Here is a 57671-nt window from a genome sequence, read left to right as displayed (position 1 = left end):
CCAGGGTATCGAGTTCGACTACTGCTGCGTGCACGCGGCGCTCGCGATGCGCGAGGACGGCTATGAAACGATCATGGTCAACTGCAACCCGGAAACGGTGTCGACCGACTACGACACGTCCGACCGCCTGTATTTCGAGCCGCTGACGCTCGAGGACGTGCTCGAGATCGTCGACAAGGAAAAGCCGGTCGGCGTGATCGTCCAGTACGGCGGCCAGACGCCGCTGAAACTCGCGCTCGACCTCGAGGCGCACGGCGTGCCGATCGTCGGCACGTCGCCGGACATGATCGACGCGGCCGAAGACCGCGAACGCTTCCAGAAGCTGCTGCAGGACCTCGGCCTGCGCCAGCCGCCGAACCGCACCGCGCGCGCCGAAGACGAAGCGCTCGCGCTGGCCGACGAAATCGGCTATCCGCTGGTCGTGCGTCCGTCGTACGTGCTCGGCGGCCGCGCGATGGAAATCGTCCACGAGCCGCGCGACCTCGAGCGCTACATGCGCGAGGCCGTGAAGGTGTCGAACGATTCGCCGGTGCTGCTCGACCGCTTCCTGAACGATGCGATCGAATGCGACGTCGACTGCATCTGCGACGGCGACGCCGTGTTCATCGGCGGCGTGATGGAGCACATCGAGCAGGCGGGCGTCCACTCGGGCGACTCGGCATGCTCGCTGCCGCCGTACTCGCTGTCGAAGGAAACCGTGGCCGAGCTGAAGCGCCAGACCGGCGCGATGGCGAAGGCGCTGAACGTGGTCGGGCTGATGAACGTGCAGTTCGCGATCCAGCAGGTGCCGCAGGCTGACGGCTCGAAGCAGGACATCATCTACGTGCTCGAAGTGAACCCGCGCGCGTCGCGCACGGTGCCGTACGTGTCGAAGGCGACCAGCCTGCCGCTCGCGAAGATCGCGGCGCGCGCGATGGTCGGCCAGAAGCTCGCGCAGCAAGGCGTGACGAAGGAAGTCGAGCCGCCGTACTTCAGCGTGAAGGAAGCGGTGTTCCCGTTCGTCAAGTTCCCGACCGTCGATCCGGTGCTCGGGCCTGAAATGCGCTCGACCGGCGAAGTGATGGGCGTCGGCCGCACGTTCGGCGAAGCGCTGTTCAAGTCGCAGCTCGCGGCCGGTTCGCGCCTGCCGGAGTCGGGCACGGTGCTGCTGACCGTGATGGACGCGGACAAGCCGAAGGCCGTCGAGGTCGCGCGCATGCTGCACGACCTCGGCTACCCGATCGTCGCGACCAAGGGCACGGCTGCCGCGATCGAAGCGGCCGGCGTGCCGGTGAAGGTCGTGAACAAGGTGAAGGACGGCCGCCCGCACATCGTCGACATGATCAAGAACGGCGAGATCGCCCTCGTGTTCACGACGGTCGACGAGACGCGCCAGGCGATCGCCGACTCGCGTTCGATCCGCATGAGCGCGCAGGCGCACAAGGTCACGTACTACACGACGATGTCGGGCGCGCGCGCGGCCGTCGAAGGCCTGCGCTACCTGAAGGATCTGGAAGTCTATGATTTACAAGGTCTTCACGCTCGCCTAAACTAAGCGGTCAGTTACCTGTCGAAGCAACACGTGCCGCGATTAGGCGGTGTTTCCAGTGCATCGGAAGCGCGCTTAATCGCGGTGATTTTTTTTATAGCCGTTTTTAGCGATTGAGCCGTTTATGAGCACCATTCCGTTGACAAAGCGTGGCGCAGAGCAACTGCGCGATGAATTGCAGCGCCTCAAGTCCGTCGAGCGGCCGGCCGTGATCAACGCGATCGCGGAGGCCCGCGCACAGGGCGACCTGTCCGAAAACGCCGAATACGATGCCGCGAAGGAAAAGCAGGGCTTTATCGAGGGTCGTATCGCAGAAATCGAATCGAAGCTGTCCGCCGCGCAAGTCATCGACCCCACCGTGCTCGATGCCGACGGCCGCGTGGTCTTCGCGTCGACGGTCGAACTCGAGGATCTCGAGTCGGGCGACACCGTCAAGTACCAGATCGTCGGCGACGACGAAGCCGATATCGACCACGGCCTGATCTCGGTCAGCTCGCCGATCGCGCGTGCGCTGATCGGCAAGTCCGAAGGCGACGTCGCGGCCGTGCAGGCGCCGGGCGGCGTGCGCGAGTACGAAATCATCTCGGTCAGCTACATCTGAAGCGGGGCGACGTGATGCCGCATCGCGTGTTCCGTCTGCTGTCGGCCGTATGGGTCGGCAGCCTGCTGACGATCGGGTATGCGGTCGCGCCCGTATTGTTCAAGACGCTGGAGCGGATGATGGCCGGTTCGGTCGCCGCCCAGCTGTTCCGCATCGAGGCGATCCTCGGCGTCGTGTGCGGCGTGCTGCTGCTCGCGCTGTCGAATCAGCAGGTGCGACGCGGCAGCGACGAGTATCGCCGCGTGCGCTGGATCGTCGCCGCGATGGTCGTGTGCGTGCTGGTCGGGTATTTCGCGCTGCAGCCGTTCATGAACGCGCTGCGGGTGGCCGCGATGGATGCGGGCACCGATATCGCGAATTCGCCGTATGCGAGCCGCTTCGGGATGCTGCACGGCGTCTCGAGCGTGTTCTATCTCGTCGAGAGCGTGCTGGGGCTGATGCTGATCTGGCGTCTGCCGGCGCGCGACGCCTGAGCGTCGCGCCAGGGCAGGGCGGCGGCACGGGAGTCCGTGCCGCGCGGGTGTCTTACTTGTCCTGGAACGGTCGCTTGGTGCTGGCCTGGCGCTTTTTCGCGCGCTTCACGGTGCCGCCTGCCGTCACGCGTTCGTTGCCGCGCACGGTGACCTTGACCGGCCGCGGACGGCGCACGGGGCTCGCGTTCGGCGACACCTTGACGACCTTGACGGTGCGCGGCGCACGGCCTTTCTTGTCGTCGGCGGCTTCGGCCGCGCTCGGCAGCGCACCGGCACGACGGCCGCGGGCCGGGGCCGCCGCCGGGGCTTCGGGCCTCCAGATCACCAGCAGCTTGCCGATATGCTGAATCGGGGCCGCGTTCAGACGGTCGCAGATCTCGTCGTAAATCGCGATGCGTTCGTCGCGCTCGTCGCCGAACACGCGAATCTTGATCAGCTGGTGCGCGTCGAGGTGCACCTTGATTTCCTTCAGCACGGCGTCGGTCAGCCCTTCGGCGCCGATCAGCACGACGGGCTTGAGCGCATGGGCCTGGGAGCGCAGCGCGGAGCGCTCGGCGGGAGAAAGCGAAAGGGCGGGCATGGAAATGTCGAAATCTAATTAAGGGCGCGCTGGCTGAAAAGCGATCGCGGGACGTTACCGCGTCAGCCGTGCGCCGAAACCACGTAAAATCGCGGCTTGGGCCCGAAAAGGGGCCGCGGCCGCGCGAAGAAGACGCGTATTATCCGCTAAAAGCGCGGCTTCACGAAGCAATTGGCAGCAATCTCTCTCTCGAATGGCAAAAAACCGCTTCAACCAGCACTGGCTGCACGACCACATCAACGACCCGTACGTCAAAATGGCGCAGCGGGAGGGCTATCGCGCGCGCGCCGCGTACAAGCTGAAGGAAATCGACGAGCAGGACAAGCTGATCCGTCCGGGCCAGGTGATCGTCGATCTCGGCGCCACGCCGGGCAGCTGGAGCCAGTATGCCCGCAACAAGCTCGCGCAGGGCAAGAAGCGCGACGCGGAGCGCGAAGGCGGTATCGACGGCACGATCGTTGCGCTCGACATCCTGCCGATGGAGCCGATCGCCGACGTGCACTTCCTGCAGGGCGACTTCCGCGAGGACGACGTTCTCCACCAGCTCGAAGAAGTGCTCGAAGGCCGTGCGGTGGACCTTGTTATTTCGGACATGGCCCCCAACCTCTCCGGCGTGGCCTCGGCGGACGCCGCGCGCATCGAGCATCTCTGCGATCTGGCGCTCGAATTCGCGCAGAACCATTTGAAGCCGGAAGGTGCGCTGCTCGTGAAGTGTTTTCACGGCAGCGGCTACAGCCAGATCGTCGAGAAGTTCAAACAGCAGTTTAAGGTTGTCGCGCCACGCAAGCCCAAGGCATCCCGCGACAAATCGTCCGAAACGTTCATTTTGGGTCGGCAGCTGAAGCATCCGCGCTGATGCGGAGTGCGGTGCCGCAAACGGGCTCCGGCCCTTGCCGGACAAGCGCAGCGCTATCGCGGCGGTTGTCAATGCTTATGGCGGGGGTGGTCGGACTGGATTAGAATGACCGAGGGGCGCCGCAAGGAAAATGTAGGCGCTCGTCTACGAGTGAAGGAGTGGTGCTTTGAACAACAATATGTTTTCGAAGGCAGCAGTGTGGCTGGTGATCGCACTGGTGCTGTTTACGGTGTTCAAGCAGTTCGACAAGCCCCGCGTCCAGGAAGGCGTGTCCTATTCGCAGTTCATGGACGATGCCAAGAACGGCAAGGTCAAGAACGTCATCGTTCAGGGGCGCAACCTCACCGTCACTCCGGCTGATGGCCAGAAATACCAGATCGTGTCGCCCGGCGACATCTGGATGGTCGGCGATCTGATGAAGTACGGCGTGCAGGTCAGCGGCAAGGCCGACGACGAGCCGAACGCGCTGATGTCCGCGCTGTACTATCTCGGGCCGACGATCCTGATCATCGTGTTCTGGTTCTACATGATGAGGCAGATGCAGGGGGGCGGCAAAGGCGGCGCGTTCTCGTTCGGGAAATCGCGTGCGCGGCTGATCGACGAGAACAACAACGCGGTGAACTTCTCCGACGTCGCGGGCTGCGACGAAGCGAAGGAAGAAGTGTCCGAGCTCGTCGACTTCCTGCGCGATCCGCAGAAATTCCAGAAGCTGGGCGGTCGCATTCCGCGCGGCGTGCTGCTGGTCGGCCCGCCGGGTACCGGCAAGACGCTGCTCGCCCGCGCGATCGCCGGTGAAGCGAAGGTGCCGTTCTTCAGCATCTCGGGTTCGGACTTCGTCGAAATGTTCGTCGGCGTCGGCGCGGCCCGTGTGCGCGACATGTTCGAGCAGGCGAAGAAGCATGCACCGTGCATCGTGTTCATCGACGAAATCGACGCGGTCGGCCGTCATCGCGGCGCCGGCATGGGCGGCGGCAACGACGAGCGCGAGCAGACGCTGAACCAGATGCTCGTCGAGATGGACGGCTTCGAGGCGAATTCGGGCGTGATCGTGATCGCCGCCACCAACCGTTCCGACGTGCTCGACAAGGCGCTGCTGCGTCCGGGCCGTTTCGACCGCCAGGTCTACGTCGGCCTGCCGGATATCCGCGGTCGCGAGCAGATCATGCGCGTGCACCTGCGCAAGGTGCCGATCGCGAACGACGTCGATGCGGCAGTCATTGCGCGCGGCACGCCGGGTTTCTCGGGCGCCGATCTCGCGAACCTCGTGAACGAGGCTGCGCTGTTCGCCGCACGTCGCGGCAAGCGCATCGTCGAGATGCAGGATTTCGAGGACGCGAAGGACAAGATCTTCATGGGCCCGGAGCGCAAGTCGGCCGTGATCCGCGAGGAAGCGAAGCGCGCCACCGCTTACCACGAGTCGGGTCACGCGGTGATTGCGAAGCTGCTGCCGAAGGCCGACCCGGTACACAAGGTCACGATCATCCCGCGCGGCCGCGCGCTGGGCGTCACGTGGCAGTTGCCGGAGCATGACAACGAGACGTATTCGAAGGATTACCTGCTGGACCGTCTCGCGATCCTGTTCGGTGGCCGCGTGGCCGAAGAGCTGTTCATGAACCTGGTCAGCACCGGCGCATCGGACGACTTCAACAAGGCCACGCAGACGGCGCGCGCGATGGTCGCCCGGTTCGGGATGACCGACGCACTCGGGCCGATGGTCTACGTCGACGACGAGAACGATGCGTCGCCGTTCGGCCGCGGCTTCACGCGCACGATCTCCGAAGCGACGCAGCAGAAGGTCGACTCGGAAATCCGTCGTGTGCTCGACGAACAGTACAGCCTGGCGCGCCGCCTGCTCGAAGAGAACCGCGACAAGGTCGAAGCGATGACGGCCGCCCTGATGGAGTGGGAGACGATCGACGCCGATCAGATCAACGACATCATGGAAGGCCGTCCGCCGCGCTCGCCGAAGAGCGCGCCGGCTGTCGGCGGCGATTCGTCGGGCGGCGGCAGCAGCGCCGAGGTCAAGCCCGGCACCGCGCCGGCGCCGGCGTCGCCGGCGGCATAATCTCCGCTTTAGCACCGTTCACGGGCTGGTGTGGCTTCACACCGGCCCGTTTTGCATTCATCCACGCCCGTTGCTCGTGTCCGATTCCGCAGTGTCCCCCCTGATTCCCGCGCCGCTCCGGTGCGGCCGCTTCGAACTGACGTTCGAGCGCCCGCTCGTGATGGGCATCCTCAATGCCACGCCCGATTCGTTCTCCGACGGCGGCCGCTTCCTCGCGCGCGACGATGCGCTGCGCCAGGCCGAGCGGATGATTGCCGAAGGCGCGGACCTGCTCGACATCGGCGGCGAATCGACGCGCCCCGGCGCGCCGCCCGTGCCGCTCGCCGAGGAGCTCGCGCGGGTGATTCCGCTCGTCGAGGCGCTGCGGCCGCTGAACGTGCCGCTGTCGGTCGATACCTACAAGCCGGACGTGATGCGCGCGGCGCTGGCCGCCGGCGCGGACCTGATCAACGACATTTGGGGGTTCCGCCAGCCGGGCGCGATCGACGCGGTGCGCGACGGCGAGAGCGGCCTGTGCGCGATGCACATGCTCGGCGAGCCGCAGACGATGCAGGTCGGCGAGCCCGACTACGGCGACGTCGTGACCGACGTGCGCGATTTTCTCGCCGCACGTGCGCAGGCGCTGCGCGATGCCGGAGTGGCGGCGGAGCGCATTTGCGTCGATCCCGGCTTCGGTTTCGGCAAGGCGGTCGTCGACGACAACTATGCGCTGCTGGCCGCACTGCCGGACACGGCGCCCGCGCGCCCGGACGGGCGCGCCTATCCGATTCTCGCCGGCATGTCGCGCAAGTCGATGCTCGGCGCGGTGATCGGCGGCAAGCCGCCGATGGAACGCGTCGCGGCGAGCGTGGCGGCCGCGTTGTGCGCGGTCGAGCGAGGTGCGGCGATCGTGCGCGTGCACGATGTCGCGGCGACGGTCGATGCGCTCAAAGTATGGAATGCCGTGCGCGAAGCCGCGCGGCAACGATAAGCAAGTCAGAAAGACGAAGGAGGAAGGTTCGCCATGGGACGTCGATATTTCGGCACGGACGGCATTCGCGGCACGGTGGGCGACGCGCCCATCACGCCGGATTTCGTATTGCGTCTCGGCTATGCGGCCGGCAAGGTATTGGCCGGCTCGGCCGACGTCGCGGCCGGCTCGCGCCCGACGGTGCTGATCGGCAAGGACACGCGCGTGTCGGGCTACATGCTCGAAGCCGCGCTCGAGGCCGGATTCTCGGCGGCCGGCGTCGACGTGATGCTGGCCGGCCCGATGCCGACGCCCGGCGTCGCGTACCTGACGCGTGCGCTGCGCCTGTCGGCCGGCGTCGTGATCAGCGCGTCGCACAACCCGTATCACGACAACGGGATCAAATTCTTCTCGGCCGACGGCAACAAGCTGCCCGACGACACCGAAGCCGCGATCGAGGCGTGGCTCGACAAGCCGCTCGAATGCGCGCCGTCCGACGGGCTCGGCAAGGCGCGCCGCCTCGACGACGCAGCCGGCCGCTACATCGAGTTCTGCAAGAGCACGTTCCCGGCCGCGTTCGACCTGCGCGGGCTGAAGCTCGTGATCGATTGCGCGCACGGCGCCGCGTACCAGATTGCGCCGCACGTGTTCCATGAACTCGGCGCGGACGTGATCCCGATCGGCGTCGCGCCGAACGGCTTCAACATCAACGACGGCGTCGGCGCGACCGCGCCGGACGCGCTGGTGCGCGCGGTGCGCGCGAATCACGCCGATCTCGGCATCGCGCTCGACGGCGACGCCGATCGCCTGCAGGTCGTCGACGCGACCGGCCGGCTGTACAACGGCGACGAGCTGCTCTACGTGCTCGTGAAGGACCGCATCGCGACCGACGGCAAGGTCGACGGCGCGGTCGGCACGCTGATGACCAACCTCGCCGTCGAAGTCGCGCTGCAGCGCGAGGGCGTGAAGTTCGTCCGTGCGGCGGTCGGCGACCGCTACGTGCTCGAGCAGTTGCGCGAGCACGGCTGGCAACTCGGCGCGGAAGGCTCGGGCCACATCCTGTCGCTGGACCGGCATTCGACCGGCGACGGCATCGTGTCGGCGCTGCTCGTGCTGGCCGCGCTGAAGCGCAGCGGCCGCACCCTCGCGCAGATGCTCGACGGCGTCGCGCTGTTCCCGCAGAAGCTGATCAACGTGCGGATGAGGCCGGGCGCCGACTGGAAGGGCAGTGCGTCGATTCGCGCCGCGATCGATGCAGCCGAAGCCGCGCTCGCCGGCAGCGGCCGCGTGCTGATCCGCGCATCGGGCACGGAGCCCGTGCTGCGCGTGATGGTCGAAGCGCGGCAGGCGGCCGACGCGGTTCGCCATGCGGAGACGATCGCCGACGCGGTGCGCGCGGCGACGAGCTGACCCGACGGCGGGCGCGCGGCGGTCCGGCCGCCCGCGCGCCCGTTGCCGATGGATGTGCGTGCGGCGCCTTCGGGCGCCGCGATTTTGTCAGACGCAAAGGTTTGCCATACTGAATAGAAGCGATCTTCGGCAAACACGTTCTCCCGACCAAGCCGGGTATCCGACCCCGAAATCACGCCCCGCGGCGAGACCCAGCTTCCCGCCGGCCTGACGCTACGCCACGATGCGCCGCACGCCGGTGAAAACGGGCGTTCATCCCGCCCCGCCGAGCCAGGCAATTCTTGCCGCCAGCGCCGCTCGCGCGTCCCGACGCACCGCCCGATACTCCCTTTCAACCAGTCATGTTACTGTCACGCCAGTTTCATCGATTGTCACATTACCGTCATGAGCAGCCCCTAACCTTCGCGGTGCCGTAGTCATCCGCTCACACACTGGAGGTCTCATGAAATTGATGCAAACCGCGATTGCCGGCCTGGCTGGCGCGCTTTTCGCCGTCGCCGCGCACGCTGCCGACATCACGGGCGCAGGTAGCACGTTCGCGATGCCGATCTATACGAAATGGGCCGCGGACTACCAGCAGTCCGGCGGTTCGAAGGTCAACTACCAGGGCATCGGCTCGTCGGGCGGCCTGAAGCAGATCGTCGCGAAGACGGTCGATTTTGCCGGTTCGGACGCTCCGCTGAAGGATGAAGAGCTCGCGAAGGAAGGCCTGTTCCAGTTCCCGACGGTGGTCGGCGGCGTGGTGCCGGTCGTCAACGTGCCGGGCGTGAAGGCCGGCGAACTGACGCTGTCGGGCCCGGTGCTCGGCGACATCTACCTCGGCAAGATCAAGAAGTGGAACGACCCGGCGATCGCCGCGCTGAACCCGAAGGTCAAGCTGCCGGATACGGACATCGCCGTGGTCCGCCGCGCCGACGGCTCGGGCACGAGCTTCATCTGGACGAACTACCTGTCGAAGGTCAACGACGAGTGGAAGTCGAAGATCGGCGAAGGCACGACGGTCAACTGGCCGACGGGCACGGGCGGCAAGGGCAACGACGGCGTCGCGGCCTTCGTGCAGCGCCTGCCGGGCGCGATCGGCTACGTCGAGTGGGCGTACGCGAAGAAGAACAATATGACCTACACTGCGCTGAAGAACTCGACGGGCACGGTGGTCGAGCCGAAGACGGAAACGTTCAAGGCCGCGGCAGCCGGCGCGAACTGGTCGAAGTCGTTCTACCAGATCCTGACGAACCAGCCGGGCAAGGACGCATGGCCGGTCGTCGGCGCGACGTTCGTGCTGCTGCACGCGAAGCAGGACAAGCCGGAGCAGGGCGCGGAAACGCTGAAGTTCTTCAGCTGGGCGTTCAAGAACGGCGAGAAGGCTGCCGACAGCCTCGACTACATCTCGCTGCCGGCGACGGTCGAGACGGAAATCCGCAAGCAGTGGAAGACGAAGGTGACGGACGCTTCGGGCAAGCCGGTCGCCACCGAGTAAGCCATCAGCGGTTCGCTGCCCGGCCGTGCCGGTCGGGCAGTGTGTGCGGTAAAGCCGGGCGTTACGGCGCCCGGCGATCAAAAGCAGGCACCCATGTCTGATATTTCATACACGTCCTCCCGATCGCCCGACAGCGTGCAGCAGCGTGCGCCGAGCCGTCTCGGGGATGTCCTGTTCGGCGGCCTTGCACGGCTCGCCGCGATCGTGACCCTGCTGTTGCTGGGCGGGATCATCGTTTCCCTGATCGTCGCGTCGATGCCGACCATCCAGAAGTTCGGCATCGCGTTCCTGTGGCAATCCGAGTGGGATCCCAACTCGGACATCTATGGCGCACTCGTGCCGATCTACGGCACGCTCGTGACGTCGCTGATCGCACTCGTCATCGCGGTACCGGTCAGTTTCGGCATCGCACTGTTCCTCACCGAGCTGGCGCCCGTGTGGCTGCGCCGTCCGCTCGGCATCGCGATCGAACTGCTCGCCGCGATTCCGTCGATCGTGTACGGCATGTGGGGCCTGCTCGTGTTCGCGCCGATCTTCGCCGAATACTTCCAGAAGCCGATCGGCCGCCTGTTCAAGGACGTGTGGGTGATCGGTCCGCTGACGTCCGGCGCGCCGATCGGCATCGGCATCCTCGCGGCCGGCGTGATCCTCGCGATCATGATCATTCCGTACATCGCATCGGTGATGCGCGACGTGTTCGAGGTCACGCCGGTGCTGCTGAAGGAGTCGGCGTACGGGATCGGCTGCACGACGTGGGAAGTGATGTGGAAGGTCGTGCTGCCCTACACGAAAACCGGCGTGATCGGCGGCGTGATGCTCGGCCTCGGCCGCGCGCTCGGCGAAACGATGGCCGTGACCTTCGTGATCGGCAACACGAACCTGCTCGACAGCGTGTCGCTGTTCGCGCCGGGCAACAGCATCACGTCGGCGCTCGCGAACGAATTCGCGGAAGCGCAGCCGGGCCTGCATACGTCCGCGCTGATGGAACTCGGCCTGATCCTGTTCGTGATCACGTTCATCGTGCTGTCCATCTCCAAACTGCTGCTGCTTCGTCTCGAGAAGGGAGAGGGCAAGAAATGAGCGAGCCCATCATGCATTTCCCGGGGCCGGACGGCGCCGCGCTCGACGCGATGCGCAACCGCTTGCAGCGCAAGCGCAAGGCCGTCAACGCGATCGCGCTCACCGCATCGCTCGCCGCGATGGCGTTCGGCCTGCTGTGGCTCGTGTGGATTCTCTACACGACGGTGCACCTCGGCGTCGGCGGCCTGTCGCTGCAACTGTTCACCGAATCGACGCCGGCCCCGAACACGGAAGGCGGCGGTCTCGCGAACGCGATCGTCGGCAGCCTGTTGCTGTGCGGCTTCGGCACGCTGGTCGGCACGCCGATCGGCATCCTCGCGGGCGTCTATCTCGCCGAATACGGGCAGAAGAACCTGCTGGCCAGCACGATCCGCTTCATCAACGACATCCTGCTGTCGGCGCCGTCGATCGTCATCGGCCTGTTCGTGTACGCGATCGTCGTCGCGAAGTCGGGGCGCTTCTCGGGCTGGGCCGGCGTGATCGCACTCGCGCTGCTGCAGATCCCGATCGTGATCCGCACGACCGAGAACATGCTGAAGCTCGTGCCGAACGCGCTGCGCGAAGCGGCCGTCGCGCTCGGCACGCCGAAGTGGCGCATGGTGCTGAAGATCACGCTGCGCGCGTCGGTCGGCGGGATCGTGACGGGCGTGCTGCTCGCGGTCGCGCGGATCGCCGGCGAAACGGCGCCGCTGCTGTTTACCGCGCTGTCGAACCAGTTCTTCTCGGTCGACATGAGCCAGCCGATGGCGAACCTGCCGGTCACGATCTACAAGTTCGCGATGAGCCCGTTCGCGGAATGGCAGTCGCTCGCGTGGGCGGGCGTGTTCCTGATTACGCTCGGGGTGCTCGGACTCAACGTCCTGGCGCGCTCGATCTTCTCGAAAAAGTAACGGCGGAGCAATCCGATGAATATGGCAGAAAGCCACCTGAATCCCGTCGAGCGCACCGCTGCGCCCGCCGGCACGCACGACGCGGCGAACGGCCGTCCGCTCGCGCCGCTGAACGCGAAGATCGAGGTCAACAACCTCAACTTCTTCTACAACAAGTTCCACGCGCTGAAGAACATCAACCTGCGCATCCCCGAAGGGAAGGTGACGGCGTTCATCGGCCCGTCGGGCTGCGGCAAGTCAACGCTCTTGCGCACGTTCAACAAGATGTTCGCGCTCTATCCGGAGCAGCGCGCGGAAGGCGAAATCCTGATGGACGGCGAGAACCTGCTGACGACGAAGCGCGACATCTCGCTGCTGCGCGCGCGCATCGGCATGGTGTTCCAGAAGCCGACCCCGTTCCCGATGTCGATCTACGACAACATCGCGTTCGGCGTGAAGATGTTCGAAAAGCTCACGCGTTCGGAAATGGACGACCGCGTCGAGTGGGCGCTCACGAAGGCCGCGCTGTGGAACGAAGTGAAGGACAAGCTGGGCCAGAGCGGCTACGGGCTGTCGGGTGGCCAGCAGCAGCGTCTGTGCATCGCGCGCGGCATCGCGATCCGTCCGGAAGTGCTGCTGCTCGACGAGCCGTGCTCGGCGCTCGACCCGATCTCGACGGGCCGCATCGAGGAGCTGATCGCGGAGCTGAAGAGCGACTACACGGTCGTGATCGTCACGCACAACATGCAGCAGGCCGCACGCTGCTCGGACTACACGGCGTACATGTACCTGGGCGAGCTGATCGAGTTCGGCGAAACCGAAAAGATCTTCATCAAGCCGGTGCGCAAGGAAACGGAAGACTACATCACCGGCCGCTTCGGCTGATGACGGAGAACAACAGTCATGTCGGATAAACATCTGTCGAGCCAGTTCGACGCGGACCTGAATGCCGTGTCGTCGAAAGTGCTGGAAATGGGCGGACTCGTGGAGTCGCAGATCGTCGGCGCGATGCACGCGCTGAACGAATTCGACCGCGAGACGGCCGAGAAGGTGATCGCGAACGAAGAGATCCTGAACACGATGGAAGTCGACATCGACCAGGAGTGCGGCAACATCATCGCGCGGAGGCAGCCTGCCGCGCGCGACCTGCGCCTTTTGATGTCGATTTCGAAAACGATTACGAACCTCGAGCGCGCGGGCGACGAGGCCGAGAAGATCGCGAAGCGCGTGCGCCGCCTGGTCGACGAGCCGGCCGCGCGTGCGGTCAACATCGCCGAGATCAAGGTGTCGGGCGAGATGGCCGTGACGATTCTGCGCCGCGCGCTCGACGCGTTTGCGCGCCTCGATACGGTGGCCGCCGCGCAGATCGTCAAGGACGACAAGGAAATCGACCAGGAATTCCGCGCGTTCGTGCGCAAGCTCGTGTCGTACATGCAGGAAGACCCGCGCACGATCTCGGTCGGCCTCGAATATCTGTTCATCGCGAAGGCGATCGAGCGGATCGGCGACCACGCGAAGAACATCGCCGAATTCATCATCTACATCGTGAAGGGCACCGACGTGCGGCACCAGCCGCGCGACACGCTCGATCGCGAAGCCAACAGTTAATCGACTCCGTACAGGAAGAACAGAGGTGCCGATGCCCAGCAACATTCTCGTCGTTGAAGATGAGCCCGCGATTTCCGAACTGATCTCGGTGAATCTCCAGCACGCCGGTCACTGCCCGATCCGCGCGTACAACGCCGAACAGGCGCAGAACCTGATCAGCGACGTGCTGCCCGATCTCGTGCTGCTCGACTGGATGCTGCCGGGCAAGTCCGGTATCGCGTTCGCGCGCGACCTGCGCAATAACGAACGGACCAAGCACATCCCGATCATCATGCTCACCGCCCGCGGCGACGAGCAGGACAAGGTGCTCGGCCTCGAGATCGGCGCGGACGACTACGTGACGAAGCCGTTCTCGCCGAAGGAACTGATGGCGCGCATCAAGGCCGTGCTGCGCCGCCGCGCGCCGCAGCTGACCGAGGACGTCGTGTCGATCAACGGGCTGCGCCTCGACCCGGCCACGCATCGCGTCGCCGCGCACGGCGACGGCAGCGAGATCAAGCTCGATCTCGGGCCGACCGAGTTCCGCCTGCTGCATTTCTTCATGACGCATCCGGAGCGCGTGCACAGCCGCACGCAGTTGCTCGACCAGGTGTGGGGCGACCACGTGTTCGTCGAGGAGCGCACCGTCGACGTCCATATCAAACGATTGCGTGCGGCCTTGAAACCGGCCGGCTGCGATGCGATGATCGAAACCGTGCGCGGCAGCGGCTACCGCCTCGCCAAGCACGCGTAACGTATCCGTGCATGCCGTGTGCCGCGGCATGCCGTTCATTCTTTCGGACGCTGAATCATGAACATCATCTGGGCGCGCTTTCTGGTGTCGCTCGTGCTGCTCGTGCTGATCGGCGTATTGGTCGGCGTCTTCGCCGGCCCGACCGCGGGCCTCGTGTTCGTGGTCGTGATGCTGGTCGCGCAGGGCTTTTTCAGCACCTTCCATACGCAGCGTCTGTGGCGCTTGCTCGATGCCCCGGTCTACGGCGAGGTGCCGAGCGCGCCGGGCATCTGGGGCGAGATCTACTATCGGCTGCACAAGCTCGCGAAGCAGTGGCATGCGCAGGTGCGGCAGGTCGAACAGCAACATTCGCGCTTCATCCAGGCGATCCAGGCGTCGCCGAACGGCGTCGCGATGCTCGACGACCACGACCAGATCGAGTGGTGCAACGCGATCGCCGAAGTCCATTTCGGCCTCGACGCGAAGCGCGACCTGCGCCAGCACATCACGAACCTCGTGCGTCATCCCGATTTCGTCCGCTACCTGAATGCGCAGCATTACGACGAGACGCTCGTGATGCGCGGCATGGGCGACGCGCGGCAGAACGTGCTGGCCGTGCAGGTGTTTCCGTACGGCGAGAACCGCAAGCTGCTGCTCACGCAGGACATCACCGAACTCGAGCGCACCGACGCGATGCGGCGCGACTTCGTCGCGAACGTGTCGCACGAGCTGAAGACGCCGCTCACCGTGCTGTCGGGCTTTCTCGAGACGATGCGCGAGCTGCCGCTGAACGAGGAGGACCGCGCGCGCTATCTCGACATGATGGAGCAGCAGGCATCGCGGATGCGGCACATCGTGACCGACCTGCTGGTGCTCGCGAAGCTGGAAGGCGAGAGCAAGCCGCCGGTCGATCGCGCGATCGACATGCGTGCGGTGTTCGATCATCTGAAGGAGGACGCGCATACGCTGTCGAACGGGCATCACGACATTACGTTCTCGATCGACGAGACGCTCGGTGTGACGGGCGCGCAGACGGAGCTGTTCAGTGCATTCGCGAATCTCGTCACGAACGCGATCCGCTATACGCCGGACGGCGGCAAGATCGTCGTGTCATGGCGGCGCGAGGGCGCGCAGGGCGTGTTTTCCGTCACGGACAGCGGTTTCGGGATTCCGGCCGCCGACCTGCCGCGGCTCACCGAACGCTTCTACCGCGTCGATCGCAGCCGTTCGCGCGATACCGGCGGCACGGGCCTCGGGCTCGCGATCGTCAAGCACGTGCTGCAGCGCCACGATGCGCATCTGTACGTGCAGAGCGAGGAAGGGCGCGGCAGTACGTTCACCGCGCGGTTTCCGGGCTCCCGCATCATCGCGATCCGGCCGGCCGCTTACGAAGCATGATCGCGTAGCGGCCCGGCGTTCGAAAAAAAAGCAGCCCGCGGGCTGCTTTTTTCATGGCGACGCGCGGCTCGCATCGCGCCGATGGCTCACGAGCAGAACTTCGCGAGCAAGCCGAGCTGGGCGTTGCGGACCGTCTTGCCGGCGCGGCGCCGGCGATAGTGACCGTCGCTGTGCATCTGCCACGCCGACTGGTTGTCGCCGAGGCACACCGACAGCCCTTCGGCGATCACGCGCCGCTTGAGCTTGCGGTCGCGGATCGGGAACGCGACTTCGACGCGGCGGAACAGATTGCGGTCCATCCAGTCGGCGCTCGACAGATAGACGTCCTCGGCGCCGCCCGCATGGAAATAGTAGATGCGGTGGTGTTCGAGAAAGCGGCCGACGATCGAGCGCACCGTGATGTTTTCCGACAGCCCCGGCACACCGGGCTTCAGCGCGCAGACGCCGCGCACGATCAGGTCGACCTTGACGCCGGCCTGCGACGCTTCGTACAGCGCGGCGATCACCGACGGCTCGAGCAGTGCGTTCATTTTCGCGACGATGCGCGCGCGCTTGCCGGCCTGCGCATTGTCGATTTCCGCGCGGATCGACTCGATGATGCGCGGATGCAGCGTGAACGGCGACTGCCACAGCTCGTGCAGCGTCAGTTCGCCGCCGATCCCGGTCAGTTGCTGGAACACGTGATGAACGTCCTCGCAGATCTTCTGGTCGGCCGTCATCAGCCCGAAGTCGGTGTAGAGGCGCGCGGTGCGCGGATGGTAGTTGCCGGTGCCGAGGTGCACGTAGCGGCGCAGCGTCGCCTTGCCGGCCTGCACGACGCGCCGCACGATCAGCATCATCTTCGCGTGGCACTTGTGGCCGACCACGCCGTACACGACATGCGCGCCGACGGCCTCGAGCTGCGACGCCCAATTGATGTTGGTTTCCTCGTCGAAGCGCGCGAGCAGCTCGACGACGACGGTCACTTCCTTGCCGTTGCGCGCGGCTTCCATCAGCGCGTCCATCAGCGGCGAGTCGGTGCCGGTGCGGTAGATCGTCTGTTTGATCGCGACGACGCTCGGGTCCTTCGCGGCCTGCTGCAGCAGCTCGAGCACGGGCTGGAAGCTCTCGTACGGGTGGTGCAGCAGGATGTCGCCGGCGTCGATCGCATCGAACATCGTCGGCGCGTTCACGATGACCGCGGGGGTCGATGCGGTAAACGGCGTGAACTTCAGGTCGGGGCGGTCGACGAGATCGGGAATCTGCATCAGGCGCACGAGGTTCACGGACCCGGCCACGCGATAGCAGTCCTTGTCGCCGAGTTCGCTTTCCTCGAGCAGGCGCCGCACGATGTGCAGCGGCGTGTCGGCCGACACTTCGAGGCGTACCGCGTTGCCGAGGTGGCGCGCGGGCAGTTCGCCCTGCAGCGCGACACGCAGGTTGGTGATTTCGTCTTCGTCGACGAACAGCTCGCTGTTGCGCGTGATGCGGAACTGGTTGCAGCTCTTCACGACGAGTTGCGGGAAGAGTTCGCCGACGAAGCGCTGCATGAACGAGCTCAGCAGCACGAAGCCGTGTTCGAAACCCGACAGCGCATGCGGCATGCGCACGACGCGCGGCAGCGCGCGCGGCGCCTGCACGATGCCCATCACGGCCTGGCGGCCGAACGCATCGCGGCCTTCGAGCTCGACGACGAAGTTCAGGCTCTTGTTCAGCACGCGCGGGAACGGGTGGGCCGGATCGAGGCCGATCGGCGTCAGCACGGGCAGCAGCTCGTCGAGGAAGTAGCGTCGTGCCCATTCGAGCTGCTCGTCGTTCCACGTGTCGCTCGCGTGGAAGTAGATGCCTTCCTGTTCGAGCGCCGGCAGCACGGTTTCGTGCAGCATCGTGTACTGTCGATGGACGAGCCGCTGCGCACGTTCGACGACGAGATCGTAAGCGTGCTGCAACGACATGCCGTCGGGCGTCAGCGCGCCGGGGTTGTCGCGGATCTGCTCCTGCAGGCCGGCCATCCGGACTTCGAAGAATTCGTCGAGGTTGCTGCTCGTGATGCAGATGAAGCGCAGGCGCTCGAGCAACGGGACTTGCGGATCGGCCGCTTGGGCCAGCACGCGCTCGTTGAAACCGAGGATGCCGAGTTCACGATTGAGAAGCGGGTAACGGACGGACATCGGCAGAGTAGGCGGTAATTCGGGCGATGATTCGAAAGGACGCTCGGAAACTCTCACGGTACGATGACGTGCTGATGACAGCAATGGTTTTATATCCGGAAATTCTACGCCGTAACGCTTTCGTCGCATAAATGTTTCGGCGATATGGAATCGAGCAGTGTGCATGCCCGTGAAGCGTGGCAATGGCAAGCGTTCCACGCTTAAAATGTCGCCTTTGATTGATCGCTCGCGGCTGCCGGAATGGCTGCCGCGGAAGAACGCGCACGGAGCCCCCTTCAGATGGTTACAACTCCCCACTTGCTGGCTGCCGTGGATCTCGGCTCGAACAGCTTCCGGCTGATCGTCGGGCGCGTCGAGGAAACGCCGGCGGGCAGTCAGATCTATCCCGTCGATGCGCTGCGCGAGCCGGTTCGGCTGGCCGCGGGCCTGTCGAGCGACAAGATGCTCGATCGTGCGTCGCAGGAGCGTGGCTGGGAGGCGCTCAAGCGGTTCGGCGAGCGCCTGCGCGATTTCCATCCCGATCATGTGCGCGCGGTGGCGACCAACACGCTGCGCGTCGCGAAGAACGCCGCCGAATTCCTCGGCGAGGCCGAGGCGGCGCTCGGTTTCCCGATCGAAGTGATCGCGGGCCGCGAAGAGGCGCGTCTCATCTATGCGGGCGCCGCGCACTCGGTGCCGGCGAGCGCCGGCAAGCGGCTCGTCGTCGATATCGGCGGCGGCTCGACCGAATTCATCATCGGCTCGCACTACACGCCGATCGTGATGGAGAGCCTCTATATCGGCTGCGTGAGCCATAGCCGGACCTTCTTCCCGGCCGGCAACGTCGACGAATACACGATGCGGCAGGCCGAACTCGCGGCCAAGCGCGAGATCCAGATCATTTCGAGCGAGTACAAGAAGGCCGGCTGGGACCAGGCGATCGGCTCGTCCGGCACCGCACGTGCGCTCGCGGAGCTCGTCGAGGCGAACGGTTTCAACGATCCGGGCATCACGCACGGCATTTCGCGCGGCGGCCTCGAGCGGCTCAAGCGCGCGCTGATCAAGGCGGAGAACGTCAACCGGCTCAAGCTGATCGCGCTGAAGCCCGACCGCGTGCCGGTGCTCGCGGGCGGCCTCGCGATCATGCTGGCGGTGTTCGAGGAGCTGGGCGTCGACTACGTCGATACGACCGACGGCGCGCTGCGCCTCGGCGTGCTGTACGACCTGCTCGGCCGGACGCAGCACGAGGACATGCGCGCGGTGACCGTCGAGGGTTTCACGCGCCGCTACGGCGTGGATCGTGCGCAGGCCGAGCGGATCGGTGCGCTCGCCGTGCGTTTCTACGACGAGCTCGAGGAAGACGACGAGGAAGCGCGCGCGGAAGGGCGGATGTTCCTCGGCTGGGCGGCCGCATTGCACGAGATCGGCCTGTCGATCTCGCACAGCGCGTATCACAAGCATTCGGCCTATATCGCGAGCAACGCGGACATGCCGGGTTTTTCGCGTACCGACCAGGCGCGGCTCGCCGCGCTCGTGCTCGGCCATGCGGGCAAGCTCGGCAAACTGTCGCAGGCGCGCGAGGTCGAGTGGCCGCTGCTGTTCTGCCTGCGGCTCGCGGCGCTGCTGTGCCGGCGCCGAACCGATGCGGGGCTGCCCGACATTTCCGTTTCGCAGATGAAGAAGGGCGGGTATGAGGTGCGCCTGCCGAACGCGTGGGTCGAGCAGAACCCGTTGACCGACTACAGCCTCAGCCAGGAGGCGGCGGAGTGGGAGAAGGTCGGGATCCCGTATCGCGTGGTTTATACCGGCGCGTGATGGGGCGATAGCGGGCCCGAGACGGCTCCGGGGCTCGCGGTGGATATGCGCAAGAGGCGCCCGTCAGGCGCCGCGCCGCACGATCGTGACGGGCCGCGTAACGGGGTGCCGACGGTCAGCTCAATCGGACGAGCACACGATCGCGGTGAGGAACGGGAACGCCTGCTTGACGGTGGCGTTACTTCCGGCCTTGCGCACGGCTTCCTCCACCGAGCCCTTCGTGCCGCGCACGACGACGCCGTAGGCCCAGTCGCCGATCGGCGTGCCGTCGCCCGGGCGGAAGATCGGGTCGTTCGCCTGGTAGCCGAGCACGACATAGACGCCGAAGCCGTAGGCCGTCAGCGGGCGGTTCGTGCGGAACGCGTTGACCGAGTTCGATTCGACGTGCATCGGCTCCGACTGGATGTCGCCGGCGGCGAGCAGCGGCGCGACGAACTTGTGGCCGGTCGAATGGCAGTCGAGCGCGTCGTCGAGCGCTTTCGCCGATGCGGGGCCGGCGGTGGCGAGCATGAGCAGCGACGCACACAGGGCGGTTTCGAGAATATTGTTTTTCATGCGCGAATGCGGGTTGTTCGTATGCATTATCGCGTGTTCGAGCAAGTTCTGTGCGCGGGGGGCGGGTGGGGACGTGGGTGCGCCCACGCGTTGACCCGGGATCGGGTCGCACCCCCGGGGACCCGCCGATCATGCCCCAACACGAGCCGCCGTACTACTTCGAACGGTCTTGACTTGATCGCCGGGACCTTTCACTGGCCGCATGCCCTTACGTGGAGGGTTAGTAAACCTCACGCCCGAAGCGAAAGTGAAACGAAAGAATGGTGCGATTTCACGTTATTTGGCGAATTATTTGCGGACATATCCGCAAATAATTGTCAAACAATTGTCCGACTAGTTCTGTTCGTGTCACGAATCTGCCTTGTTCCGGATAAAATCACGCGAGCGGCAGTATTCGCGACCGCAGACCGTCCTTGCCTTGCATTTCTGCGACGGTTGAACCTGAGAGACAAGGACAAGAACAGATGGCACTCGGACCGACAGATTCGGGGAATTTGAGATACAGCGACATCTACGAAGCGCTCAACCGGGGCCTCATGCAGCACGGCCGTTTGTTGACGCTGCGCACCCCGTTGGGTGATAACGCGCTTACGCCCGTTCGCGCGAAAGGGTGGTCGAAGATCGGTCGTGACTACCGCTGGACGGTGGATGCAGTTTCCACACGTGACGACATCGAATTGCTCGCACTAATGCATCAGCAGGTGTCGTTGTTTATCCAGCAGCCGGCGGCTCCCGGTTTCGACGCGGAGTATCGGCCGATCCACGGCTTCGTCTATCAGATCAGGCGATTGGGAGCCGATGGCGCGCTTTCGCTTTACCAGATCGAGTTCGCGTCCGCCTTGTTCTTCTTGGGTGAAGGTCGCGACGATTATTACTGGCTGGATTCCGATGCGGTCCAGAGCATTAGCACTGTCTTCGACAAATACCCTCAACTGCGCGGGCGTTATCGATTCAATCTCGGTAGTCAGCCAACTACCCGCACGTATACGCGGCAAAGCGAATCGGACCTGAACTTGGTCCATCGGCTTTTGGAAGATGAGGGCTGGTACTTCTATTGGGAGCATGCGCCGGTCAAGGATAGCGAGCCACCGAAGACAACGCTCGTGATCGTGGACAGCATCTCGGCGCTACCAGAGGCTCATGATGTTGCGTATTCCCGAAGCAATACAGGCGATGAAATCAATGGCTTGACGCAATGGGTGATGCAACAGACGGCCCAGCCGATGGAGTTCAGGTCTACCTCTTTCGATCAGGATCGACCGGGTTCGAGCTTCGCGACCGGGAGCTTGATGGAAACGACGACTTACACCGTCCAGCATTACCGCGACAAGGAAATCCTCAGTATTCCGGGCGTCCCGGCGACAGTGTACGAACCGACGACGTTGGGCTACCCCGACTCCGACAGTGGTGCTCGCCGCGCACAGATTCGAACGCAGGCGTGGGATGCGATGGCCCGTCGTTTTATCGGCGTCGGCGGGGTGCGCTGGCTCGATGCAGGTTCGCGGTTCGTTCTGAATGACCATCCTCGTCACGATACCCCCGATTCGAAGGACCGAGAGTTTCTGTCGGTCGATATGCATTGGTTCATCCTGAACAACGTGCCGTTCGCCCGGCAGTCAGAAGCGTTTCCGTTCAGCCTGCAATCGGAGTTCGACCGCGTTCAGGCGGAATACGAGCAGGCGTCGGTATCCCGACCTCGTGCCAACGATGGTTCGGTGGGCTTTTTCTTGATGAAGATGGAAGCGCAGCGCGCGGATGTTGTGTACCGCAGTCCGCTCGAGCATAAGAAGCCGGCAATGCAAGTTGAACACCTGCTGGTCGGCGCACCGGACGGCGAAGAAGCGTGGACGAACAAGAACAACGAGATACGTGGCCGGTTCGCATGGGACCGGCAGAGCAAGCCGGACGACTACAACACATCGCCGTGGTTGCGGGTCATGCAGGGCGATACGGGCGACGGCTATGGTGCAGTTCACGTGCCACGCAAGGGCGAATGGGTCGCGGTCGGTTACTGGCAAGGGGATTGTGATCGCCCCTTCGTGATGGGGCGCTTGCCTGGTGGAACCACGCAGCAGCCGTGGCATTCGGACGTACTGAAATCGGGCCAACAGTCGCGCGGCTTCGGCAATACCGGTGCCTACAACGCCCTGATCCACGACGATTCCACGCATCAGGGCGGGCAGCGCCTGACGAGCTATACCGGCGGAACCTACCACCTGTTTCATCAGGGGTACTTGATCGATCAGACGGGCAACACGCGAGGCGGGTATCGCGGGATTGGCTACAAACTTCATACCGACGCATTCGGTGCCATGCGCGCGAATCAGGGGATGGCGATTAGCACGCAGCACAAGTCTCCGGACGCCGAACAACTGGACGTGCGGGAAGCACGCCAGCAACTGGCCCGTGCGGGGAATTTGGTCGATTCGTTGTCGGAAGCCAGCAAGGGGCATCAGGCGGCGGACCTCAAGACCGGTCACGATGCGTTGAAGCATTTCACTGACGCACTCGAATTGCCGCAGACGCCCGAGACCAAGGGCGGTCGCACGGGAGGTGGCGGCACGGGCACCGCGAACGCCTTCAAGGAACCCGTGATGCTGCTGGACAGCCCGGCCGGAATTGCCGCGTCGACGCAGCAGTCGGTGCATCTCGCGGCGGACCAGCTCATCAACCTCGTCAGCGGTCAGACCACGACCGTCGCGTCGGGACAGTCGTTGATCGTTGCGGCGCTCAACTTGATCAGCATCTTTGCGCAGAACGGCGGGATGAAGGCAATCGCCGGTAAAGGCAACATCGATATTCAGGCGCACGCCGGCGTGATCGATTTGGCAGCTCAACTTGCATTGCACATCCGGTCCGTAACGGACGTGATCGAAGTCGCCTCCGGTAAGGAAATCCGGATTCTGTGCGGTGGCGCGATCGTCCAGATCAATCAGGACGGCAGCATCAATATCCATTCGCCGGGCAAGATCGACTTCAAGGCCGCAAGCTATTCGTTTGCTGGCCCCGCACGGGTCGATATAACGAACCCGGCGTTCAAGGATTCGCCAGTCCAGAAGCTGTCGCTGAACATGTTCGCGTCGCCTTCTTCTACCGGCGCTGTCCCGGCCGGCATGCCTTATAAACTGTATGCCGATGGTGCATTGGTCGAGCAGGGTGTATTCGATCGGTCCGGACAGTTGCCAATCGACCATCACGTTGCGACGCAAAAATACACGCTTGAACTCGCAAACGGCGATCGGCACGACATCCCCGTGCCTGGCGAATACCGCGACGCGGCGAACGGGGCCCTCGCGAACCGGGGTATCCATTTCCATGAGGGGCAGCCGGACGGCGATGCTTCAGCGGTAGACCGTGCGGCACACCGGCAGATGTATGCCGATCTGCTCAATCCCTCTTCGGAAGCATAGTTCATGGCAAACAACTCACCCGCTTCGGATGTCTTTGTCGCAACGACGCCCATCGCGCTGAACCGCACAAACAGCGGAACCGTCACCTTCCGCTGGTTCGTGCAAAAGACCGAATACAGCCCCGCTGCCGCGACCTTTCGTCCGCTTGTGAATGGCGAGGAAGCATTCGGTCACGTATACGAGCAGATTGCGAAGGCGCGACACTCCATCGATATCATCTGCTGGGGTTTCCAGCCCTCAATGATGTTCAAGCGTGACGGCCAAGGGATCGGCATTGGGGAATTGCTGCGCCAGAAGGGCGAAGCTGGCGTCAAGGTGCGATTGTTGGTCTGGCGTGATCCCGCGTTTGTGTCGGAACTCAGCGAGAACAATATGCCCGGCAACGACATCGCTACGGATGTTAAGCAACGGTTGCCGGATTCCGCCTATGAAAAGTTCTCGATGATGTCGCGCGACTACCAAACCGATCAGCAACGCAAGATCGACGAGGAATGGTACCGGCGCGCGAACCTGCACAATGTTACGCTCAACTTACCGGCAGGGCCGCGTGATGTGTATATTGCGGCCAAGGGCGCGTTGTACCAAAAGGAAGCATTCAAAAACATCGACTTCGCGACACGCGGTTTCAGCGCAGTCAATCGTGCCGAAATCGCGTGGCATACGTTCTGGCATGGAAAGGATCGGGACCGCGATGTGATGACGCGCGCGCAGAACAGTGCATCAATGGGACTGGCCGAGCCGACGCATCATCAGAAGATGGTACTCGTCGATTACGAAGACCCGGAGAACGCGCGTGGCTTCGTCATGGGGCATAACATGCTCGACCAGTACTGGGACACGAACGACCATAGCTACGTGCGCAAGACGCCGACGACAGGCCGAAATGGGCTTTCGCCGTGGCAGGATATTTCGGCGTGGGTCACGGGGCCAACGTTGCGCTACCTGAACGACAATTTCTGTCAGGCATGGGACGATGCGACCGGTCAGGCGCTGGCGGAGAAACGCAAGGGGCTGCACACGCGACTGAAGGTCAGAGTCGATCCCGGTGGCGACACGCCGGTCATGTCGCAGATACTGCGCACGCAATCGCAGAAGGGGAAGCGCGACATTGAGACGCTGTATCTTCAAGCTGTCAATAACGTGACGCAGCATGTCTTCATCGAAAACCAGTATTTCCGATGGGTGCCGCTCGCAGAGAAGATCAAGACAGTGGCGGCGCAGCAACTGAAGTGGGGGCGAGATTCCGGCAAGCACGGCATGGTGTATCTGTTCGTCATCACGAACTCCACCGACGCAGCGGTGAGTACGGGAACGCTTAACACGTATCGGATGCTTGATGCATTGGGACAGGCGAAATCGATGCCGGGCGTGGGAGCGATCTTGCAGGAAAGCGATCGCCAATCTGACCTGAGAAAGCAATTTGCTGACGTGGTGAGCAAACAGCAGGACGCGGGGCAGGAATACCTCGGCGCGCTTCAGATGCAGGGCATGGCGAATACGCCAGCGACCACGCAGGCCGTCGCGCAGGCTAAGCAGAAGGTCGATCAACTGAAGGCGCAGCGAGCCGGGATCGAATCGGAAATGAAGGGGCCGGTGCACCCGGTGATGAACCGTGAATATCCGGGGCTCAAAGTGCATGTCTGTACGCTGGTTGCGCCGGATTCGCCGCCGGGAAAATGGGAGCCGGTGTACGTACATGCCAAGCTGATGACGGTTGACGACACGTTCACCACCATCGGATCGGCGAACATCAACACGCGAAGCATGGAAGCGGACAGCGAACTGAACATCTGCCACGAACACGGCGATGTGACGAAGCGATTGAGGCAACAGTTGTGGAATCTGCACACTGGTGGGAAGGGGGCACAGGATGATCCTCAAGAGGCGTATAAGAACTGGGAGCTTCTGATCAACAACAACGCCGATTTTCAGAGGGCTGGCAACCAGTCCCCTGCTGCCTCGCTAGTCGGCTTTATGCGTACTTCGAACAAGATTACCCGTTCTGACTGATTCATGAACCGATACGCCACCATCATTGCGCTTGCTCTAGTAGCCAGCGCTTGCACTAAGAAGGAAGTGTCAGTGACCTCATTGCCCGACATGAGCGCCGTGCGTGCGAATCTCGCCTTTACCTGCACGCAGCAGGCCGATCATTTGCCGTCGCTGGATCCGCAGGCAGACAATCTGTTCCTCTACGCACGCTTTTTGGAAAAGCAGGATGGTCCAAAGGACTTCAACGAGGTTGCGCGCTATTACCGGATTGCGGCGGCATACGGTCACTACAAGGCTAACCAGAATCTTCAGTCGCTGATTTCTGACGGTTTGGCCGAATCACCCGACGCACCGAAGGAAACGGTGGCGCTTGCCGTGCGATTGATCCAACAAGGCGTTCCATCGGGGTACTACGACATCGGACACTATCTCGAAACAGGGTATGGATTGGGACAAGATGCCGAGCTGGCGCTGCGTTATTTCCGGAAGGCCGCCGATCTCGGCAACCCGGAAGCGCAGACGTATGTCGCCGAGTTGCTGGCCCCTCATGACAAGGCCCCGGATATTGCGCGCCAAATGCGTCGGTGTGCGACTGACCAAGGGTACGGTGAGGCGGCCAATGCATTGGGAATTAATTTGAAGAACAACGCATCGTATAGCGAAGCGGTTGATGCTTTTCAAAAAGGGGTAGCAGCAGGCAACGCCCAAGCGGCTTTGGCACTCGAAAACGGGTTCAAGGGCCCCGCTCCGTCTGATCGACTTTCATATCTGTCGCTTCCAAGTGATGCGGAGCGATCACGCCGCTACGCGTTGATCGGCAAGTTTATCGATGGTAACGAAGGCCGCAATCCCAAGGTTCCAGACATCGACAAGATCGTGCCCCTTCCGCCGGCGAAGCTTCTGCCGTGGGATGGCACATTCCAATGGCAGAAGGAACAGGACGCCGCTGTCCCGCCACCGAAGCCTTCGGACGAGATGATCAATGAGATGGCGAAGGCCCAAAATCTTGATCCGAAAACCGGCTTGCCGCTGGAAGGGAAAACCGAGACGACTTCGCAACAAGATCAGCAGCGGACCGTTCCGGCACGTCTGCCATTAGGCACCGTCGCACACACGGGTCAGCAATGCCCTGAAGATGGCGTATGGTGCGCGAAACTGGATGCCGGTCAGATTGGTGATGCGAAACGCAGGTTTCTTAAGGGTGATGCGTTGCCTTCCGTCGTCGTGCACGAGCCTCGACGGCTAGCGGTCCTCGACAGCATGCTGGGTACACGTCAGCGCATGGCGCCTGTTGCCTGGGAACTCGTTGCATACCTTGATCAATCTTGACCCAGTTCCTCGTTGGAGGGCTACAAGCGGATGACCTCTTTCGTAATCGACAAGGAAGATCGCTCGACGTGAACCAACCGAATGAAGCGAAGAGACGTGCGCACCCCGTGACGTTGATAGGGCTCGGCTGGTTGCTGTTCGTCGTTGGGCTGCCGTGCTGGGTCCTAGTGAGCAGTGCGCTTCACGTATTCGCTCCGTATGCCGATTGGCCCAAAATGTTCGGGATGATCGGCGTACCAGTGCCGTTGCTATTCGTCGCAGCTTGGAAGTACGACCGCGAGTACACGGGTGAAATCGGTCCTCTTCTGGTGGGCTGGTGCGTGGGCGTCGGGATGGCGAGATTGGCTTTTTTTAATCGGAGGCTTGGCTCCGCATGGCTGATTTCGTGGTGAAGATAGCACACCTGTATTCGTCCGTTTGGGGATGTGACGGAGGCAACGGCAAATGACCCGATACTTGATTCTCGATGGCGATCATACGACCGTGGCGGGAACCGTTCGCGTGAAGGCAACACAGTTTGAATTGGACGGCAGGCATATCGCGCACGAAGATGACGACGTAATTTGCCCAGCCTGCAAATCGATCGGCAAGATTCAATGCGCCGGTCCACGACTTCCAATGACGGGGCCGGACGGACGGCGCGTCGCGCTGAGTGATGACCTGTGTATTTGCAAGTGCACTCCGCCACCGAAGCTCGTTGCTTCACAACAGGTCATGTCGGTCGACGTATGACGACCGCCGGCGATGTATTGAGGCGGGGCTGGCATGTGGAAACTCTGAAGGGGCAAGAGCGGATTGGTCAGTTGGGCTTCGTGTTGATGGCAATCCGCTCATTCTGCATATCTTGGTGTGTGAGGGGGCGGAGCCTACTCGGATTGTTGCGCTTCGAAGTACAGATTGCCAGTTGTTTGCCGTGGCAATTTGTCTGCTCCGACTCGATAGTCAATCTCGAAAGAGCGGATACCGGACGTGGTTTTGTGCGTACTCGTTATTGCGCCGAAGGAGTTCCCAAGACCAGATGGAAGGAACGCTGGGGGATATTGTGCGGCGTCGCACCAGTCAGTGCGGGGATGAAAAGACGGTGCTGGGCGGGGATGAGACGGACTGCCATCGGGCGCAGGTCCCTATGATCCTTATGAAAGTCGCCCCAGATGGTCGCAAAATAGTAGCAACGGCTTGGCATTGCGGCAAAGAAAAAGGGGTTAGCATCAGCTAACCCCTTGATTCCTTTGGTCGGAGCGAAAGGATTCGAACCTTCGACCCTCTGATCCCAAATCAGATGCGCTACCAGGCTGCGCTACGCTCCGACGAGCCAAAGATAATAACGTCGAATGACCGAATCGGTCAATCACGATATGCGGGTAAATGCCGCGGCGGCGAGCGGGCCGCGATTTGCGACAATTCACAGGACGATCGGCCGGCCCTCGCGCATGCGCGCGAGGGCGCCCGCCGAAGCAAGGAGAACCTCATGATGAACCTGATCCTGTGGCGCCATGCGGAAGCCGAAGACTACGCGACGAGCGATCTCGCGCGCCAGCTGACCGTGCGCGGTCGCAAGGACGCGCAGGCGATGGCCAAATGGCTGCGCGGCCGGCTCGAGACGAATACCGTGATCCTCGCGAGCCCGGCGGCACGCACCGTACAGACCGTCGAAGCGCTGACCGACCAGTACCGGACCGTCGACGCGCTCGCCCCGGGCGGCAGCGTCGACGACGTGCTGGCGGCGGCCGGCTGGCCGGAAGGCATCGCGCCGACGGTCGTGATCGTCGGCCACCAGCCGACGCTCGGCAGCGTCGCCGCGCAACTGGTCGCCGGCGGCGACGACAGCTGGAGCGTCAAGAAGGGTGGGATCGTGTGGCTGGCGAGCCGCACGCGCGATGGCAGCCGGCAGGCCGTGCTGCGGGCGGTACTGACGCCCGAACTGGTGGTGTAAGGCCCGTCCGGACAGGTTCGAAGGGATTGCTCATACGGTTTCGCAAGCTTTCTGCTAAAGTCAATTCGGCGACACGTCATTGAAAGGACACGGTCGTGCCACATAACGGTCACGGCCGATTACTACATTGGCGGGCATGTCGTCCTATTCCTTACGACCAGGAAAGCCTAATGCGAGAACTGCCGACGCCTACGCTCCCTTTTGCCTCGCTGCCCCTCGACACGTCGCGGCGCCATCTGCCGCGCGCCAGTGAAACCGTCACATCGGAGTATCGCCTGCGCGCCGCATGGGCGCGCACGGAAGACGAGCTGCGCGAAGCCCAGCGCCTGCGCTACAGCGTGTTCGCCGAAGAGATGGGCGCGCAGGTCAGCGGCCCTTCCGGTCTCGACGTCGATCCGTTCGATGCATATTGCGACCATCTGCTGGTCCGCGATCTCGATACGCTGAAAGTCGTCGGCACGTACCGCGTGCTGCCGCCGCACCAGGCGGCGCGTGTCGGTCGCCTGTACGCCGAAGGCGAATTCGACCTGTCGCGTCTCACGCACCTGCGCGGCAAGATGGTCGAGGTCGGCCGCTCGTGCGTGCATAGCGACTACCGCAGCGGCGCCGTCATCATGGCGCTGTGGGGCGGCCTGGGCGCGTACATGATGCAGAACGGCTACGAGACGATGCTCGGCTGCGCGAGCGTGTCGATGGCCGACGGCGGCCACTACGCGGCGAACCTGTACCAGTCGCTGTCGGCGGGTTCGCTGACGGCACCCGAATACCGCGCGTTCCCGCACACGGCGCTGCCGGTCGACGAGCTGCAGACGGGCACCGTCGTCGCGCCGCCGCCGCTGATCAAGGGTTACCTGCGTCTCGGCGCGAAGATTTGCGGCGCGCCGGCCTGGGATCCCGACTTCAACTGCGCGGATTTCCTGACGCTGTTCCGCCTGTCGGACATCAACGCGCGCTACGCTCGCCACTTCCTCGGCTGAGCGGTCTGCGTCGCGTCGCACCTCCTGAGGGGCGCACGCAAACAAACGCCGTCGCGCGGCAGCTGCCGCGCGACGGCGTTCATGTCTCCGGTCGATGTGTGCGTATCGGGCCCTGATAATTTCGGCGGTACATGACCCCACCATGCCGCTGCGCGGCACGTCCGCGACGGCCCGGGGAGGGCCGGACGGCAGCGGCGCTCAGTGCTTGCGCCGCCAGTCGAGCAGGTGGTGTTCCGCCATCCAGTGGTGGATCATCCCTTCGCCGCCGTGGCTGCGCTTGTATTCGCGCGACTCGAAGTACGACAGCGCGACCAGCACCATCAGGCCGATGAACAGGCCGATCAGGCCCGCAATTTCCTCAGACGACATGGCAGCCTCCTTTCAACGGCACAGCGCCATGCGTACATAGTAGGACATGCGCGGCACAACCCTGAAACCGGATTTCCGCTAGACTCGGCGCGGTCCCGGCGTGCGATGGGCGCGCCGTTTTCCGGAGCCTTGCCTGATGACCCGTTTGATGGTGGCCGTGCTGGCCGCATCCCTTCTCGCCGCCTGCAGCAGCGATCCCCGCCAGGCGCGCCGCGGCCACCCGCCGGAAGACCCGGCCGACTATCACGGCGTGCCGACCGACATGACGCCGCCGTCGATGCTCGACGCGCCGTCGCCGAAACCCGTGCAGTAACGGTCGTTTAGGCCCGCCGTCACGGGCGGGCCGCGGCCGCGGCCCGCGGATCGGCGCCAATGCGCCGCAACAGCGCGGGCAGGTAGCGCGCGAGCGTGGCGCCACGCGCCGCCATGAACAGCAGCAGCGCGAACCAGAGGCCGTGATTGCCGAACGTGCCGACGGCGGCGAGCGTGGCCGCGACGAAGATCGACAGCGACACGACCATCGCGCGCATCAGCGATTGGGTCTGCGTGGCGCCGATGAACACGCCGTCGAGCAGGAAACCCCAGACCGACACGATCGGCGAGATCGCGGCCCATGGCAGGTAGCGCAACGCGACGGCGCGGATCTCGGCCTGATCGGTCAGTCGAGCGACGATCCAGCCGCCCGCCGCCCAGTAAACGAGCGCGAACAGCAGCGCGCCGAGCGCGGACCAGAACAGCGTGACGTGTACGGCTTGCCGGAATGCGCGGCGGTCGCGCGCGCCGGCCGCCGCGCCGACGAGCGCCTCGGCCGCATGCGCGAAGCCGTCGAGGCCATACGCCATGAAGGTCTGGAAATTCAGCAGCAGCGCATTCGCGGCGAGCGTCGCATCGCCTTGTTTCGCGCCGAGATGCGCGAACCACCCGAAGGCGCCGAGCAGGCACAGCGTGCGCAGGAAGATGTCGCGATTGAGCGCGATCAGCCGCTTGAGCGCGACGCGGTCGGCAAGCGCGCGTAGCGCGAGCGGTGCGAGGCCGCGCGGCCGCAGCCGCCACAGCATCCACGCGCCGAGCGCGAAGCCGCATGCATCCGCAGTGGCGGTCGCGGCGCCGATGCCGGCGATGCCCCAGCCGAAGCCGTACACGTAGAGCAGCACGGCGCCGATGTTGACCGCGTTGATGAACACCTGCGCGACGAGCGCGAGCCGCACGCGCTGCACGCCGAGCAGGTAGCCGAGCACCACGTAGTTCGCGAGCGCGAACGGCGCGCTCCAGATCCGTGCGTGGCCGTATGCGAGCGCCGTCGCGCGGACGGCATCGCTGCCGCCGAGCGCGGACAGCGCGAACGACAGCAGCGGCACCTGCAGCGCGAGCACCGCGGCGCCGAGCGCGAACGCGACGATCAGCGCGCGCAGCAGGTTCAGGCGGATCCCGGCGGCGTCGCCGGCGCCATGCGCCTGCGCGACGAGACCGGTCGTCCCCATCCGCAGGAAGCCGAAGCCCCAGAACACGAAATTGAAGAACAGCCCGCCGAGCGCGACGCCGCCGAGATATTGCGCCCCGTCGAGGTGGCCGGCGACGGCCGTGTCGACGGCGCCGAGGATCGGCTGGGTCAGGTTCGCGAGGACGATCGGGAACGCGAGCGCAAGGACGCGCCGATGCGTGACGGCGCCCGACGCGCTGCCGGCCCCGTGCGGTAACGCGGAATCGGACATGGCGGACGCGTCAGGCGCGTTCCTGCACGCAGACCCACGGCGAGACGACGACCGCCCACAGCTCCGGATTGCGCGCCGCGTAGTCGGCGGCGGTCTCGGCCGGCATGCGCGCGACGAGGCCGGACGACAGCCAGCGCGTGACCTGTTCGGCATCGTCGTTGGCGACCGCTTCCGCGACGCTGACGAGATCGAGGTCGCGCGCAATGGACAGCAGCTTGCCCTGCGCGAAGAAGCGTTCGAGATCGCACCAGTCGATCTTGGCGGTCTCGCCGAGGAGTTTGGCGTAGAGCGGGCTGTGCGACGCACCCGCGGTGGCGTGTTGATCAGAGGACATCGGTTTCTTGGAAAGACTGCGTGGCGCCACTATAAACCATCCGGCCGGGCGGGCCGAGCGGGGGGCGGAGGTGTCGTAGCCGTCGGCGGCGGGCAGCATCGCGCGGTCCCCCGGCGTCGAGCGTGGCGCCGGGGGAGCGGCTTACATCAGGTTTTCACGCAGACGAATCCACAATGGTATTCGCTGACAGGGAATGTTCGGGCTCGTCCGACAGGCGGTGCTCAGCGCACGATTTCACAATGACGCATAAGATCAAGACAAAACAGTGGTGTGACCATGGATTTGCTTCTGATAGCTGCGGGGTTCAGCCTGATCGGAATCGGTGTGCTGGTGGCGTTTGCTCGTCATGTCGATCCGTTGTCCGGCCGTTTCACCGGACGTCTGCGCAAGCGCTGACTCGATTTTTTTCCGTTTTCGCCGCGACGGCACGCGATGCGTGCCGGCATCGCGTGTCGTCCGTCGTGCGCTCAGCGCGCCGGCAGGTAGCGTGACGGATCGATCGAGCGGCCGCCATAGCGCAGCTCGAAATGCAGCGCGACACGATCGCTGTCGCTGTTGCCCATCTCGGCGATCGACTGCCCTTGCGTGACCGACTGGCCTTCCTTCACCAGCAGCGCACGGTTGTGCGCGTAGGCCGTCAGGTAATCGGCGTTGTGCTTCAGGATGATCAGGTTGCCGTAGCCGCGCAGCCCGTTACCGGCATAGACCACGACACCCGGTGCGGCCGCGACCACCGGCGTGCCCGGCGCATTCGCGATGTCGATGCCCTTCGATTTGGAGCCGTCGAACGTGCGCACCACGTTGCCGGCCGCCGGCCAGATCAGCGCGATGCTCGTGGCCGGCTTCACGGCCGATTCGACCGGCGCGGAAGGCGCCGGGCGCGCGCGGCCGGCGCTGCCGGTGCCGGTGGTTGACGGCGTCGATGCGGTGGCCGTGCCGGGTGGCGGCGCGACACGCAGCACCTGGCCGACTTCGATCGCATCGGGGTTCGTCATCTGGTTCCAGCGCACGATGTTCTGTACCGACGTGCGGTTCTCGCGTGCGATCTTGTACAGCGTGTCGCCACGCTCGACGCGATAGAACCCGGGGCCCACGGGCGCGGAGCCGCACGCGACGAGCAGGGCGGCGCAGGCGGCTGCGAAGAGTCGCTTCGTTGTTGTTCCGAACATTGAACCTCGCAAAACCCTGCCGCGCATGTCGCGGCAGGCAACACAAAACGTCCGATTTTAACGGGTTCGACCCGCGCACCGCAGTTTCGGGCGCCGGCGCGGCTGCCGTGCCCGGCCCGATGCGTGTCGAATCAGCCGGCGAGCGGGGCGACGCGAATGCGCAGCGCGGCCGTTTCGGTCGCGCCCGGCGCGAGCATGCGCAGCCCGAGCCCGTTGTGGATCGCATCGGGCAGCCCGAGCCACGGCTCGACGCAATAGAAGTCCGAATCGGGCTTTTCGGTCCAGGTCGTGACCGCGTACCACGGGATCGAGCCCGGCACGTCCAGCGCGATCTCGATCGTGCGGCGGCGGCCCGGCATCACGATGCGCACCGGCGTGGCGGGCGTGCCGTCGAGGCAGTGGAAGCGATCGAGGATGTCCGGATCGTCGAGGCGGTAACGGGCTTCGCCCGGTTCGGGCGCGCTGATCGAGCCGTCCGCGCGCTGCTGGCAACGGTGCGTCGGCGGCAGCTCGAGGAGGGTGTCGGCCCGTTCACCGTGCGGCAGCGCGAAATAGAAATGGTGGCCGGCGTAGTAGGGCAGCGGCGTGTCGCCCCGATTGGTCGTCGTCAGCGCGACGTCGAGCGTATGCGCGTCGGCCAGCCGGTAGGTCGTTTCGAACCGGAAATCGAACGGATAGCTCGCGCGCAGCGCGTCGTTCGCGTCGAGCGTCATCGTCAGCGCGGCGCCGTCGGCCGACGGGTGCGCATCGAACGGCAGATCGCGCGCGAAACCGTGCATCGGCAGGTCGCGGACGACGCCGGCGGCGTCGCGCCAGCGGCCGATTTCGCCGTCGACACGGTGGCGGCCGAGGAACGGGAACAGCAGCGGATTGCCGCCGCGCACGCGGGCGAGGTTGCTCCAGTCGGCGGTTTCCGGCCAGAAGATCACCGGTTCGCCGTCGACGTGCCAGGACAGCAGGCGGCCGCCGAATGGCGGGGCGACCCGGACGAGCGACGGGCCGGCGTGAAGTTCGTGAATGTCGTGTTGCTGGAAGATCGGCATGGCGAATCGGGTTGGGCGGGTGAAGGGAGCAACGCGCGTTCCATTATCGGGCCGCGGCCGGTCCGGGAAAACCCTTCTCGGGAAATTGCGAGTTTTTAACACTGTCAACGGTCCGGATAATGCCTCTAAACCGGTGATGTTGCCGGGTCATGACACTTCGTGGAGGGGGCCATGGATCTGGCAATGGCAATGGGAATCGCACTGTTCGGCATGTTTACGGGCAGCACGGTATTATTTTTCTATCAGCTCGGCCGCTGACGGCAATTTCTGCCGAAATCGACAGGCCCGCCATGCAAATGGCGGGCTTTTTGCTTTCTGCGCGCTTACAAATTGCAAGCGTTTGTGTGCATTGCCGCAATATCCTGCCAAATGCCTTGGCGCAGTAATCCGGGCTCGGCATAATCGTGGCGCGTTTTTCAGGACGCGCATCGCGTCGTCCGCCTTCCTCCCGCTTAATCTTCACTAAAAGGACCGACGCGTGAGCCTCTGGTTTCTGGTATTTCTGAGCGTCCTGCAGGGCGTCACCGAACTCTTCCCCGTCAGCAGCCTTGGCCATACGCTGCTCGTGCCGGCGCTGTTCGGCATGCACATCGACAAGCATGCGCCGCAATTGCTGCCATTTCTCGTCGCGCTCCACCTCGGCACCGCGCTGGCGCTGCTGTGGTACTTCCGCGCGCGCTGGATCGCGCTGATCGGCGGTTTCTTCGCGCAGCTCGGCGGCCGCAAGAACGACGACGGGCACCTGATGTGGGCGCTGATCATCGGGACGATCCCGACCGGCATCGTCGGGCTGCTGCTCGAGAAGCGCATCGAGCGCGTGTTTCATGATCTGCGGATCGTCGCGATCGCGCTGATCGTCAACGGTGTGCTGCTGTGGCTCGGCGATCGCATCCAGCGCAGCCGCGCCCATCAGGCGCCCGAGAAGATGACGTTCAAGCAGGCGTTCTTCGTCGGTCTCGCGCAGATCGGCGCGCTGATTCCGGGCTTCTCGCGCAGCGGGCTGACGATGATCGCCGGCAATGCGGCCGGGCTGACGGCGGAGAAGGCGGCCGAATTCTCGTTCCTGCTCGGCACGCCGATCATCTTTGCCGCGGGCGTGCTCGAACTGCCGAAGCTGTTCCATGCGCGCGACCAGCTTGCCGATGCGCTGCTCGGCGGCGTGCTGACGGCGATTGCCGCGTACCTGAGCGTGCGGTTCCTGATGCGCTATTTCGAAGGGCGCGGCCGGCTCGCATCGTTCGGCGTGTATTGCGTGATCGCCGGGGTGTTCTGCCTCGGTTGGTTCATGCTGTATCCGCAGCCGGTTTGATGCGGCCGGCGCCGGTCTTGCGTGATCTGGCGTGATGATCGGGTATAATTTCGGGCTCGGCTGCATGCCGGGCCCGTTTTGTTTCGGGGCTTTGCGTTGTTTGGGGTAGTGGGCGGGGTTGCCGCTGCTTCGCTACTCGAAAGCCCGATGCCGAATGCGGTCCGCGCCAGGCCGTGTCTTTTCTCCCCGACCGCCCTTAGCTCAGTTGGATAGAGCAACGGCCTTCTAAGCCGTAGGTCACACGTTCGAATCGTGTAGGGCGGGCCAGTCAAATCAGTACGTTAGCTGATATTTTCAAATTCCCCATCCGCTGTAGACATGCTCGTGTAACCACTATGTAACCCAATTGGATCAACGTGGATGCACATCGATGCTCTTTTGTTCGCTGGACGGGCACGAGTCAGGCTTGGGCGGCTGCGAGGAGTGTGCATGCTGCGAAGTACGCGACTCCGACGCTCGGGTCCGATGGGTGGCCTTAGCGGTTCAGCCGGAAGCTTGGATTGAAGCTGATGCGAACAATCGCAAGGGAGCGCGGCGGTCGATGCGTCTCGACGGACTATGTGAAGCTCAATGCTGGCGGACACCATCCCGAGATTCAATTCACCACCCAGGCGGGGCAGCAGATTTCGTACCCGCAAGGCGGGATTGTCACGAAAGTGGAGCTCGGTCAGAGAGTCGAGGTGAGATACCAAGCCGACGATCCCAATTGCAGCGCAACGATGAATGTCTTTGTTGCAATCTGGGATTCGCCGATCGCTTTTACCATCATGGCTGCGTTCGCGATCATGTGCGGGGTTATGATTTTTCGGTCGCGGATATAGCGCGAGAGTAGACAAGGTTATTTTTTGTTGCACGCGTCGGTTGTGCGTTCCGACATGCTTGGTTGGTACTCTCTTGAGCCACTGGAATGCCGCGGGACAGTCCCATGTTCCGGGCTCGCGTTGTGTATCATCCCGACTGCCATTTGAAGAACGAGCGAGCACATTTATGTATAAGGCCGTAGCCTTTGTCGTAATCGGATTCGGTTTTTTGATCGCAGCGGCGATAAACGTTCAGCTGACGCGTGAATTCATGCGGACGTCGATCATGGTGCCGGGAGAAGTGGTGAAGTTGAACGCGGGCGGCTATCACCCTGAAATTGAGTTCATGACCAAGGCAGGCGAACACGTTTCGTATCCGCAAGGCGGTATCGTGTCAAAAATGGCCGTCGGCGATCGACCGCAGGTGCGCTATCTTGCCGAGAATCCGATTCCGACTGCGAGAATCGATCGGTTCGATGCGATCTGGGGGAACGCGGTCTTTTTCGCTGTTTTCGGATTGGGTTTCATCGTTTGTGGGCTGGTCAACCTTCCGTCACGACAATAACCAGATCACTGGGGCGCGGGTATGTCATTTCTAAGGCTGAGCAAGTGGACCTATAACACCGGGGCAGGCGGTGGCCTGAGCGTTGAGATCGTAATGGCAACGGGCGGCACGATCATACTGACCGACCCTGAGAAGCACGATCAGAGCTTCTACTACGGTGGCGTCGGCATCGGGATCGGCGCGGGTCTGAAGATCCCGAAAATCAAATTGCCGAGGTTCTCGACACCTGAGATCAAGCTGCCGCCGATCCGTGGCCGTAGCGTCGGCGCAGCGGGCTCCACGTTGGACTTCCCGAGCTACGGCAGTATCTACATGACGAGCGCGTTTCGTGGAACAGAGCTGTCGCGATCGGATTTTCAGGGCGGCACGATTTACGTCGACGGGTCGTTGTCGGCGATTTATGGCTGGGCGGGTGACGCAATGTTGCTTGGCATGAATCCCGCGTTGCTCGCGGCGGGCTTGTCAGGTCCCGGCTTCAGTTGGCTGCTCCAACGAGCAATTTCAGAGGCGCCGGCTGTATTGATCATGCGTGGGCAGACGGTGGGCTTCCAGGCTGGAGGGAGTATCGGGATTCTTGCTGGATATGTTCATTGAGTTAGATCAATGGTTGCGTGCCGGGCTGCGGCGCGCACCGCAAAAGCTCCTTGCCGCTCTCGGCCGATAACACGACGAGCTGAACGTAGCTGTTTGACTGAGCGTACGGGCCGAAGAATCGGTCCATGACAGCCGAGAACCGATGCAGGCTGACATCTCGTGTCGCAGCCTCGGAGAACGAAAGCAGGATCTCCACACCGCGAACAAATGACGGGAAGTGATTGTCGAGAGACATCCACCTGATCGCCGGTTTGTAGTCGAGGGATGCGATCGCGTCGATGCAACGTTGAGCAACCACGCTGGAACGCGGAGCATGGAAACGGAGAAACTCCTTCAGCGCGGGTAGTCCGGTCCGCGTCAGGTCGAGCGGATGCGGCGCCAGGGCCGACAGGACGCGCCAAAGTGCACCGCCACGCGGCAAGGTAGCCGGCAAGGTGGGGCGGGAGAGCAGCATGATCGGGCACGCCAATGCCGAACCCTCGTATAGGAGATCGCTATCCGGGGCACCGATCGGCAGCCGGGACGGCATTGCTCCGTTGGTTGCCAGGACATCGACATCGACCTGGGGGTGGCGCGGATGAGCGGTTTGACCCTTTAAATCGACCAGCGCCAGTTGCGATTCCGCCAGCGCGCCGTCCGGCGTGGCTTCCGGATCTCGGTATGCCAGCCAATAGATGGCGGACGAATCCATGGGCCGCGCGTGACTGAATGCACGATACGGCCACACCTGCGTGCGTGGTGCCGCGTGTGAAGCGATGGCGGCCTTGTCTTCGCCCGACTTCGTACGCTCGCCCAAATACACGGCCTCAACCGAGTAGACGCCCAGCGGAACGCCGGTTGCCAACGGGGTCGGCGTGATCGGATAGGTGGCGTCGTGACTGGTTAGCTGGATAGGCGTTGCCGCGCGTTCGAACAGGTTGACGACCGGTGTGCAAAACAATCGGAACGTGCTGATGTTCAGCGTTGCCAGGATCTGAGCGGCGCCGGAATCATGGGCGGTGCCTTGCACGGCGATGTGAAGCGTCAGCCGTCGAGCTGCTTCGGCGCGCGCGGCGCGACGCATTCGACCCAGGTCGATGTCGACGAAATCAAACTTCTCGGGGAAGGCAAAATACTCGATCAGATGCCGGAACGATTGTGCGCTTGTATCGTCTTCGTTCGGCAACAATCGTTCGTCATCCGCAAAGCCGGCCGCCTCAATGGGGACTTTCGACAAGCGGGTCCAACGTCCGCTGTCGTCCACCTCCACGTAGGCGGCCGATGCGCGAAGCAACAGCGTATCGGAAAGCGCGGCGACGAGCGGCCGCTCTCCGGACAGATGTACCCGCACTGGGGCGGACGGAATGGTGTCATCGAATGCTTGCGACGCGGATTCGCTTGTAAAGGTAATCGAAATGATCCCCGTCACTTCTGGCGGGATGCGCGCCGCAGCTGGCGCAAGCGTCGCTGGTGAATAGCGTGCCGAATGAATGCGCAATGGCGACAACGTGACGTCGTAGACTGTACGGAAGCGGCACGGTGCAGCATTGGCGTCCAGCATCGTGCCGCGCGCTATTGTCAGCGGTTCGGTAAGCTGACCGAACAGAACCGATGGGTCGAACGAGGCAACCGCGCATGACGGGACCGTGCGCAGATACTGCGGATAGGCAATTTCGAGAAGTGCCTCGGTGAATTGCGGGTAATCGTCATCAAGCTTCGCATCGACACGTGCCGCTAATAGCGCAAACGTCTGCACCATCCGGTCGACGTGCAAATCTTCGACGTGTCCGCCAGTTATGCCGAGGCGTGCTGCGATCTTCGGAAAGCGCTGAGCGAACTCCGCCAGACTGCGCGCAAGTAACCCGACTTCACGTTCGTAATGTGACAGCAGCTGGTCCATTTGCTGAAAATATTCGACAATCCGAGATAATCCGTCCCTGTTTTTCCGGAAACCGACATCTAGTCCAAATGGCGCGCAGGCATATTAAAATGGCCGCGCCGACAAAAAACTGCCCCTCCGCTGAGAGATTCCGAGGCTACATATGCAAATGTCCGAAATCGCGAGCTTCTTCCAGCTCCAGAGCAATCGCCTGTTTACGATTGAAACGCCACTGAAAGGTCGATCGGATCTCGTGCTCGTCGATTTCCATTGTACCGAGGGGTTATCTCAGAATTTCGAAATGCATGTCCGGCTCGCGTCGCAGGACAAGAATATCGAGCTGAAGAAGCTGATCGGCCAACCTGTGACAATCACGTTGCAGTTGACTGATGCGCTCGCCAGCTCGGAAGAGCGTTACTTCCACGGATACGTCGCAGCGTTTTCGCATCTCGATACCGACGGTGGTTTTGCGATGTACAGCGCAACGATCCTTCCGTGGCTCTGGATGCTCTCTCGCCGGCAGGACATTCGGATCTTTCAGGAAGAGAATACAGAGGCGATTCTCGCGCGCGTGTTTCGTGAGTACGGCAAGCTCGCGTCGTTTGAGTTCCGGCTCTCGAAAGGAACGCAGAATCGCAGCTATTGCACGCAGTACCGTGAGACGGATCTCGCTTTCGTCGAACGGCTGATGCGAGAGGATGGTTTGTTCTATTACTTCGAGCATGCGAAGGATGGGCACAAGCTGATCATTGCCGATAACTCGGTGACCGCGAAGCCGATCGACGGGCGCAGTCCATCGCTGCAATACAACCAGGGCGAGGCGATGGACAATCTCGCCGTCATCACGTCATTTCAAGCACAGCGTCAGCTTGCACCGGACACGGTCGGACTGAAAACTTTCGACTACAAGATTCCTCATGCCCGGCGATTCGTGTCGGGTGGAACGGAGGTCAATCAAGGTGATGTCCCGTCCTACGAGATCTACGACTACCTCGGCGAGCATGGCTTCGCTGACAGCGATCGGGGTGAAGAGCTCACGCGCTTCCGGACGGAAGCGCTGGCTGCACACAGCAAGACGTTCGTCGGGGTGACGACGGGTCGGCGGATGATGCCGTGCCGATACTTCGAGCTGGACGACCACTACGATCACGCAAGCACCAAACAGGAAGACCGGCAATTCCTGTTGCTGACCGTGTCACACACCGGCACGAACAACTATGAGCCCGGTGAGGGGAGTTCGGCGTATTCGTGCAGCTTCACCTGCATTCGAAAGAAAATTCCGTACCGTCCGGCATTCGAAGGGGAGCGTCCGACGATCGTCGGGCCGCAGACGGCGATCGTCGTAGGTCCGAAAGGCGAGGAGATTTATACGGATAGTCTCGGCCGGGTGAAGGTGCAGTTCCACTGGGATCGTCTCGGCAAACGCGACCAAGGGAGTTCCTGCTGGGTGCGCGTGAGCCAGCCGTGGGCGGGTAGCGGTTTCGGGATGATTCAGATTCCGCGAATCGGGGATGAGGTGGTCGTGAGCTTCCTGGACGGAAATCCGGACCGTCCCCTCGTGACGTCGCGCGTTTACAACTCGCAGAACATGCCGCCGTGGGCGTTGCCAGCCAACGCGACACAGAGCGGGATTTTGACGCGTTCGACCAAGACCGGTAACGTCAACACGGCCAATGCGATTCGCTTCGAGGACAAGAAGGGGGAGGAAGAGGTCTGGCTACACGCCGAGAAGGACCAGCGCATCGAGGTCGAGCACAATGAATCGCATTGGGTTGGCAACGATCGCACCAAGAACATCGATCACGATGAGACGGTACACGTCGGCCACGATCGCACGGAAACCGTCGACAACAACGAGACGATTCACATTGGGGTGGATCGTACCGAGACTGTTGGCAACAACGAGACGCTGACGGTCGGCGGCAACCGGAACGAGACGATCGAGGGGATGGAGAATCTCCTGATTGCACTGACGTCGACGGAGACGGTGGGGCTGGCTAAAGCCCTGACCGTTGGCGGCGCGTATACGGTGACGGTAGCGGGCGCGATCAATACGGCGGCCGGGCTTGCCAGCGCCGAGGAAGTGGGGCTGTCGAAAACCACGATGGTGGGCAAGACCTATACGGTTACTGCGGGCGATCGTATTGAGTTGCGAACCGGTAAAGCGTCCATCGTTCTCGAAAGCAGCGGACACATCACGATTAGCGGGACGAGCATCGACATTCTCGGTTCCGACGCGGTGAAGGTCGACGGCAAGACCGTCGATCTGAACTAAGTGCTACGACGATGGAGTTCCGTAACCTCACGCCCTTGCATGCGATGGCGTTCAATGCCGTCGACGTGCCGGGCAACGAAATCCACGTGGTGGCGCTCAAGGCGGCGTATCGGCTTGAGCCGGCGCAATCGTTCGACCCCGATGGCGATACACATCGTTGCGTGTTGCTGAGCGGTGACAACGCCGTCCCGTTGGCGATGGCAGACGAATACGAAGGCGAAACGGGTAAGAGCAGTGTGAAATGGGAAAGCGATCTCGCGCCGTTCAAGCCGAAGTGTGATGTCCTTGTTCGTGCGACGGCACACGCCCCGCATGGCACCCCTGCGGCTTCGTGGCCCGCTCGCGTACGGGTCTTCGATGCCGGCACGATGGTCATCGATAAAGGACTGCGCGTAACGGGGCCGCGCTCGTTTACGAAGGGCTGGCGCGGGTGGAAGCTCGGTGAACCTGAGCCGACACGAGCTGTTCCGGTGCGCTGGGAGCAGGCATACGGCGGCACGAGCCGCATCGCCCTTGCGCAGAGCGCAAAGGGGGCGAGCGCGGATCTTGAGCTGAACGAAGTCTGCTTCACCAACCCGCTGGGCCGCGGTTGGGTCGAGAAGCGCTTCCTCGATCGGGCGACCCATAAGTCGGTCGTCGCTTCGTTGTGTGCATCATCGATTCCAGGACCGTTACCGAAGATTGCCGAAATTGCGGCGCCGCAGATAGAAGCATGGGACATTCCGATAACCAGTCTCGACGTTGCCGAGCACTCCGCTTCGGGGCTGGATGCCAAGCAGATGAAAGAGGTCGTAGCCCGCTACGCGACGACGCCGGTCGGATTGGGTGTTGTCGGTCGCGCCTGGACACCCCGTTTGCAGTTTGCCGGGACTTACGACGAGGCCTGGCATAAGACAAGATGGCCGTACCATCCGGTGGATCATGACTTCCACTATTGGAACGGTGCGCCGGCAGATCAGCAGATCGAATGGCCTGCGCCGGGACTCGCCTTCGAGCTTGCCAATCTCGCGCTGCCGGAGCACACGCGTGCAGGCTTTTTGCGTGCGAGGCTTCCGGGGCATCGCGCGCTTGTGGCGCTTCGCTTCAAGAGCGGTGAAATCGTGCCACTCGAGATGAAGCTCGACACACTTTTGATCGATACCGAGGAAATGCGCGTATCGGCTACATGGCGGGCCGTTTTTCCGTTGCAGCCGGCGGTGCGCGTGTGCGAGGCACGATTCGAACTGGATCGGCATGCGCCTCTGCTGCGAGTGGCTACCCCGAAAACAACCAGCGAACCGGAGGACGCGTGGCAGACAACGTAATGGCTCGCAAGGATGGCCAGTGGACCATCGTGTCGATGATGCCCGACGTATGCAAGACCCCCATGGGGAGTAGCACGCCGCCCGTACCTTATCCTGTCACGGCAAGCCTTGGCGACAGTCAGATGACGTCGAAGACGGTCTTTGCGAACGGGAATCCGATCGTGCGGTTCGATTCGAGTTTCGCGCCGGATACGATCGGCGACCAGGCCGGTGTGGCACATGGCGTCGAAAGCGGAACCGTTGGCGCCAAGTGCTGGCCTATCGACCATAGCAAGACCGTCCGGGTCGAGAGCAAGATGGTCGTACGTCACAGCGATCAGTTCTGGATGAACGGCAATTACGTCGGGAAGGAAGCAAAAGCTGCCCGTTGGCGAGGTCGGAAGGCCCAGATTGCCGAGGCACGGCAGAAAGCTGCTTCGATGCCGCCGGGACCGGAGCGGAGCAAACTCGAAGCGGCGGCAAATCGCTTCGAGCAAAACAATACGGCCGTCGAAAAGGCGCGCTTGGCTGAGAACGTTTACCACCCGGGGCAGGCGGCGCCAGAGGGATGGACGAACGTCAGCAGCGACCCTGCGAAACTGGCTCAGTTCAAGTTGAAGCCCAACGATTTTTCGATACCGGGGACAAACTTTCGTGCGCAGGTCTACGAGCCCGATCCGGCAGTTTTCGGAAACGACTTCAAGACGCAGGTGGTTTTTCAGGGAACAGACAAGTACAAGTGGTCCGACTGGGCCAATAACATCGCTCAAGGAGCCAATAAGAACTCAGCTTATTACGATCGTGCAGTCAAGATCGGGCGAGCGCTTGAGAAGAGTGGAACCGATGTGGATATTGTGGGGCATTCGCTCGGCGGCGGCATGGGTTCTGCCGCATCGCGCGCAAGTGGCTTGGCTGCGACTACATTCAACGCAGCGGGCCTCAATCCGGCGACGGTAGCGCGCTATGGCGGGACACCGGTGGCATCCGATATTCAGGCCTACCGCGTGGAAGGGGAGATCCTGACGAAGGTTCAGGAAGGCAGTCACGGCATGATGCCTACAGCTGTAGGCACGCCGCACATCCTTCCGGGAACGGGTGGTGCGGTCGCACGCCATGGCATGAACCAGGTCATCGATGGCATCGAAGCACAAAAAACAGCCGATCAGGCGACGATCGTTCAGGAGACTCGTCCTTGAGGACCAATACGACAACTTCGCCGGCCCGAAGCGTGAGGTATACGGCGCGGTGGCGGTGGATGGCTCTAGCCGCTGTCTCTGCACTAACAATCATCGTAAGTGGATGCAATATGAGCGCGAACTCACCCAGCAAGTATTTTGACGGCAGCTATCTGTCTGCTGCCAAGGCGATCAGCGATGGCGACGTTGCTCAACTGAAATCGGCGTTGTCCGGGATCGACGTGAACAAGCCCGGGCGACAAGAGATGACGTTGCTTTGGTTTGCCATCTCGACCAAGAATTTCCCCGCGATCAGCGAACTGATCGCGCATGGCTCAAAGCCGGACGCTCAAATTGTGGAGGGGCTGGGTAGCGCGATGTACTTCGCGATCACCAATGAAGACACTCGCTACCTGAAGGCCATGCTCGATGGGGGCTTGTCGCCGGATACGGTCGATAGCGATGGCTCGAGTCTGTTGCAGCGGGCGATGGAAGGCAACGGCGCGATGGAGCGAGTAAAGCTGCTGGTCGAACATCACGCAAACATCAATCATCGCGACAGCATTGGCGGGACCGCACTGGATTCCGCGCTCGACGTCGCCAAGCCGGACATTGCGATTTTTCTCGTTGAGCATGGTGCCGATGTCAACGCCCATACGACGAACGGCGTGAGCGTGGCCTACTCCGTGCAGAAAGACATCGACGCACTGCAACCGGAGGCCAAGCAGGCCACGGTCACCGACATCTCGTTGGATAAGGATGGGCAACCGGTCAGAACGGCACAGACGCCTCCCGCACCAGGGTTGTCGCCCGAGGGCAAGGAGCGCTTGGAAAAATTCGAGCGTCTGCGCGCGCTGATGATTGCGAAGGGGGCGAAGTTTCCGCCCGACCCGCCGGCGAAGGTTCGAGAACAGATGAGCAAAAAATAAGTCGGGGAGCGTACTGTGGGTGACAAGGGCAATACTGTCGGCAGATTGTACGGTCAGGCGTCGATGTCGAGCGCCCCTGCGTCTTCAGCCAATCCGCCGGTGAAAGCGGAAACACCAGAAGAGGAGGGTTGGTTCTCCAAATGGTGGGGCAATACGAAGCACGAGCTGAGTGAGGCCGCAGATCATCCATGGGAGGCGACGAAGGGCGCTGTCAAAGGGATTGCCAATATACCGTCCGATATTGGTGAGTTGCTGATCAAAGGCAGTACGCTCCAAACCGCAGGGCAAATGGAGCAGGCTGCGGCTATGCAAAGTGTGTTTGGGCAAACGCAGTCTGCTGAGGCGCTGATGCAGGGGGCGCAGGAAGTCAAGGCGAGTGCCGGCTCTATCGAGCTACCCAAGTTCCAGATGAGCAATGCGGCCCAGGCCGGTGGCGACAAGATTGCGACGGCGGCGTCACTTCTTGCTGGAGGAGCCGGGCTGGCCAAGGGCGGAGTCAGAGGTATGGCGGCTCTGGGTAAGGTTGGTGCTGCTGAAGGAGCTGAACTGACTAAGACCGCTTCGGCCGCTGGGAAGGTGCTTAAGACTGAAGGCGCTGTTGCTGAAGGCGCAAAGGCTGCCGACGCACCCACGGCGGTCGGCAAGGCGACTGGTGCAACTGAAGGTGCCGGTGCCGGAGATGCAGTCGGGGATGGAGCAAAAGTACTCAGGCGACGTAAGTCACTGCGCGAACGGTACCTCGGGCGTACCCCAGGCAAGAATTCACGGACGGGCAAGGAAGTGCAGGCGCGGCTCGAAAAGGAAGGCAGGCTACGCGAAGATCCGTTCACTGGAGAGAAAGAGTTTGAGTACAAGGGCAACTGGTATCCGCTTAAAGATGCTGATATGGCGCACCAAACGGACGCGGTTACCTGGTGGAACAATGTTGGGCGAGAGTATGGGGCGAAAGCTCCAGAGGTTCGTGCATGGATGCTCGACTCCAAGAATTACGATTTGCAACCATACTGGGTCAACAGATCCCTTGGTGCTAAACTGGGCGAACGTTATCTACCCCCATTGAAGTAAGGTGCATATGGCCATGAAGCTACCAGAGGAACTCACTAAAGACGTATACGCTTACGGTGCGGCGGGTCGGGAAGCTTGGAAGAAGGGAGACATCGCTGAAGCCGAGGTAAATTTCACAAAGGCGTGGGAGATCTTGCCCGAGCCTAGAGAGCAATACGACCTCGCGCAGTCGATGACACGTGGATTCGTCGTTTTTTATCGCGATACTAAACAGTTTGATAAGGCTGTTCACTGGCTGGCAGAAATGAAAAAGGCGTACGGTTCTGGAACCGGTCCGGATCTGACAATCGGCTTTCTTAGCGGAACGGTGTATTTTGAAGCCGGAGATCTAGATAAATCCGCGGAATTTTTTGTGCCGCTGTATGAACAATTTGGAAACAGACCGTTTTCCGGTGAGGATAAGAAGTATCTCGAATTCGCGAAGCGTGCGTCGAAGGGAAGCAAGTAAAAATGACTAGGCTTCCCAAAAAAATCCAAGATGAGTTAGATGCTCTCTCGGAGCAGGGTAATGTCTTGTGTGATGCATCGAAGTTCGATGAGGCGATTCAGCGATGGAGTGCAGCTCTCGAGTTGCTTCCCGAACCGCGGGTTGATTGGGAAGCATACACGTGGCTCTGCGCATCGATCGGTGATGCGCAATATCAGCTCGAAGAGTTTGAGGCAGCGCGACAGAGCTTCTTTGATGCGCTCAATGGCCCCGGCGGACAGGAGAACCCCTTTGTTCACTATCGATTGGGGCAAAGTCAGGTCAGTCTCGGAGACGAGGAGCACGGAGTCGCCAGTTTACTAAAGGCGTACATGCTCGATGGCGAAGAGATTTTCGACGAGGACGACGAGGGCGAAAAGTATTTACAGATGTTGCGTGATAGAAAGCTTGTCGGTTGATCATCCATCAGACCTTGCACTGCGTGAACTTTGGGGTAGTCCGCGATAAGGGTTGCAGGCGCTTGTAATTGGAAGGAAGTTGTCGCGAGCGGCGCGACTGGGATGGGCTCGTGGCGAAGTCATTCGATGTGTCACAAGCGTAGTGGGAGCGGCTGGCGTTCTTGAGGTTGCGCGCCTATTTCACCGGCGGGCTGCGACGCTCCAACATCGGAGCGCGTTGCGGCACGATAGTGGCGACTTCGCGCGACTTAGAGAGCGGTCAGGACATTGTGCCAAAGAACCTTGATGGTGACTTGGCCAGCCGCTCTCACCGGCCAGCCCACGACTTCAAGTCGGTCTTCAAATTCAAGCCAATCGCGTGCTTGCGTCGCTATTGCAAGGCTTTCGCGAGGGCAAGGACCTCGGATTGAAGGCCGCCGTGTCGAGCGAAGGCCTGGAACAGCGCACCAACAAGCCGATTTCAAAGTGGGGCACCATCACGCGCGATGGGGTACGGTGCAGCGCAGCACGCGGCGTTGGCCGGATATGTGCTCAGGCGCGGGGCTCGGCGGGAGTCCGGACTGTAGTTTCGATCCAGCGTCAGACCTTCGATGGTTGAAATATGCAGACGCTGTATGGCGTAGAGAGCGCGTCGCGTGCCGTAGAGCAGGCCGCTCGCGAGCCGCCAAATTGAATTGACCAAGAATAGAATTGACCAAGAATTGCACGGGGAAGAAGTACAAATGCCAAGCATGAATCTGAGTGAGCTTGCAGCGGAGTATTGGCACATCGGCGTGGTCGCGCTGGTCTTGGTCTGTCTATCGCTGGACTTTCTAGTCAGGTTTTTCATCCGGTCGTTTAAGCTGAGGCGCGATCTCGATGACGCGATCGAGGCGTTGCAGGCGATTCGTGGCGAGAAGAACGGGGAGCTTGTCGAACTCTCCGCGGTCGAGACCAAGGCGATGAAGTCCGAAGCTTTGTCCAACCCGTGGACCGAATATGCCAAGACGCTTCACAAGCAGCTTGGCGATGAGGACGAGCTGGGGCAGCAACGCATCAGGTGCTGGCGCTCGACAGCGCTGGCCGAGACTTTTTTCACGGATCAGGCAATCGTCGACAGTCGCTTGAAGACGGACTTCTTCAAGCATCTCCCCGGGGTGCTCACGGGCCTGGGGATCATCGGAACCTTCCTCGGCCTCATCAAGGGTCTCGTGCATTTCGATGTGAGCGTCGACCCGGCGGCGGCCCAAGCTCAGCTCCAAGGGTTGGTGAGTTCGGTGGGACATGCCTTCTATGTCTCGGCATTCGCCATCGGCCTAGCCATGTTGATTACTTGGATCGAGAAGACGATCGTCACGGTTTGTTATGGCCAAGTCGAGGACATTCGCGAACTGGTCGATAGCATGTTCAGGGGCGGGGCGGGAGAGGAATACCTGCAACAGCTCGCGAAGTCGTCCCAAGACGCGGCGACCCAAGCTCAGCAAATGCGCGACTCGCTGGTAGTCGATCTCAAAGAGATCCTCACGACGTTGACCGAACGGCAGATTGCGGCCCAAGCCCAGTACACAGGCCAGATGTCTGTCGACGTGGCCAAAGTCATTTCAGAATCGCTGGCCAGTCCCATGTCCGCGATGGCCGAGGCTGTCCAGAAGGTCAGCGGTAGTCAGGGAGACGCTGTCAACAAGCTATTGACCGACGTGTTGGCGAGCTTCTCTGAGCAAATGCAGGAGATGTTTGGCGGCCAGATGCGCGGCATGAGCGATCTGTTGCAAAAGGCCAGTGAATCGATGCAGGCCACGGCGATTCAATTCGGACAGCTTGCGGCGAACATGGACGCCGCCGGTAACAATACGGTGGACTCGATGGGCGAGAAGCTCGCCCAAGCGCTCGATGCGATGGACGTCCGGCAGTCGGCGATGAACGCTCGGATGGGAGAATTCATCGAGCAGATTCGCTCGTTGGTCGCGCAGTCTCAGTCCGAGACCGGTGAAAAGCTACGAGAGGCGTTGGCGGCGGTCGGGACTCAGGTCGCGGGCGTGGTCGAGACGCTGCGAAAGCAGGCCGAGGAGGCCGCTGAGTCGCAAGGCCAACGCGCCCGGCGGTTCGAGGAGTCGACTGGCCAGGCGATCAACTCGCTCTCCGGCCAAGTTGAGCAACTGCTCTCGCAGTCCGTGGAGACCAACAAGTCCTTGCAGACGTCCGTGTCGGCTTTGGCCGGCGCGACAGACCGGGCGATGGCTAGCCTCAATTCGGGGGTGGAAACCCTCTATGTCGCAGCCAGCGACTTCGCGAAAGCCGGTTCAGGAGTGTCCGAAACGATGCGCTCGGCCTCCACGGCCACCGATTCGATCAAGACGGCCTCCGCGCAGCTCTCGACGGCGACCGACAACGCCAAGGGGATCTTCGCCGACTACGCACGCACGCGCGACACATTCGCCACGATGGTCGCGGAGCTGCGGCAGACCTTCGAGTCGGCCAAGAAGGATGCTGCAATGACTTCGGAACTCGTTGGTAAGATCCAGGCAGCGGCCCGCGAACTCGCAGCGGCCCAGCAGCAGTCAGAGGACTATCTCAAAGGCGTCACCGAGGTCCTCGTGGGTGCGCACGAATCCTTCCGCGACAACATTGACAGAACGCTGGGTGAGGGCAATCGCAAGTTCCAGTCTGAGCTATCGAACGCCGTCAACCTACTGTCCGGAGCGATCAAGAATTTGGGCGATGCGGTTGATGAGATTCCGGCCGGTCGAGGGCGATAAGCGATGTTTGGTCCGAAATCATCTAGGCGGCGCAATGGCAGGGACGAAGGGGAGAAGCCCTTCTGGATTTCCTTTTCCGATTTGATGACGGCGCTTATGGTGCTGTTCCTCGTGTCGATGGCAGTCGCCCTGATCGCCATCACGCAGAAGCAAAAGGTCATTGACGACACGATCGAATTGCGCAAGAAGACCATCGCACAATGCTTGACCGAAGTCGAAGATGTTACCAAGCGCCCCGAGTTCAAGGGAGTGACGGTGCACGGCAACTCGATCGACTTCGGCGCAGTCGTTCTGTTCGCCGATCAGCACCACTCGTTTGAGAGGTCGGCCGACGAGCGCTTTATTCGCAGCTTCGTCCCCGAGGTGTTGAAGGTGGCTCGCGCAAAGAGCTGCGAAACGTGGCTTAAGCGTGTTGTAGTCGAAGGCTTCGCCAGCCGTACCGGTAACTATCTCTACAATCTGAATCTAAGCTACCTGCGATCTCAGCGAGTCTTGTGCGCGTTGCTAAACACACAAGTTCCCGACGCGCTCTCCGAAGCCGATCGAAGGCAGATTCAGACGCTCTTCTTGGTCGGCGGCTCGTCCTTCAACACTGCATCCAACGATGGTCCGGCACGCATGCGACGGGTCGAGGTCAGGTTAGAGTTCCGCGATTTCGGATCGGCGGCTGAGCCGACGCCAGACATTCCACTTGATCCGGGCAAGTCTTGTCCGAACGACCTGCGATGAACGAAGCGCTGGAATTGCTGCGATCAGGCTTGGCCCGCTCGTTCACGCAAGCGGCGAAGAATCCCGACCTATGGCTAGACGCGAAATCGATGGAGCACGCGAAGGAGCGCGTGATTCGCGATCATGGCGGAGCGGCGATCAAGGTGGATAGTCGGACCATTTGGGCTTCGATCGAGGACTTCCGACGGCTTGGCCATGCCGCGAACTTCCGCGAGCTCAAATACGTTTGCCTAGGTGTTTCCGCTATGGATGCCAAGGGCTGGTGCATCCTCGCTGAGGAAAGATTGCGTGAGCAGGTAGGCAAACAGGTCGAGGAACAGGTGGCTATCCATCGCAAGCTGCGCTGTTTTCAAGCATTGCTCGCCTCTTACTTCTCGTTTGCGCTTGGAGCGTCCAATCTTGACCCAAAGGCGGTGAAGGGCTGGACGACACTTCGGACTTGGCTCCAACGTCAGCGGCAGCAATTGGCCATTGCCTTGGACCACGTTCCGCCTTGGTTCGAAGCTCTGGATCGACATTCTGAATTTCTGACTGGGCGGCCCTGTGACAAGTTCGTCCCTGACTTGATGCGCGGCGATGCGTCCTCGCTCGAAGAAGCGATGGACAGCCTAGGCATCGATCGCGATTCCTGGGTGATGGAGGCGGCCGTCTTTGCGCAGATGGAGGCAGCGGAGAAGCTTGACGATGTTCGTTTCAAGGCGGCACTACCTGATCTGCTGCGCATCGCAATGGGTGAGGCGGGCGCGAAGGTCGGCGAACGGCTGCGGATTCGCGGCATCGCGTTACTGGTTTCCCGATATGCGCGTTGCTCTGCAACGCCAGAGCACCCTGGGCTGCGCGACGCGGCAGTCGGCGTCATTGGTAACCCTTGGTTGCGCAGAGCGAGTTGGGATGCGCACGTCGTAGACGCGGTAAAGCAGCCCGACACGCGTGCGAGAGAGATGGTTTTCGGGTGGCTCAAAGGCCGGCTCATCCAGGATTTCTTTGAGTTGCTCAGCGCCGAAGATACTGGCGATACGCGGCGCCTCGTCTATTGGCTGCGTTTCGCGCCCTTCGTCGACGATATGTGGTTCGCTCTTGGCCCCACGGCGCAATACCGAAGCGATCGGCTATTCAGGGAGTTTCGTGAGCGTGCGAAAGGGCGGCTCCTAGACCTTGAAGGCGCGTCGGGCGACAACAACGCGTTCGTGATGAGGATTGGTGCTCATGTCGCCATTGAGTTTGGCGCCACAGGCCACGCGTTCTATCTGCTTCGCTGGGACGCCTTGCCGCCAGCCGTATCTAGGGCGCTGACTTCGGGTAAAGCGAAGGACTATGTGGTGCTCAGCCAACTGAAGCCGGAACTCCACGAATGGAAGCAGAGTCACCGGGATGCGCCTGTCGCTCTCAGAAGTTGGGAACAGAAGTTTGACGACGAACTCTTACCGCGATTGGGTGTGGCGCCGAAAGAGCGGCCGGTATGCGTACCTGATCTCGAAAAGCTGTTGGAAGGGCGTAATGTCACCGTGACGGATAACAGGGCCAAGGGGGGCGCGCTTCGGATTGGGCCAGATGACGAACTGGCCGGCGTAGCTCGTCAGCTTGCAGCCTTGGGTATGCAGCAGCCGCGGCGCGGCCGTGGTTGGATCAAGGAGTGAGGAGATGATCCGATTGTTCGGTTCGAGGCGAGTCGGCGAGCAAGCCGAAGTTCACCCCCGTTCGAAGATCAATGTGTCTTGGGGGCGCCATGGCGTAGCATTTATTCCGGACCCTGCTGATGAGGCGTGGCTTGATGAACCCAGCGTGTTCGGCGCCGACTCCGAACTAGTGCTATTGCTTCGGCAGTTAGAGGAGGAGGGCTACATCGAGGTGCGGCCGTCCGGCGCGTCGATGGACTGGGAGTCCTATTATCGCCTTGAAGCAGTGGAAGGTTACTCCGCCTCGCTTCATCTGTTGAAGCTCCCCGCAAAGCGCGGCTGGCGCCCGATGTTGTCCAGCCGCGGCGGGCTCTCGGATGCAACTTTCGCCATCGGAATCTCGGGCTGGCGCGACCCGGCCGGCGCGCAGCCGAGCGGCAACGTGGAGATTCAGGGGGCGATCGTCTCTGCCGATGGCGAGCAATCGCTGCTCTCCGAGTCGGTATGGCGAGTGGTCCACGCCATTGCCGAGCGGCGCTCTCGTTCTGCGGAGGGATACAGCCCCGAAGACAACAAACGAGATTGGGCCAGAATCAGACGGCATGCCATCGACGCGAATGCTGATCTTGCCGATTTCCTCGCCAAGACAATCGTACTCACTCCCGAACGGATCGACATCCAAATGCGTAAGGGCGGTGAGGGCGCACAAGACATGGTGGAGATCATGCCCGGCTTCGACGGTGCTCCGAGTCGATGGCTAGAAGTCTTCGATAGATTCGAAGTAGTCCCGGAGCGCTACGAGATACCGAACGGCTCCGGTCTGGTGCACGTCTTGATGTCGGAGGACGCGCGCGCGGTCCTGTCGGAGATTCGGCGGATGCCTGGGCGTCGGGTGGCCGGCGCTCGCGCGGAGGCCTTCTTGCGCAACCCGTTTGCGACGCTTGGCCCCTCGGCCGCAGTCGCGATCGACCCGGACCAGTTCGAGCGAGCGCGAGAGGATGCAGGCATCGTTTTCGAACGGTTTTCCGCACGCGTCGTCGCGGACCAATCTGGCTATCCGTGCGACGTCGGCTTGCTCATTGAGCAGGTCTTCGAGGGCAAGCTGGTGGCGGAGGAGTCCAAGTTCGAGTCCGCCACCGAACTCGGATCGTTCATCGCAAAGATGGAACAGCGCTTCGCCACTGGAGCGCAGTGCTGTCATTGGAAGGGATTCGACCTCGAAATCCTGGGTGACTCGCCAGATCAAGTTGAGAAACTGCGTTCGGCGTTGGCCAAGCTCGCCTCGCCGCGCAAGATCACGGTATCCGACATCTTTGATCTCTCACTGTATTCCGAGCGCATAGAGGGTTTCGGGGTAGAGAAGCCCTATTACTCGCCCTTTATCGCCAAGAAAGGCGACGGCGGTTGGGTGCCGGAGAACGTCGACCTTGGTCTATGGTTCACCGACTCGAAGGGCGAGACGGTGGCGATACCGCTCGATGGGCGCAACCTCGACAAGTTCCGCAAGGAGGTTGAGCAGGCTGAGCAGGAAAAGCGAGAGAGCTTTTCCTTTCCTGGGTGTCCGAGACCGGTGCCGACGGGCTGGGCCAAGGAGGCTCTCGAAACCCTCGGCAAGGTTAAGGAAGAAGTCAAAGGCGGCAACTACATTCCTGGCAAGGACAAGTCGGCTCGCAAGATGGTCGAGCGCAAGGGCTTGGTGGTCAAGCCCAATGTAGATGGACTTGATTACGAGGAGCGGCGTGGAGATCTGTCAGCGGATAAGGCGCCACCCGCGATACCATCGAGCCTACGCCCCGATATTGAGCTCAAAGACCATCAACGAGACGGTTTAGCTTGGCTACAAAATATGTGGCGCAATTCGCCGTCGGTATGCCGTGGCGCACTCTTGGCCGACGACATGGGCTTGGGAAAGACCGTTCAGTTGTTGGCCTTCATGGCCTCGCTGCTTGAGCTCGAGCCCCGCATCGATCCATTCTTGGTCGTCGCGCCCGTTTCGTTGCTGGACAATTGGAAGGCCGAAATCGAGAAATTTTTCGTTGAGGGAGCGATGGATGTCCTCACGCTGTATGGCCCGAACGTCGCGGCAAAGCGAGCACCGAGGTCCGCGCTTGATGACGGGTTGATTGAGTCGGGTTCGCCCAAGCTCTTAGCATCGGACTGGCTCGGTTCGGCAAACGTGGTGCTGACGACCTATGAGACATTGCGCGACCTGGAATTCTCCTTAGCTGCGCAGAAGTGGTCGGTCATGGTTTGCGACGAGGCCCAAAAGATCAAGAACCCCAACGCGATGGTGACGCGGGCCGCCAAGAAGCAGAACGCCAGACTGAAGATCGCATGCACCGGCACGCCCGTCGAGAACACGTTGGCTGATCTGTGGTGCCTATTCGATTTTGTGCAGCCTGGCTTGCTAGGTTCGTTGAAGGACTTCGGCAGCAAATACCGCAGGCCCATCGAGGTGGAGACCGACGACGAGAAGGCGCGCATTGAAGAGCTGCGCGGCCTTATCGAGCCACAGAAGCTGCGTCGCACCAAAGCCGAGGTCGCGAAGGACCTGCCTAAGAAGATCTTGCATGAGGGCTGTCGCAAGCTGCCGCTTTCCGCGCGCCAGCGGGCGCTCTACGCGGATGCGGTGGCTCAGTTCAAATCACGTGGGCAAGGGCAGGGTAGTGGGCTGCAATCGCCTTTAGGTCTGCTGCAATACCTGCGCCGCCTTTGCTCTGATCCGCGGCCTCCCGGTCATATTGCCACCAGCGATGAATCCGTCGAGACCATCAAGAAGGCGTCGCCCAAGATGGACTGGATGCTGCGGCGGCTCAGGGAAATCGAGGCGTCGGGATCTGGCGACAAGGTCATCGTCTTCTGCGAGTTCCGGGACTTACAGCGCGTCATTCAACGCGCCATATCTGAGGTGTTCGGATTCGTGCCAGACGTGATCAACGGTGATACCTCGACAGAATCCGGGGCCGCAAGTAGTCGCCAAACCCGTATAACGGCTTATCAGCAAAATCCTGGTTTCGGCGTGATCATTCTTTCCCCTCTTGCAGTCGGCTTCGGCGTCAACATCCAGGCTGCCAATCATGTCATTCACTACACGCGCACATGGAACCCCGCGAAGGAAGACCAAGCCACTGACCGCGCGTATCGAATTGGGCAGCAAAAGGATGTGTACGTCTACTACCCCGTTGTGGTTGGCGGCGACTTCGTGACTTTCGACGAGAAGCTGGACGTGTTGCTTGAACGGAAGCGCGCGCTGTCCTATGACATGCTCAATGGGGTTGGCGATGTGACCCCATCTGACTTCGCTGACATCGAAGCGCCGGGTGGTGGTTCGCCATTTGGCGAAGATCTCTTTAATCCTGTCGATGTCGGTTCCTTGGGACCGGATGCATTCGAGTCCTTTTGCGCGTTGCTGTGGAGCAAGCAAGGTTACTCGCGAACAATCAAGACGCCGAAGACGGGGGATGGCGGTGTGGACATCGTTGCAATCAAAGGCAATCGTGGCGCGCTCATCCAATGCAAGAGCTCTGGTGTCGAGGGTAAGGAGATGGGCTGGGAGGCTGTCAAGGATGTCGCGGCCGGTTCCGTGGCCTATTCCGCGCGCTACCCGGGCGTCGAGTTCCAACTCATTGCGGCCACCAATCGCCGGTTCAATCAATCGGCCCGACAGCAAGCGTCACTGCTGAACGTGACGTTGATCGAAGGGAGTGATCTAGTCGATTTACTTTTCAAGCACCCGACTAAGCGAGGTGAACTCGATCGCTTCGCAATGGCTGGCTGGTCACAGTGAAGAGAAGAATATGTCGCGACCGGTGGATCATACTCGTCAGCCCGGTGCCACAATGCGAGGCTCGGCGATCCGCCCGACATAGACAGTTTGCGAATAAATCAGAGTCTGGGAGGCTCAGCCCTGCAAATCAACTGACCTGCCTGATTTCGTCGTGCCATTTCAATCTTGGAGAACGGCCTCGGTTAACTTCTCGCGTCCTGGCAAGCCGACCGACAATGCGAAGAATGAATCCTTCAACGGACGCTTTTGGGAGGAGTGCCTCAACGGACACGGGTTCTTGTCGCTTGAAGACGCCAGACGCAAAATCGAAGTCTGGCGCGAGTACTATAACGAGGCGCGCCCTCACTCTGCGCTGCAGTGGATGACACCGGCGGAATTCGCCCGCCAGTGCACTGATCGGGCCGATTCGGCCCGCCCCGAAGAGCCGGAATTTTCCAGCTAAGACTGGGACGGAAATTGGGCTAGCCTCAGGATTCTAGGTGGCTAGATCAATCTAGGTCAACATAGCAGGGGTGTGGTCATTGATAAGTAACTGTAAATAATGATGTTTTTTGGATCGGTGAAATTCGATCAACGTGGAGGAATATTGTGTCTTTCGGCCTTCTAGGCCGTAGGTTACACGTTCGAATCGTGTAGGGCGGGCCAGTTTGATCAATTGACGACCTTCACGGGTCCGCCGGCGTCAAAGAACCGCTCGTCACTCCACCGTCACCGATTTCGCCAGATTCCTCGGCTTGTCGATATCCGCGCCCCGCAAGCACGCCGCATGATACGCGAGCAACTGCAATGGCACGACGTGCAGGATCGGCGACAACAACCCGTAGTAATCCGGCATCCTCAGCACCGACACGCCTTCGCCGTTATCGATCCGCGTGTCGGCATCGGCGAACACGTAAAGCTGCCCGCCGCGCGCCCGCACTTCCTGCATGTTCGACTTGAGCTTTTCGAGCAACGCATCGTTCGGCGCGATCGTGGCAACGGGCATCGTATGCGTGACGAGCGCGAGCGGCCCGTGTTTCAACTCGCCCGCCGGATACGCTTCCGCGTGGATATACGAAATCTCCTTCAGCTTCAGCGCGCCTTCGAGCGCGATCGGGTAGTGCAGCCCGCGCCCGAGAAACAGCGCGTTTTCGTGCTGTGCGAATTCCGCCGCCCAGCGCTCGATCTGCGGTTCCAGCCCGAGCACGTCCTCGAGCGCGCCGGGCAGGCGCCGCAACTGCGTCGTATAGCGCGCGAGCTGGGCGTCGTCGACGTAGCCGCGCAGCCGCCCCAGCGTCACGGCGAGAATGAACAGCGCGACGAGTTGCGTCGTGAACGCCTTGGTCGACGCAACGCCGATTTCCGGGCCCGCCCGCGTCAGGAAGCGCAGGCCGGTCTGGCGCATCATCGCGCTGGTCGGCACGTTGCAGATCGCCAGCGTGTCGATGTGGCCGAGCGCCTGCGCATACTTCAACGCGGCCAGCGTGTCGGCGGTCTCGCCGGACTGCGACACGCTGACCACCAGCGTATTCGGCATCGCGAGCGCGTCGCTGTAACGGTACTCGCTGGCAATCTCGACCTGCGCGGGGATGCGCGCGATCGTCTCCAGCCAGCGGCGTGCAGTCAGCCCGGAGTAGTGGCTCGTGCCGCACGCGAGGATCAGCACGTTGTCGATCTGCTCGAACGCGCGCGCGGCGTCCGGGCCGAATACCGC

The 57671-nt window shown here is 62.2% G+C and carries 48 protein-coding genes, 2 tRNA genes and 1 pseudogene (2 of these 51 cut by a window edge); 40 read left to right on the top strand and 11 right to left on the bottom strand.

The window, feature by feature from the left end; translation table 11 throughout:
* The 3 genes from carB to HWX62_RS08595 all read left to right on the top strand — a co-directional run.
* On the top strand, positions 1-1534 hold the 3' portion of the coding sequence (gene carB, locus HWX62_RS08605; RefSeq protein WP_175929489.1) for a carbamoyl-phosphate synthase large subunit. The gene continues 1721 nt to the left of window position 1, outside the view; the window shows 1534 of its 3255 coding nt (coding positions 1722-3255); its start codon lies off the left edge, out of view; the stop codon is at positions 1532-1534.
* 118 nt (positions 1535-1652) lie between these two features.
* Positions 1653-2129, top strand: a complete 477-nt coding sequence (gene greA, locus HWX62_RS08600; protein WP_175929488.1) for a transcription elongation factor GreA — start codon at positions 1653-1655, stop codon at positions 2127-2129.
* A 14-nt stretch (positions 2130-2143) separates the two neighbouring features.
* Entirely contained in the window at positions 2144-2602 is a 459-nt protein-coding gene (locus HWX62_RS08595; RefSeq protein ID WP_175929735.1) for a DUF4149 domain-containing protein, read from the top strand.
* A gap of 52 nt (positions 2603-2654) precedes the next feature.
* Here the strand turns inward: HWX62_RS08595 and HWX62_RS08590 are convergent, their stop codons facing one another.
* The gene (locus HWX62_RS08590; RefSeq protein WP_175929487.1) at positions 2655-3182 is read right to left on the bottom strand and encodes a YhbY family RNA-binding protein; all 528 of its coding nucleotides are present in this window, start codon (positions 3180-3182) and stop codon (positions 2655-2657) included.
* A 193-nt stretch (positions 3183-3375) separates the two neighbouring features.
* Between HWX62_RS08590 and HWX62_RS08585 the strand changes: the two genes are divergently transcribed.
* The 11 genes from HWX62_RS08585 to phoR all read left to right on the top strand — a co-directional run bounded on the left by HWX62_RS08585 (position 3376) and on the right by phoR (position 15606).
* Positions 3376-4038 (top strand): RlmE family RNA methyltransferase, encoded by a 663-nt coding sequence (locus HWX62_RS08585; protein WP_175929486.1) that lies wholly within the window; start codon positions 3376-3378, stop codon positions 4036-4038.
* 166 nt (positions 4039-4204) lie between these two features.
* Positions 4205-6103 carry an ATP-dependent zinc metalloprotease FtsH gene (gene ftsH, locus HWX62_RS08580; protein ID WP_175929485.1) on the top strand — a complete coding sequence of 633 codons (1899 nt, stop codon included), beginning with the start codon at positions 4205-4207 and terminating at the stop codon, positions 6101-6103.
* A gap of 28 nt (positions 6104-6131) precedes the next feature.
* A complete protein-coding gene (gene folP, locus HWX62_RS08575) occupies positions 6132-7073 on the top strand; it encodes a dihydropteroate synthase (protein WP_175929484.1) in 942 nt (313 codons plus the stop codon).
* A 33-nt stretch (positions 7074-7106) separates the two neighbouring features.
* Positions 7107-8462: a phosphoglucosamine mutase gene (gene glmM, locus HWX62_RS08570; protein ID WP_175929483.1), complete on the top strand. Its 1356-nt coding sequence runs from the start codon at positions 7107-7109 to the stop codon at positions 8460-8462.
* 442 nt (positions 8463-8904) lie between these two features.
* On the top strand, positions 8905-9939 hold the full coding sequence (gene pstS, locus HWX62_RS08565; protein ID WP_175929482.1) for a phosphate ABC transporter substrate-binding protein PstS: 1035 nt from the start codon (positions 8905-8907) through the stop codon (positions 9937-9939).
* 93 nt (positions 9940-10032) lie between these two features.
* Positions 10033-11019 (top strand): phosphate ABC transporter permease PstC, encoded by a 987-nt coding sequence (gene pstC / locus HWX62_RS08560; RefSeq protein WP_175929481.1) that lies wholly within the window; start codon positions 10033-10035, stop codon positions 11017-11019.
* Positions 11016-11909, top strand: coding sequence for a phosphate ABC transporter permease PstA (pstA, locus tag HWX62_RS08555; RefSeq protein ID WP_175929480.1), 894 nt, complete (start codon positions 11016-11018; stop codon positions 11907-11909). Before pstC ends, pstA begins: the two co-directional genes overlap by 4 nt.
* A 15-nt stretch (positions 11910-11924) precedes the next feature.
* Complete coding sequence (gene pstB, locus HWX62_RS08550) at positions 11925-12773, top strand: phosphate ABC transporter ATP-binding protein PstB (protein ID WP_175929479.1); 849 nt, start codon at positions 11925-11927, stop codon at positions 12771-12773.
* Positions 12774-12791: 18 nt separating this feature from the next.
* Positions 12792-13496 carry a phosphate signaling complex protein PhoU gene (gene phoU, locus HWX62_RS08545; RefSeq protein ID WP_175929478.1) on the top strand — a complete coding sequence of 235 codons (705 nt, stop codon included), beginning with the start codon at positions 12792-12794 and terminating at the stop codon, positions 13494-13496.
* Positions 13497-13527: 31 nt separating this feature from the next.
* A complete protein-coding gene (gene phoB, locus HWX62_RS08540; protein ID WP_006750313.1) occupies positions 13528-14229 on the top strand; it encodes a phosphate regulon transcriptional regulator PhoB in 702 nt (233 codons plus the stop codon).
* A gap of 57 nt (positions 14230-14286) precedes the next feature.
* Positions 14287-15606 carry a phosphate regulon sensor histidine kinase PhoR gene (gene phoR / locus HWX62_RS08535; RefSeq protein ID WP_175929477.1) on the top strand — a complete coding sequence of 440 codons (1320 nt, stop codon included), beginning with the start codon at positions 14287-14289 and terminating at the stop codon, positions 15604-15606.
* Between the two features lie 86 nt (positions 15607-15692).
* On the opposite strand, the gene ppk1 is transcribed toward phoR, so the two are convergent.
* A complete protein-coding gene (ppk1, locus tag HWX62_RS08530; RefSeq protein ID WP_175929476.1) occupies positions 15693-17756 on the bottom strand; it encodes a polyphosphate kinase 1 in 2064 nt (687 codons plus the stop codon).
* Positions 17757-18035: 279 nt separating this feature from the next.
* Here ppk1 and ppx point away from each other — a divergent pair, with 279 nt between their 5' ends.
* The gene (ppx, locus tag HWX62_RS08525) at positions 18036-19550 is read left to right on the top strand and encodes an exopolyphosphatase (RefSeq protein WP_175929475.1); all 1515 of its coding nucleotides are present in this window, start codon (positions 18036-18038) and stop codon (positions 19548-19550) included.
* A 120-nt stretch (positions 19551-19670) separates the two neighbouring features.
* Here ppx and HWX62_RS08520 read toward each other — a convergent pair whose 3' ends face one another.
* The gene (locus HWX62_RS08520) at positions 19671-20105 is read right to left on the bottom strand and encodes a hypothetical protein (protein ID WP_175929474.1); all 435 of its coding nucleotides are present in this window, start codon (positions 20103-20105) and stop codon (positions 19671-19673) included.
* A 464-nt stretch (positions 20106-20569) separates the two neighbouring features.
* Here HWX62_RS08520 and tssI (HWX62_RS08515) point away from each other — a divergent pair, with 464 nt between their 5' ends.
* From tssI (HWX62_RS08515) to HWX62_RS08495, 5 genes are all read left to right on the top strand, one after another.
* A complete protein-coding gene (gene tssI / locus HWX62_RS08515; protein ID WP_175929473.1) occupies positions 20570-23515 on the top strand; it encodes a type VI secretion system tip protein TssI/VgrG in 2946 nt (981 codons plus the stop codon).
* 3 nt (positions 23516-23518) lie between these two features.
* On the top strand, positions 23519-25525 hold the full coding sequence (locus HWX62_RS08510; protein ID WP_175929472.1) for a phosphatidylserine/phosphatidylglycerophosphate/cardiolipin synthase family protein: 2007 nt from the start codon (positions 23519-23521) through the stop codon (positions 25523-25525).
* A gap of 3 nt (positions 25526-25528) precedes the next feature.
* On the top strand, positions 25529-26836 hold the full coding sequence (locus tag HWX62_RS08505) for a sel1 repeat family protein (protein ID WP_244136000.1): 1308 nt from the start codon (positions 25529-25531) through the stop codon (positions 26834-26836).
* 68 nt (positions 26837-26904) lie between these two features.
* Positions 26905-27228, top strand: coding sequence for a hypothetical protein (locus tag HWX62_RS08500; protein WP_175929471.1), 324 nt, complete (start codon positions 26905-26907; stop codon positions 27226-27228).
* 52 nt (positions 27229-27280) lie between these two features.
* Complete coding sequence (locus tag HWX62_RS08495; protein WP_175929470.1) at positions 27281-27568, top strand: PAAR domain-containing protein; 288 nt, start codon at positions 27281-27283, stop codon at positions 27566-27568.
* A gap of 498 nt (positions 27569-28066) precedes the next feature.
* Here HWX62_RS08495 and HWX62_RS08490 read toward each other — a convergent pair.
* A tRNA-Pro gene (locus HWX62_RS08490) sits at positions 28067-28143 on the bottom strand.
* A gap of 161 nt (positions 28144-28304) precedes the next feature.
* Here HWX62_RS08490 and sixA point away from each other — a divergent pair.
* Both sixA and HWX62_RS08480 read left to right on the top strand, forming a co-directional pair.
* Positions 28305-28769 carry a phosphohistidine phosphatase SixA gene (gene sixA / locus HWX62_RS08485; protein WP_175929469.1) on the top strand — a complete coding sequence of 155 codons (465 nt, stop codon included), beginning with the start codon at positions 28305-28307 and terminating at the stop codon, positions 28767-28769.
* A gap of 170 nt (positions 28770-28939) precedes the next feature.
* Positions 28940-29746, top strand: a complete 807-nt coding sequence (locus tag HWX62_RS08480; protein ID WP_034206968.1) for a GNAT family N-acyltransferase — start codon at positions 28940-28942, stop codon at positions 29744-29746.
* A 198-nt stretch (positions 29747-29944) separates the two neighbouring features.
* On the opposite strand, the gene HWX62_RS08475 is transcribed toward HWX62_RS08480, so the two are convergent.
* The gene (locus HWX62_RS08475) at positions 29945-30115 is read right to left on the bottom strand and encodes a hypothetical protein (protein ID WP_162840567.1); all 171 of its coding nucleotides are present in this window, start codon (positions 30113-30115) and stop codon (positions 29945-29947) included.
* A gap of 136 nt (positions 30116-30251) precedes the next feature.
* Here HWX62_RS08475 and HWX62_RS08470 point away from each other — a divergent pair, with 136 nt between their 5' ends.
* On the top strand, positions 30252-30428 hold the full coding sequence (locus tag HWX62_RS08470; RefSeq protein ID WP_175929468.1) for a hypothetical protein: 177 nt from the start codon (positions 30252-30254) through the stop codon (positions 30426-30428).
* Between the two features lie 19 nt (positions 30429-30447).
* Here the strand turns inward: HWX62_RS08470 and HWX62_RS08465 are convergent, their stop codons facing one another.
* The 4 genes from HWX62_RS08465 to HWX62_RS08450 form a co-directional block, all read right to left on the bottom strand.
* Positions 30448-31827 (bottom strand): MATE family efflux transporter, encoded by a 1380-nt coding sequence (locus HWX62_RS08465; protein ID WP_175929467.1) that lies wholly within the window; start codon positions 31825-31827, stop codon positions 30448-30450.
* Between the two features lie 10 nt (positions 31828-31837).
* The gene (locus tag HWX62_RS08460) at positions 31838-32161 is read right to left on the bottom strand and encodes a DUF2288 domain-containing protein (RefSeq protein ID WP_175929733.1); all 324 of its coding nucleotides are present in this window, start codon (positions 32159-32161) and stop codon (positions 31838-31840) included.
* Positions 32162-32628: 467 nt separating this feature from the next.
* Positions 32629-33330: a peptidoglycan DD-metalloendopeptidase family protein gene (locus HWX62_RS08455; protein ID WP_175929466.1), complete on the bottom strand. Its 702-nt coding sequence runs from the start codon at positions 33328-33330 to the stop codon at positions 32629-32631.
* 131 nt (positions 33331-33461) lie between these two features.
* Complete coding sequence (locus HWX62_RS08450; protein WP_175929465.1) at positions 33462-34373, bottom strand: aldose epimerase; 912 nt, start codon at positions 34371-34373, stop codon at positions 33462-33464.
* A 478-nt stretch (positions 34374-34851) separates the two neighbouring features.
* On the opposite strand from HWX62_RS08450, the gene HWX62_RS08445 reads away from it, so the two are divergent.
* The 5 genes from HWX62_RS08445 to HWX62_RS08425 all read left to right on the top strand — a co-directional run bounded on the left by HWX62_RS08445 (position 34852) and on the right by HWX62_RS08425 (position 37641).
* On the top strand, positions 34852-35682 hold the full coding sequence (locus HWX62_RS08445; protein ID WP_175929464.1) for an undecaprenyl-diphosphate phosphatase: 831 nt from the start codon (positions 34852-34854) through the stop codon (positions 35680-35682).
* A 190-nt stretch (positions 35683-35872) separates the two neighbouring features.
* A tRNA-Arg gene (locus tag HWX62_RS08440) sits at positions 35873-35949 on the top strand.
* Between the two features lie 242 nt (positions 35950-36191).
* Positions 36192-36503 (top strand): DUF3592 domain-containing protein, encoded by a 312-nt coding sequence (locus tag HWX62_RS08435; protein ID WP_175929732.1) that lies wholly within the window; start codon positions 36192-36194, stop codon positions 36501-36503.
* A 166-nt stretch (positions 36504-36669) separates the two neighbouring features.
* Positions 36670-37047, top strand: coding sequence for a DUF3592 domain-containing protein (locus HWX62_RS08430; protein ID WP_175929463.1), 378 nt, complete (start codon positions 36670-36672; stop codon positions 37045-37047).
* A gap of 93 nt (positions 37048-37140) precedes the next feature.
* Positions 37141-37641, top strand: a complete 501-nt coding sequence (locus HWX62_RS08425; protein ID WP_244135999.1) for a hypothetical protein — start codon at positions 37141-37143, stop codon at positions 37639-37641.
* Between the two features lies 1 nt (position 37642).
* Here HWX62_RS08425 and tssF read toward each other — a convergent pair whose 3' ends face one another.
* A complete protein-coding gene (gene tssF / locus HWX62_RS08420; protein ID WP_175929461.1) occupies positions 37643-39520 on the bottom strand; it encodes a type VI secretion system baseplate subunit TssF in 1878 nt (625 codons plus the stop codon).
* A gap of 142 nt (positions 39521-39662) precedes the next feature.
* Between tssF and tssI (HWX62_RS08415) the strand changes: the two genes are divergently transcribed.
* From tssI (HWX62_RS08415) to HWX62_RS08360, 12 genes and pseudogenes are all read left to right on the top strand, one after another.
* On the top strand, positions 39663-41774 hold the full coding sequence (tssI, locus tag HWX62_RS08415; RefSeq protein ID WP_048025842.1) for a type VI secretion system tip protein VgrG: 2112 nt from the start codon (positions 39663-39665) through the stop codon (positions 41772-41774).
* 11 nt (positions 41775-41785) lie between these two features.
* A complete protein-coding gene (locus tag HWX62_RS08410) occupies positions 41786-43078 on the top strand; it encodes a DUF2169 domain-containing protein (RefSeq protein WP_175929460.1) in 1293 nt (430 codons plus the stop codon).
* Positions 43063-44253 carry a PAAR-like domain-containing protein gene (locus HWX62_RS08405; RefSeq protein WP_175929459.1) on the top strand — a complete coding sequence of 397 codons (1191 nt, stop codon included), beginning with the start codon at positions 43063-43065 and terminating at the stop codon, positions 44251-44253. Before HWX62_RS08410 ends, HWX62_RS08405 begins: the two co-directional genes overlap by 16 nt.
* A 110-nt stretch (positions 44254-44363) precedes the next feature.
* Positions 44364-45161 (top strand): ankyrin repeat domain-containing protein, encoded by a 798-nt coding sequence (locus HWX62_RS08400; RefSeq protein WP_175929458.1) that lies wholly within the window; start codon positions 44364-44366, stop codon positions 45159-45161.
* Between the two features lie 15 nt (positions 45162-45176).
* Positions 45177-46226: a GH-E family nuclease gene (locus HWX62_RS33030; protein ID WP_012492503.1), complete on the top strand. Its 1050-nt coding sequence runs from the start codon at positions 45177-45179 to the stop codon at positions 46224-46226.
* A gap of 13 nt (positions 46227-46239) precedes the next feature.
* Positions 46240-46674: a hypothetical protein gene (locus HWX62_RS08390; RefSeq protein WP_124714746.1), complete on the top strand. Its 435-nt coding sequence runs from the start codon at positions 46240-46242 to the stop codon at positions 46672-46674.
* 2 nt (positions 46675-46676) lie between these two features.
* Entirely contained in the window at positions 46677-47111 is a 435-nt protein-coding gene (locus HWX62_RS08385) for a tetratricopeptide repeat protein (RefSeq protein WP_069617131.1), read from the top strand.
* Between the two features lie 731 nt (positions 47112-47842).
* Complete coding sequence (zorA, locus tag HWX62_RS08380; RefSeq protein WP_234461224.1) at positions 47843-49846, top strand: anti-phage ZorAB system protein ZorA; 2004 nt, start codon at positions 47843-47845, stop codon at positions 49844-49846.
* Between the two features lie 3 nt (positions 49847-49849).
* A complete protein-coding gene (locus tag HWX62_RS08375; protein ID WP_006490605.1) occupies positions 49850-50575 on the top strand; it encodes a flagellar motor protein MotB in 726 nt (241 codons plus the stop codon).
* Complete coding sequence (locus HWX62_RS08370; protein ID WP_175929456.1) at positions 50572-52212, top strand: EH signature domain-containing protein; 1641 nt, start codon at positions 50572-50574, stop codon at positions 52210-52212. The genes HWX62_RS08375 and HWX62_RS08370 overlap by 4 nt, the downstream gene beginning before the upstream one ends.
* Before the next feature lie 4 nt (positions 52213-52216).
* A complete protein-coding gene (locus HWX62_RS08365) occupies positions 52217-55978 on the top strand; it encodes an SNF2-related protein (RefSeq protein ID WP_175929455.1) in 3762 nt (1253 codons plus the stop codon).
* 181 nt (positions 55979-56159) lie between these two features.
* Positions 56160-56420, top strand: a pseudogene (locus tag HWX62_RS08360) (transposase); the annotation flags it as partial.
* 255 nt (positions 56421-56675) lie between these two features.
* Here the strand turns inward: HWX62_RS08360 and glmS are convergent.
* Positions 56676-57671: the 3' portion of a glutamine--fructose-6-phosphate transaminase (isomerizing) gene (gene glmS, locus HWX62_RS08355; protein WP_175929454.1), read on the bottom strand. It continues 822 nt past the right edge of the window; only the last 996 of its 1818 coding nucleotides appear in the window; its start codon lies off the right edge, out of view — the gene reads right to left on this strand; the stop codon is at positions 56676-56678.

It is taken from the genome of Burkholderia sp. BCC0506, assembly GCF_902833145.1.
Lineage (GTDB): Bacteria > Pseudomonadota > Gammaproteobacteria > Burkholderiales > Burkholderiaceae > Burkholderia.
Note: the sequence above shows the minus strand (reverse complement) of the source record. Positions and strands in the feature narration are given on the sequence as shown.

Excerpts from the sequence above, each read along its gene's own strand:
- tssI (WP_048025842.1), top strand. The coding sequence starts at position 39,663 with ATGCAAATGTCCGAAATCGCGAGCTTCTTCCAGCTCCAGAGCAATCGC.
- HWX62_RS08590 (WP_175929487.1), bottom strand. The coding sequence starts at position 3,182 with ATGCCCGCCCTTTCGCTTTCTCCCGCCGAGCGCTCCGCGCTGCGCTCC.
- HWX62_RS08450 (WP_175929465.1), bottom strand. The coding sequence starts at position 34,373 with ATGCCGATCTTCCAGCAACACGACATTCACGAACTTCACGCCGGCCCG.
- HWX62_RS08385 (WP_069617131.1), top strand. The coding sequence starts at position 46,677 with ATGACTAGGCTTCCCAAAAAAATCCAAGATGAGTTAGATGCTCTCTCG.
- HWX62_RS08455 (WP_175929466.1), bottom strand. The coding sequence starts at position 33,330 with ATGTTCGGAACAACAACGAAGCGACTCTTCGCAGCCGCCTGCGCCGCC.
- tssI (WP_175929473.1), top strand. The coding sequence starts at position 20,570 with ATGGCACTCGGACCGACAGATTCGGGGAATTTGAGATACAGCGACATC.
- HWX62_RS08400 (WP_175929458.1), top strand. The coding sequence starts at position 44,364 with ATGAGCGCGAACTCACCCAGCAAGTATTTTGACGGCAGCTATCTGTCT.
- phoB (WP_006750313.1), top strand. The coding sequence starts at position 13,528 with ATGCCCAGCAACATTCTCGTCGTTGAAGATGAGCCCGCGATTTCCGAA.
- zorA (WP_234461224.1), top strand. The coding sequence starts at position 47,843 with ATGAATCTGAGTGAGCTTGCAGCGGAGTATTGGCACATCGGCGTGGTC.
- HWX62_RS08585 (WP_175929486.1), top strand. The coding sequence starts at position 3,376 with ATGGCAAAAAACCGCTTCAACCAGCACTGGCTGCACGACCACATCAAC.
- HWX62_RS08505 (WP_244136000.1), top strand. The coding sequence starts at position 25,529 with ATGAACCGATACGCCACCATCATTGCGCTTGCTCTAGTAGCCAGCGCT.
- HWX62_RS08435 (WP_175929732.1), top strand. The coding sequence starts at position 36,192 with ATGCGAACAATCGCAAGGGAGCGCGGCGGTCGATGCGTCTCGACGGAC.
- HWX62_RS08365 (WP_175929455.1), top strand. The coding sequence starts at position 52,217 with ATGATCCGATTGTTCGGTTCGAGGCGAGTCGGCGAGCAAGCCGAAGTT.
- phoU (WP_175929478.1), top strand. The coding sequence starts at position 12,792 with ATGTCGGATAAACATCTGTCGAGCCAGTTCGACGCGGACCTGAATGCC.
- ppk1 (WP_175929476.1), bottom strand. The coding sequence starts at position 17,756 with ATGTCCGTCCGTTACCCGCTTCTCAATCGTGAACTCGGCATCCTCGGT.
- phoR (WP_175929477.1), top strand. The coding sequence starts at position 14,287 with ATGAACATCATCTGGGCGCGCTTTCTGGTGTCGCTCGTGCTGCTCGTG.
- greA (WP_175929488.1), top strand. The coding sequence starts at position 1,653 with ATGAGCACCATTCCGTTGACAAAGCGTGGCGCAGAGCAACTGCGCGAT.
- HWX62_RS08465 (WP_175929467.1), bottom strand. The coding sequence starts at position 31,827 with ATGTCCGATTCCGCGTTACCGCACGGGGCCGGCAGCGCGTCGGGCGCC.
- HWX62_RS08495 (WP_175929470.1), top strand. The coding sequence starts at position 27,281 with ATGACCCGATACTTGATTCTCGATGGCGATCATACGACCGTGGCGGGA.
- glmM (WP_175929483.1), top strand. The coding sequence starts at position 7,107 with ATGGGACGTCGATATTTCGGCACGGACGGCATTCGCGGCACGGTGGGC.
- pstA (WP_175929480.1), top strand. The coding sequence starts at position 11,016 with ATGAGCGAGCCCATCATGCATTTCCCGGGGCCGGACGGCGCCGCGCTC.
- HWX62_RS08370 (WP_175929456.1), top strand. The coding sequence starts at position 50,572 with ATGAACGAAGCGCTGGAATTGCTGCGATCAGGCTTGGCCCGCTCGTTC.
- HWX62_RS08595 (WP_175929735.1), top strand. The coding sequence starts at position 2,144 with ATGCCGCATCGCGTGTTCCGTCTGCTGTCGGCCGTATGGGTCGGCAGC.
- HWX62_RS08520 (WP_175929474.1), bottom strand. The coding sequence starts at position 20,105 with ATGAAAAACAATATTCTCGAAACCGCCCTGTGTGCGTCGCTGCTCATG.
- HWX62_RS08390 (WP_124714746.1), top strand. The coding sequence starts at position 46,240 with ATGAAGCTACCAGAGGAACTCACTAAAGACGTATACGCTTACGGTGCG.
- HWX62_RS08430 (WP_175929463.1), top strand. The coding sequence starts at position 36,670 with ATGTATAAGGCCGTAGCCTTTGTCGTAATCGGATTCGGTTTTTTGATC.
- HWX62_RS08510 (WP_175929472.1), top strand. The coding sequence starts at position 23,519 with ATGGCAAACAACTCACCCGCTTCGGATGTCTTTGTCGCAACGACGCCC.
- sixA (WP_175929469.1), top strand. The coding sequence starts at position 28,305 with ATGATGAACCTGATCCTGTGGCGCCATGCGGAAGCCGAAGACTACGCG.
- HWX62_RS08425 (WP_244135999.1), top strand. The coding sequence starts at position 37,141 with ATGGCAACGGGCGGCACGATCATACTGACCGACCCTGAGAAGCACGAT.
- HWX62_RS08480 (WP_034206968.1), top strand. The coding sequence starts at position 28,940 with ATGCGAGAACTGCCGACGCCTACGCTCCCTTTTGCCTCGCTGCCCCTC.
- tssF (WP_175929461.1), bottom strand. The coding sequence starts at position 39,520 with ATGGACCAGCTGCTGTCACATTACGAACGTGAAGTCGGGTTACTTGCG.
- HWX62_RS08410 (WP_175929460.1), top strand. The coding sequence starts at position 41,786 with ATGGAGTTCCGTAACCTCACGCCCTTGCATGCGATGGCGTTCAATGCC.
- pstB (WP_175929479.1), top strand. The coding sequence starts at position 11,925 with ATGAATATGGCAGAAAGCCACCTGAATCCCGTCGAGCGCACCGCTGCG.
- pstS (WP_175929482.1), top strand. The coding sequence starts at position 8,905 with ATGAAATTGATGCAAACCGCGATTGCCGGCCTGGCTGGCGCGCTTTTC.
- HWX62_RS08475 (WP_162840567.1), bottom strand. The coding sequence starts at position 30,115 with ATGTCGTCTGAGGAAATTGCGGGCCTGATCGGCCTGTTCATCGGCCTG.
- HWX62_RS08375 (WP_006490605.1), top strand. The coding sequence starts at position 49,850 with ATGTTTGGTCCGAAATCATCTAGGCGGCGCAATGGCAGGGACGAAGGG.
- HWX62_RS08460 (WP_175929733.1), bottom strand. The coding sequence starts at position 32,161 with ATGTCCTCTGATCAACACGCCACCGCGGGTGCGTCGCACAGCCCGCTC.
- ppx (WP_175929475.1), top strand. The coding sequence starts at position 18,036 with ATGGTTACAACTCCCCACTTGCTGGCTGCCGTGGATCTCGGCTCGAAC.
- HWX62_RS08470 (WP_175929468.1), top strand. The coding sequence starts at position 30,252 with ATGACCCGTTTGATGGTGGCCGTGCTGGCCGCATCCCTTCTCGCCGCC.
- pstC (WP_175929481.1), top strand. The coding sequence starts at position 10,033 with ATGTCTGATATTTCATACACGTCCTCCCGATCGCCCGACAGCGTGCAG.